The organism is Streptomyces sp. NPDC032198, assembly GCF_040636975.1.
Lineage (GTDB): Bacteria > Actinomycetota > Actinomycetes > Streptomycetales > Streptomycetaceae > Streptomyces.
The window spans coordinates 171,395-229,065 of record NZ_JBEZVL010000013.1 but is presented as its reverse complement, the minus strand read 5'-3'; the positions used below and the strand labels follow the sequence as shown (position 1 = coordinate 229,065).

Annotated in this window: 47 protein-coding genes (2 of these 47 running past the window's edge); 30 read left to right on the top strand and 17 right to left on the bottom strand. The window is 71.0% G+C overall.

Features of this window, described 5'->3' with window-relative positions; genetic code table 11:
- Both AB0E78_RS31545 and AB0E78_RS31540 read right to left on the bottom strand, forming a co-directional pair.
- A protein-coding gene (locus tag AB0E78_RS31545; protein WP_361839667.1) for an ABC transporter ATP-binding protein crosses the window boundary here: on the bottom strand, nt 1–1,303 show its 5' portion. Its footprint begins 584 nt before the window's first position; only the first 1,303 of its 1,887 coding nucleotides appear in the window; the start codon lies at nt 1,301–1,303; its stop codon lies beyond the left edge, outside the window.
- The gene (locus tag AB0E78_RS31540) at nt 1,300–1,743 is read right to left on the bottom strand and encodes an NUDIX domain-containing protein (RefSeq protein WP_361839664.1); all 444 of its coding nucleotides are present in this window, start codon (nt 1,741–1,743) and stop codon (nt 1,300–1,302) included. The genes AB0E78_RS31545 and AB0E78_RS31540 overlap by 4 nt, the downstream gene beginning before the upstream one ends.
- A 338-nt stretch (nt 1,744–2,081) precedes the next feature.
- Here AB0E78_RS31540 and AB0E78_RS31535 point away from each other — a divergent pair, with 338 nt between their 5' ends.
- From AB0E78_RS31535 to AB0E78_RS31525, 3 genes are read left to right on the top strand one after another with little or no spacing between them, the layout of a single operon-like run.
- Nucleotides 2,082–2,762: an ABC transporter permease gene (locus AB0E78_RS31535; protein WP_361839859.1), complete on the top strand. Its 681-nt coding sequence runs from the start codon at nt 2,082–2,084 to the stop codon at nt 2,760–2,762.
- The gene (locus tag AB0E78_RS31530) at nt 2,759–3,439 is read left to right on the top strand and encodes an ABC transporter permease (RefSeq protein ID WP_361839661.1); all 681 of its coding nucleotides are present in this window, start codon (nt 2,759–2,761) and stop codon (nt 3,437–3,439) included. The genes AB0E78_RS31535 and AB0E78_RS31530 overlap by 4 nt, the downstream gene beginning before the upstream one ends.
- The gene (locus tag AB0E78_RS31525; protein ID WP_361839658.1) at nt 3,436–4,398 is read left to right on the top strand and encodes an ABC transporter substrate-binding protein; all 963 of its coding nucleotides are present in this window, start codon (nt 3,436–3,438) and stop codon (nt 4,396–4,398) included. The genes AB0E78_RS31530 and AB0E78_RS31525 overlap by 4 nt, the downstream gene beginning before the upstream one ends.
- A 16-nt stretch (nt 4,399–4,414) precedes the next feature.
- Here AB0E78_RS31525 and AB0E78_RS31520 read toward each other — a convergent pair whose 3' ends face one another.
- The 8 genes from AB0E78_RS31520 to AB0E78_RS31485 form a co-directional block, all read right to left on the bottom strand.
- Nucleotides 4,415–5,578 (bottom strand): betaine/proline/choline family ABC transporter ATP-binding protein, encoded by a 1,164-nt coding sequence (locus AB0E78_RS31520; RefSeq protein ID WP_361839655.1) that lies wholly within the window; start codon nt 5,576–5,578, stop codon nt 4,415–4,417.
- A gap of 22 nt (nt 5,579–5,600) precedes the next feature.
- Entirely contained in the window at nt 5,601–6,254 is a 654-nt protein-coding gene (locus AB0E78_RS31515; RefSeq protein ID WP_361839653.1) for an LUD domain-containing protein, read from the bottom strand.
- The gene (locus AB0E78_RS31510; protein WP_361839650.1) at nt 6,254–7,738 is read right to left on the bottom strand and encodes a lactate utilization protein B; all 1,485 of its coding nucleotides are present in this window, start codon (nt 7,736–7,738) and stop codon (nt 6,254–6,256) included. Before AB0E78_RS31510 ends, AB0E78_RS31515 begins: the two co-directional genes overlap by 1 nt.
- Complete coding sequence (locus AB0E78_RS31505) at nt 7,735–8,496, bottom strand: (Fe-S)-binding protein (RefSeq protein WP_361839647.1); 762 nt, start codon at nt 8,494–8,496, stop codon at nt 7,735–7,737. Before AB0E78_RS31505 ends, AB0E78_RS31510 begins: the two co-directional genes overlap by 4 nt.
- A gap of 65 nt (nt 8,497–8,561) precedes the next feature.
- Nucleotides 8,562–10,136: a rhamnulokinase family protein gene (locus AB0E78_RS31500; RefSeq protein WP_361839644.1), complete on the bottom strand. Its 1,575-nt coding sequence runs from the start codon at nt 10,134–10,136 to the stop codon at nt 8,562–8,564.
- 602 nt (nt 10,137–10,738) lie between these two features.
- A complete protein-coding gene (locus AB0E78_RS31495; protein WP_361839857.1) occupies nt 10,739–12,796 on the bottom strand; it encodes a bifunctional aldolase/short-chain dehydrogenase in 2,058 nt (685 codons plus the stop codon).
- A 5-nt stretch (nt 12,797–12,801) separates the two neighbouring features.
- Nucleotides 12,802–13,971, bottom strand: coding sequence for an L-rhamnose isomerase (gene rhaI, locus AB0E78_RS31490; protein WP_361839642.1), 1,170 nt, complete (start codon nt 13,969–13,971; stop codon nt 12,802–12,804).
- Between the two features lie 33 nt (nt 13,972–14,004).
- Nucleotides 14,005–17,202, bottom strand: a complete 3,198-nt coding sequence (locus AB0E78_RS31485) for an alpha-L-rhamnosidase (RefSeq protein ID WP_361839639.1) — start codon at nt 17,200–17,202, stop codon at nt 14,005–14,007.
- Nucleotides 17,203–17,489: 287 nt separating this feature from the next.
- Between AB0E78_RS31485 and AB0E78_RS31480 the strand changes: the two genes are divergently transcribed.
- The 8 genes from AB0E78_RS31480 (at nt 17,490) to AB0E78_RS31445 (ending at nt 26,322) form a co-directional block, all read left to right on the top strand.
- Nucleotides 17,490–18,986, top strand: coding sequence for a sugar ABC transporter ATP-binding protein (locus AB0E78_RS31480; RefSeq protein WP_361839636.1), 1,497 nt, complete (start codon nt 17,490–17,492; stop codon nt 18,984–18,986).
- Nucleotides 18,983–20,023, top strand: a complete 1,041-nt coding sequence (locus tag AB0E78_RS31475; protein ID WP_361839633.1) for an ABC transporter permease — start codon at nt 18,983–18,985, stop codon at nt 20,021–20,023. Before AB0E78_RS31480 ends, AB0E78_RS31475 begins: the two co-directional genes overlap by 4 nt.
- Nucleotides 20,016–21,017 carry an ABC transporter permease gene (locus tag AB0E78_RS31470; RefSeq protein ID WP_361839630.1) on the top strand — a complete coding sequence of 334 codons (1,002 nt, stop codon included), beginning with the start codon at nt 20,016–20,018 and terminating at the stop codon, nt 21,015–21,017. Before AB0E78_RS31475 ends, AB0E78_RS31470 begins: the two co-directional genes overlap by 8 nt.
- A gap of 43 nt (nt 21,018–21,060) precedes the next feature.
- Entirely contained in the window at nt 21,061–22,164 is a 1,104-nt protein-coding gene (gene rhaS, locus AB0E78_RS31465; protein WP_361839627.1) for a rhamnose ABC transporter substrate-binding protein, read from the top strand.
- A gap of 57 nt (nt 22,165–22,221) precedes the next feature.
- Nucleotides 22,222–23,238, top strand: coding sequence for a LacI family DNA-binding transcriptional regulator (locus AB0E78_RS31460; protein ID WP_361839624.1), 1,017 nt, complete (start codon nt 22,222–22,224; stop codon nt 23,236–23,238).
- 68 nt (nt 23,239–23,306) lie between these two features.
- Nucleotides 23,307–24,620, top strand: coding sequence for an alpha/beta fold hydrolase (locus tag AB0E78_RS31455; protein WP_361839621.1), 1,314 nt, complete (start codon nt 23,307–23,309; stop codon nt 24,618–24,620).
- A 38-nt stretch (nt 24,621–24,658) separates the two neighbouring features.
- Nucleotides 24,659–25,411 carry a PIG-L deacetylase family protein gene (locus tag AB0E78_RS31450; protein WP_361839618.1) on the top strand — a complete coding sequence of 251 codons (753 nt, stop codon included), beginning with the start codon at nt 24,659–24,661 and terminating at the stop codon, nt 25,409–25,411.
- 74 nt (nt 25,412–25,485) lie between these two features.
- Nucleotides 25,486–26,322, top strand: a complete 837-nt coding sequence (locus tag AB0E78_RS31445; protein WP_361839615.1) for an enoyl-CoA hydratase/isomerase family protein — start codon at nt 25,486–25,488, stop codon at nt 26,320–26,322.
- Between the two features lie 46 nt (nt 26,323–26,368).
- Here the strand turns inward: AB0E78_RS31445 and AB0E78_RS31440 are convergent, their stop codons facing one another.
- Nucleotides 26,369–27,340, bottom strand: coding sequence for an SDR family oxidoreductase (locus AB0E78_RS31440; protein ID WP_361839613.1), 972 nt, complete (start codon nt 27,338–27,340; stop codon nt 26,369–26,371).
- Nucleotides 27,341–27,472: 132 nt separating this feature from the next.
- Here AB0E78_RS31440 and AB0E78_RS31435 point away from each other — a divergent pair, with 132 nt between their 5' ends.
- The 12 genes from AB0E78_RS31435 to AB0E78_RS31380 all read left to right on the top strand — a co-directional run bounded on the left by AB0E78_RS31435 (nt 27,473) and on the right by AB0E78_RS31380 (nt 39,760).
- Nucleotides 27,473–28,126, top strand: a complete 654-nt coding sequence (locus tag AB0E78_RS31435) for an XRE family transcriptional regulator (RefSeq protein WP_361839610.1) — start codon at nt 27,473–27,475, stop codon at nt 28,124–28,126.
- An 80-nt stretch (nt 28,127–28,206) separates the two neighbouring features.
- Nucleotides 28,207–29,175, top strand: coding sequence for an NADPH:quinone oxidoreductase family protein (locus AB0E78_RS31430; RefSeq protein ID WP_361839607.1), 969 nt, complete (start codon nt 28,207–28,209; stop codon nt 29,173–29,175).
- Entirely contained in the window at nt 29,172–30,356 is a 1,185-nt protein-coding gene (locus tag AB0E78_RS31425) for an acyl-CoA dehydrogenase family protein (protein WP_361839604.1), read from the top strand. Before AB0E78_RS31430 ends, AB0E78_RS31425 begins: the two co-directional genes overlap by 4 nt.
- The gene (locus tag AB0E78_RS31420) at nt 30,353–31,480 is read left to right on the top strand and encodes an acyl-CoA dehydrogenase family protein (RefSeq protein ID WP_361839601.1); all 1,128 of its coding nucleotides are present in this window, start codon (nt 30,353–30,355) and stop codon (nt 31,478–31,480) included. The genes AB0E78_RS31425 and AB0E78_RS31420 overlap by 4 nt, the downstream gene beginning before the upstream one ends.
- A gap of 125 nt (nt 31,481–31,605) precedes the next feature.
- Complete coding sequence (locus tag AB0E78_RS31415) at nt 31,606–33,201, top strand: ABC transporter substrate-binding protein (protein WP_361839598.1); 1,596 nt, start codon at nt 31,606–31,608, stop codon at nt 33,199–33,201.
- 32 nt (nt 33,202–33,233) lie between these two features.
- The gene (locus AB0E78_RS31410; protein WP_361839596.1) at nt 33,234–34,199 is read left to right on the top strand and encodes an ABC transporter permease; all 966 of its coding nucleotides are present in this window, start codon (nt 33,234–33,236) and stop codon (nt 34,197–34,199) included.
- Nucleotides 34,192–35,067 (top strand): ABC transporter permease, encoded by an 876-nt coding sequence (locus tag AB0E78_RS31405; protein WP_361839594.1) that lies wholly within the window; start codon nt 34,192–34,194, stop codon nt 35,065–35,067. The genes AB0E78_RS31410 and AB0E78_RS31405 overlap by 8 nt, the downstream gene beginning before the upstream one ends.
- An 83-nt stretch (nt 35,068–35,150) precedes the next feature.
- Nucleotides 35,151–36,065, top strand: coding sequence for an ABC transporter ATP-binding protein (locus AB0E78_RS31400; protein WP_361839854.1), 915 nt, complete (start codon nt 35,151–35,153; stop codon nt 36,063–36,065).
- Nucleotides 36,058–36,756, top strand: a complete 699-nt coding sequence (locus tag AB0E78_RS31395) for an ATP-binding cassette domain-containing protein (RefSeq protein WP_361839592.1) — start codon at nt 36,058–36,060, stop codon at nt 36,754–36,756. Before AB0E78_RS31400 ends, AB0E78_RS31395 begins: the two co-directional genes overlap by 8 nt.
- A 155-nt stretch (nt 36,757–36,911) precedes the next feature.
- Nucleotides 36,912–37,769, top strand: coding sequence for a phosphatidylinositol-specific phospholipase C/glycerophosphodiester phosphodiesterase family protein (locus AB0E78_RS31390; protein ID WP_361839590.1), 858 nt, complete (start codon nt 36,912–36,914; stop codon nt 37,767–37,769).
- A 145-nt stretch (nt 37,770–37,914) separates the two neighbouring features.
- On the top strand, nt 37,915–38,109 hold the full coding sequence (locus AB0E78_RS31385; RefSeq protein ID WP_160503040.1) for a hypothetical protein: 195 nt from the start codon (nt 37,915–37,917) through the stop codon (nt 38,107–38,109).
- Between the two features lie 70 nt (nt 38,110–38,179).
- Nucleotides 38,180–39,760, top strand: a complete 1,581-nt coding sequence (locus AB0E78_RS31380; protein ID WP_361839588.1) for a hypothetical protein — start codon at nt 38,180–38,182, stop codon at nt 39,758–39,760.
- Between the two features lie 29 nt (nt 39,761–39,789).
- Here AB0E78_RS31380 and AB0E78_RS31375 read toward each other — a convergent pair whose 3' ends face one another.
- The 6 genes from AB0E78_RS31375 to AB0E78_RS31350 all read right to left on the bottom strand — a co-directional run bounded on the left by AB0E78_RS31375 (nt 39,790) and on the right by AB0E78_RS31350 (nt 44,653).
- The gene (locus AB0E78_RS31375; protein ID WP_361839586.1) at nt 39,790–40,713 is read right to left on the bottom strand and encodes a hypothetical protein; all 924 of its coding nucleotides are present in this window, start codon (nt 40,711–40,713) and stop codon (nt 39,790–39,792) included.
- A complete protein-coding gene (locus AB0E78_RS31370; protein ID WP_361839583.1) occupies nt 40,710–41,264 on the bottom strand; it encodes an RNA polymerase sigma factor in 555 nt (184 codons plus the stop codon). The genes AB0E78_RS31375 and AB0E78_RS31370 overlap by 4 nt, the downstream gene beginning before the upstream one ends.
- A 78-nt stretch (nt 41,265–41,342) precedes the next feature.
- Nucleotides 41,343–42,527 carry a phosphodiester glycosidase family protein gene (locus tag AB0E78_RS31365; RefSeq protein WP_361839852.1) on the bottom strand — a complete coding sequence of 395 codons (1,185 nt, stop codon included), beginning with the start codon at nt 42,525–42,527 and terminating at the stop codon, nt 41,343–41,345.
- A 200-nt stretch (nt 42,528–42,727) separates the two neighbouring features.
- Nucleotides 42,728–43,084, bottom strand: a complete 357-nt coding sequence (locus AB0E78_RS31360; protein ID WP_361839580.1) for a DUF779 domain-containing protein — start codon at nt 43,082–43,084, stop codon at nt 42,728–42,730.
- Nucleotides 43,085–43,228: 144 nt separating this feature from the next.
- Entirely contained in the window at nt 43,229–43,666 is a 438-nt protein-coding gene (locus tag AB0E78_RS31355; protein WP_361839578.1) for an ATP-binding protein, read from the bottom strand.
- Nucleotides 43,667–43,867: 201 nt separating this feature from the next.
- A complete protein-coding gene (locus AB0E78_RS31350) occupies nt 43,868–44,653 on the bottom strand; it encodes an SAM-dependent methyltransferase (RefSeq protein ID WP_361839575.1) in 786 nt (261 codons plus the stop codon).
- A 490-nt stretch (nt 44,654–45,143) separates the two neighbouring features.
- On the opposite strand from AB0E78_RS31350, the gene AB0E78_RS31345 reads away from it, so the two are divergent.
- The 7 genes from AB0E78_RS31345 to AB0E78_RS31315 form a co-directional block, all read left to right on the top strand.
- A complete protein-coding gene (locus AB0E78_RS31345) occupies nt 45,144–48,047 on the top strand; it encodes an AAA family ATPase (RefSeq protein ID WP_361839572.1) in 2,904 nt (967 codons plus the stop codon).
- Between the two features lie 341 nt (nt 48,048–48,388).
- Entirely contained in the window at nt 48,389–49,042 is a 654-nt protein-coding gene (locus AB0E78_RS31340; RefSeq protein ID WP_361839569.1) for a response regulator transcription factor, read from the top strand.
- A 7-nt stretch (nt 49,043–49,049) separates the two neighbouring features.
- Entirely contained in the window at nt 49,050–50,333 is a 1,284-nt protein-coding gene (locus AB0E78_RS31335; protein WP_361839566.1) for a HAMP domain-containing sensor histidine kinase, read from the top strand.
- 107 nt (nt 50,334–50,440) lie between these two features.
- Nucleotides 50,441–51,496 (top strand): 3-deoxy-7-phosphoheptulonate synthase, encoded by a 1,056-nt coding sequence (gene aroF / locus AB0E78_RS31330; RefSeq protein WP_361839564.1) that lies wholly within the window; start codon nt 50,441–50,443, stop codon nt 51,494–51,496.
- Between the two features lie 421 nt (nt 51,497–51,917).
- Nucleotides 51,918–52,865 (top strand): ParB/RepB/Spo0J family partition protein, encoded by a 948-nt coding sequence (locus AB0E78_RS31325; RefSeq protein WP_361839561.1) that lies wholly within the window; start codon nt 51,918–51,920, stop codon nt 52,863–52,865.
- A gap of 369 nt (nt 52,866–53,234) precedes the next feature.
- Entirely contained in the window at nt 53,235–55,181 is a 1,947-nt protein-coding gene (locus tag AB0E78_RS31320) for an ABC transporter ATP-binding protein (protein WP_361839558.1), read from the top strand.
- A 23-nt stretch (nt 55,182–55,204) separates the two neighbouring features.
- On the top strand, nt 55,205–57,671 hold the beginning of the coding sequence (locus AB0E78_RS31315; RefSeq protein ID WP_361839555.1) for an amino acid adenylation domain-containing protein. It continues 4,127 nt past the right edge of the window; the window shows 2,467 of its 6,594 coding nt (coding positions 1–2,467); its start codon is at nt 55,205–55,207; its stop codon lies off the right edge, out of view.

The window sequence follows — 57,671 nt, the reverse complement described above, 5'->3', positions numbered from 1 at the left end:
TGCCGGTGATCAGGCGCGTGAGGGTGGACTTGCCCGAGCCGTTCTCGCCGACGACGGCCACGATCTCGCCACGGCGCAGGGTGAGGGAGACGTGGTCGACGGCGGGTGTGTCCTTGCCGGGATAGCGATAAACCGCTTCGTCGACGCGGACCTCCGCCACCTGGGCCGGGGCCGTCAACTCCCCTCGCCGGGGCGCCAGTCCGTGGGCCAGGTCGAGGAACGACCGCATGTCGGCGAGGTAGAGGCTGGTGTGGAACATCGCAGCGCCGTGGATCACCACCTGGGAGAGCGCGGCCAGCGACGTCTGCACGGCGACGACCGCCGTGGCCGCGGCGGCGAGATCCACGCGCCCCGTCACGGCGAGCCAGGCGAGGGTGGCCCAGGTGCCGACGAGGAAGACCCCGCCCAGGGCCGAACTGGCCAGGACGATGCGCAGCATCCGTGGCGCGGCGGTCAGCGTGCGCCGGTCGATACGGGCGGACAGGGTCCGGTACCAGTGCAGCAGGTACCCGGACATCCCGTTCGCGCGCACCTCGTCGCTGTACTTCGGGGTGGTCGACCACCACCGCATTACCTGCCGCACGGTGCGGTCGCCGACGTTCGCGTAATGCGTCTCGTAGGTGACGCGTGCCGAAAGGACCGCCCCGGCCCCGGCAGGCACGACCGCGAGGACGAGCAGCGGGAACATCAGCGGATGCAGCACGGAGAGCACGCCGCCCGCCGTGACCATGCGGAGCAGGGATGCCGTGAACCGCGTCGCGTCCTGCACCATCAGGTGGCTGCGGGTCACCCCCGTCTCGGCCGCCTCCTGCCGATCGGTGAACCCCGGTTGCGCGTACGCGGAGGCCTCGGCCCGGCATACCGCCTCGACCAGGGCGCTGTCGGCATCCGTCGTCAGGCGCGGGGTGATGCGCCCGTCGGCGTACGAGGAGAACGCGGTGGCGGTGCGGGTGACGGCGGCGGCGACGGCGATGACCGCGAGGGCGGGCAGCGCCGAGCGCAGGCGCTCGGCGGCCGGACCACTGCCGACGAGGGGCTGCATGGCCGCGGCGGTGAAGGCGAGCTGCACGGCCGCACCCGCGCCGCCGAGGAGCTGGCAGACCAGGAGCAGGAGCACGGCCCGCCGGTCGGTGTCCCAGGCCATCCGGGTCGTCCGGGCCAGGACGGACGGCAGCCGCGAGCACATGTGCCGGAAGGAGGCCTCGCCGAGCGGATTCTTGCCGGGGTTCCCCTCGAACTTGAGCTCTGCCGGCGGGGGCGGGGCCGGCATGGACGGGGGCGTCGTCATGCGGGGCGCGGTCATGCCGACCACCCCATCTCCGTGTACGTGCGGCCGGCGGCGATGCCGGTCAGGGCGACCGCGGTGTAGTCCACGAGCGGGGAGGGCAGGGCGGAGTAGGGCCACCACTCCAGGGCGGTGCAGCGGTCGGGCTCGCGGATCGCGGGGGTGCCGGTGTGGGCGAGGACGTGGAAGAGGAGCTGCATCCGCGCGCGGCCGTCGTCGCCGTCGCGATGGTGGACGATGTGCACGAGCCGGAGATCCTGCTCATGGATGGTGACGCCGAGCTCCTCGTGCGCCTCGCGCACGGCGCACCCGGTGGCGGACTCCTGTTCGAGATGACCGGCCGGCAGGTGCCAGGTCGCGGGGGCGTAGGCGGAGCCGGGCGAGCGCAGGCCGAGCAGCACCCTGCCCGCCCGCTCGAACACAAGGTGAACACCGACAATGTTGGCGTGCAGTTCCAATGGGGCTCCCTGGCGGCTTCGGTACGGACAGACGCTCGGGAAACCGCGCCGCGTGGTGGTACGTAACGGTGACGCGGGAGCGATGTGTCGCCCTAAAGTTCGATGCCGCACGATGAGGGCCGCAGAGAGCCGCAGAGGGCCGCATCGGTGGGCCGATAGGCCGTGATCTTGCGTTCGATTCACTCTGGCGGATCGAACCACCCGATCCGGGGATTGCCGCTGCGGTGCCCCGGCGCTCGTACGGGCGAATCCGCGGTGAACCGGTGGCGAACCGGCCCTACGCCCGTACGGGCCACCAGAACGCGCCGACCCCCGCCGCCGCCCGCTGGAATGGACACGTGACCGCGCCCCCGGACGACTGCCTCGCGCGCAACGAGTGGATCTGCGGTGAGTACCTGAGCACCCGCCGCCAGATCATCGTCGACGCGGTCCTCCAGCATCTGGAGCTGACCGCAGTCTCCGTCCTCATCGCGCTCGTCATCGCCGTGCCGCTCGCCGTCGCCGCCCGCCGCTGGGCCCTGGCGTCCGGTCCCGTCCTGGCGCTGACCACGGTCCTCTACACGATCCCCTCGCTCGCGATGTTCTCGCTGCTGCTCCCCGTGTACGGCCTCTCCGCGTCCCTCGTCGTGGCGGGACTCGTCCTGTACTCACTGACGCTTCTCGTCCGCAACATCCTGGCCGGGCTGCGCGCCGTCCCCGAGGACACCCGGCAGGCCGCCCGCGGCATGGGCTACGGGCCGATCCGGCTGCTGCTCACCGTCGAACTGCCGCTCGCCCTGCCCGCCGCCATGGCGGGCCTGCGCATCGCCACCGTCTCCGCGGTCTCCCTCGTCACGGTCGGCGCGATCGTCGGCTTCGGCGGCCTGGGCAACCTCATCTACGCGGGCATGAACACCTACTTCAAGGCGCAGGTCCTGACCGCCTCCGTGCTGTGTGTCGTCATCGCCGTACTGGCCGATCTGCTGCTCCTCGGCGTGCAGCGGATGCTCACTCCGTGGACGAGGGCGGTCCGCTCATGAACACCCTCAGCGATGCCTGGCAGTGGCTCACCGACTCGGCGCACTGGGCGGGTGACGACGGCATCTGGCACCGGCTCACCCAGCACCTCGTCCTCACCGTGGTGTGCTTGATCCTGAGCTGCCTGATCGCGCTGCCGGTCGCGCTCGTGCTCGGCCACCTCGGCAAGGGCGGCGCCCTCGCGGTCAACATCTCCAACGTCGGCCGCGCTGTCCCCACCTTCGCGGTCCTCGTCCTGCTGCTCCTGACCCCCATCGGACGGTGGGGCGAGGGGCCCACCGTCGTCGCGCTCGTCCTGTTCGCCGTGCCGCCGCTGCTCACCAACGCGTACGTCGGCATGCGCGGGGTCGACCGCAGCGTCGTCCAGGCCGCGCGCGGCATGGGCATGACGGGACGGCAGATGCTGTGGCGGGTCGAACTGCCGCTCGCCATGCCGCTGGTCCTCAGCGGGGTGCGGATCGCGGCCGTGCAGCTCGTGGCCACCGCCACCATCGCGGCGCTCGCCGGAGGCGGCGGGCTCGGCCGGATCATCACGGCGGGCTTCAACCTCGCGAGCACCCCGCAGGTGGTGGCGGGCGCCGTACTGGTCGCCGTGTTCGCGCTGATCGTCGAGGGGCTCTTCGAGATCGGCGAACGGCTCGCCCCCGGATGGGCGCGGGGGAGAGGAAAGACCGGATGAGGCGGAGTGTGGACCGGGGGGTGGGACGGGGTACGGCGGTCGCGGCAGGTCTCGCGCTGCTGCTGGCCGGCTGCTCATCGGGGCCCTCCCTGGAGACCCAGGGCGAGGTGACGGCGCCACCCGGGGACAGCCATCACCTGGTCGTCGGTTCCGCGGGCTTCACCGAGAGCGATCTGCTTGCCCAGATGTACTCCCTGCTCCTGCAGAAGGCCGGATACAGCGCGGAGATCCTCTCCGTGGCCAACCGCGAGCTGTACGAACCCGCCCTGGAATCCGGTCAGATCGACGTCGTCCCCGAGTACGCGGCGACGTTCGCGGACTGGCTGAACGCCAAGAAGAACGGCGCGGACGCGAAGCCGGTCGGCTCGCCCGACCTGGAGGCCACGATGAAGGCCCTGCGCGGCCTCGCCACCCCACGCGGCCTTACCGTCCTCGATCCGGGCAAGGCCGTCGACCAGAACGCGTTCGCCGTCACCGCGCCCTACGCCCGGCAGCACCGCCTGAAGACACTGAGTGACCTCGGCACATCCGGCCTGAAGGTACGCCTCGCCGCGGGCGACGAATGCGTGCAACGCCCGTACTGCGAGCCCGGCCTGAAGAAGGTCTACGGCATCGACATCGCCTCCGTCGACCCCAAGGGCGTGGGCACGACCCAGGCGAAGAAGGCCGTGCAGAGCGGGCAGGACCAGATGGTTCTGACCACGTCGACGGACGCCACGCTCGACAACTTCGGCCTGGTCCTGCTGAAGGACGACAAGAAGCTCCAGAACGCCGACTACATCGTCCCGGTCGTCAACCGCTTCCGCGCGGGCAGCGAGGGCGTGTCCAAGGCACTCGGCCGCCTCAACTCCGTACTGACCACGGCGGACCTGGCGTCCATGAACGAACAGGTCGACAGCTGGCGCAGACTGCCCCAGGACGTGGCACGCACCTACCTGGAGGAGAAGGGCCTGCTGTGACGCCCGCCGCCCCGGTTCAGGCGTCGGCCACCGAGTCGAACTCCACCTGATCCCGGGGCACGCCCTGTGCGTCCGCGTCCACCGAGCGGCGCAGCGCCTCATGCAGCTTCGCCGGGGTCAGGACGCCGAGGAAGCGGGCCCCGTCGAGCACCGCGACCCAGCCCGCGTCGTGCTGGAGCATCACGCCGAACGCCTGCTTCAGAGGGGCGCCCACCGGGACCCACGCCTTCATGCGGTGGGCCAGGTCGCCGACTCTGCGGCCCTCTGCGGCGAGGGCCACCTCGTCGATGCCGACCCAGCCGTGCAGATCTCCGCCCGTGTCCAGGACGACGCCCCAGCGGGCATCCTCCTCGCGCAGCCGGGCCGCGGCGTGCGCGGCGGGTTCGTCGAGACGGACCACCGTCGGCTGCTCCAGATCGTCCGGCAGGATCTCGGTGACCGAGAGACGCTTCAGGCCCCGGTCGGCGCCCACGAACCCCGCCACGTACGGCGTCGCCGGGGTGCCGAGCACCGCCCCGGGGGTGTCGTACTGCTCGATGCGCCCCTGCCCGTACACCGCGATCCGGTCACCGAGCCTGACCGCCTCCTCGATGTCGTGCGTGACCAGGAGAACCGTCTTGCGGACCGTCGCCTGCATCCGCAGGAACTCGTCCTGCAACTGTTCGCGCACCACCGGGTCGACCGCCCCGAACGGCTCGTCCATGAGGAGTACGGGCGGATCGGCGGCCAGGGCACGCGCCACGCCGACGCGCTGGCGCTGCCCGCCGGACAACTGCTCGGGGTAGCGGGAGCCGTACGTCTTCGGGTCGAGGCCCACCAGATCGAGCAGCTCGGCGGCCCGTGCCCGTGCCTTCGCCTTCTTCCAGCCGATCAGCGCGGGGACGGTCGCCGTGTTGTCGAGGATCGTCCGGTGCGGGAAGAGCCCCACCTGCTGGATGACATAGCCGATACGGCGCCGAAGGCGGACCGGGTCGACGTCCGCGATGTTCTCGCCGTTCACGAAGATGCGGCCCGCGGTCGGCTCGATGAGGCGGTTCACCATCATCATCGTGGTCGTCTTGCCGCACCCGGACGGTCCGACGAGCGTGACCAGTTCCCCCTCGGCGACCTCGAAGGACAGCTCGTCCACGGCCCTCGTGCCGTCCGGGTAGCGCTTGCTCACCTGCTCGAACCGGATCATGCACTCACGCTAACCGCGGCCTTCAGACTCCGCTCACCAGCACCACCTCCAGGGTGCGCGGGCCGTGCACGCCCTCCACCCGGTCCAGTTCGATGTCGCTGGTGGCGGACGGTCCCGAGATCCAGGTCAGCGGGCGGGCGGGATCGAGCCGTTCGAGTGCCTGCGGGACCGAGGAGACCACCTGGTCACGGACCCGTACGACACAGACGTGGTGATCGGGGACGAGCGTGATGCGCCGACGGCCCTGGTCGGGGCTGCCGTCCAGGACGATCGTGCCGGTCTCGGCGACGGCGACCGCGCAGCCGGTGACGACGCTGTCGACGTCGTCGAGCTCGTGCGGGGTGCTTGTGGCGCGGTCGGGAACGAGGGCCGCGTCGGCGGCCGCGAGCCAGTGCTGCGGCAGGCCGGGCGGCACGAGCACGGTCCGCGCGTCGCGTGCCGCGAGCAGCCGCGTGAGCAGCTCGGGCAGCTCCTCGTCCGTGCAGCGGTGCACGAGCGCGCGGTAGTCGGCGAGGTTCTCCGCGAGCAGCTCGACGGTCTGCTCCGCGGTGCGGTCGCCGTGCTCGCGCAGATAGTCGCGGGGGACAGCCCGCTCGTAGACGTACGCCTCCTTGTCGTCCGGGATGTCCGCCAGCGCCCGTCGGACGCGGCCCAGGATCTGGTCCCTGCTGCTCACTACTCGCCGCCCCTCTCGGCTTGGCCGCCATTCGTACGCCGCCACCAGTCACGGAACGGTTCGGCGGGCACCTTCGGCAGATCCCGCGTCGCACTCCAGGCCTGCCCCGGTCCGGGAAGCGTGCGCGGATGGAGCCGCCGGGTTCCGGACGCCAGCCGCTGTCCGGCCCGCAGCGCCCCCGGGCGGCCGAACGCCCAGCCCGCCGCGCGCATCGCCGCCCGCTCCGCGGCATGCCCCTTCGCGGGCCGCAGCGTCGCCCTCGTGCCGTTCCGTGTCACCTCGCCGCCCTGGACCACCCGCTCACGCAGATGGACGAGGACTTCAGGGATGTCGATGGCCACCGGGCACACCTCGTAACAGGCGCCGCAGAGCGACGACGCGTACGGGAGCGAGGCGTCGATCTCGCTCTGGGTGCCGCGGAGTTGAGGGCTGAGGATCGCCCCGATGGGGCCGGGGTACACCGAGCCGTACGCGTGGCCTCCGGCCCGTTCGTACACGGGGCAGACGTTCAGGCAGGCCGAGCAGCGGATGCAGCGCAGGGCCTGGCGGCCCACCTCGTCGGCGAGCGTGTCGCTGCGGCCGTTGTCGAGGAGCACGAGGTGGAAGGTGCTCGGCCCGTCCTCCTCGGACGTGCCGGTCCACATCGACGTGTACGGGTTCATCCGCTCGGCCGTCGAGGAACGGGGGAGCGTCTGGAGGAAGACCTCCAGGTCTCGCCAGGTCGGCACGGTCTTCTCGATGCCGACGACCGAGATCAGCGTCTCGGGGAGCGTCAGGCACATACGGCCGTTGCCCTCCGACTCGACGACGACCAGGGTGCCCGTCTCCGCGACCATGAAGTTCGCCCCGGAGACGCCGACCTTGGCGCGCAGGAACTTCTCGCGGAGGTGGAGACGGGCGGCCTCGGCGAGCTCGGCGGGTGTGTCGGTGAGGCCGTCGGGGGCGGGCCGGCCCCACTCGCTCATCTCGCGCGCGAAGATCTCGCGGATCTCCCCGCGGTTGCGGTGGATGGCGGGCACCAGGATGTGCGAGGGACGGTCCTTGCCCAACTGCACGATGAGTTCGGCGAGGTCCGTCTCGTACGCGTGGATGCCCTCGGCCTCCAGCGCTTCGTTGAGGCCGATCTCTTGCGTGGCCATCGACTTGACCTTCACGACCTCGCTCTCGCCGGTGGCCTTGACCAGCGCGGTCACGATGCGGTTCGCCTCGTCGGCGTCCGCGGCCCAGTGCACGGTGCCGCCCGCCGCCGTGACCAACTCCTCCAACTGGACCAGATGACGGTCGAGATGGCGCAGCGTCTCATCCTTGATCCGCTTGCCCGCCTCGCGGAGCTGCGCCCAGTCGTCCAGCTCGGCGACGGCGCGGGCCCGCTTGTCGCGGATGGTGTGCGTGGCGTGCCGCAGATTGGCGCGCAGCGTCTTGTTGCCCACCGCCTCGCGGGCCGCCGTGGGAAAGGCGGGCATGCCGACGAACGTGCCGCTCATACGAGGGGCTCCTCTTCCGTGCTCGCAAGGATCTCCGCGATGTGGACCGGGCGCAGGCCGCTCTTGAGGCGCGACATCGTGCCCCCGATGTGCATCAGACAGGAGTTGTCCGCCGCGCACAGGGCGTCGGCGCCCGTCGACTCGGCGTTGCGCACCTTGTCCGTGCCCATGGCCGCCGAGACATCGGAGTTCTTCATCGCGAAAGTACCGCCGAAGCCGCAGCACTCGTCCGCGCCCGGGAGCTCGATCAGCTCCAGGCCCTTGACCGCCCGGAGCAGCCGGGTGGGGCGGTCGCCGAGGCCGAGACTGCGCAGACCGTGGCAGGTCGGGTGGTACGTCACCGCGTGCGGGTAGTACGCGCCGACGTCCGTCACACCGAGGACGTCCACCAGGAACTCGGTCAGTTCGTACGTCTTGGGCACCACGGGTGCCAATGTCGTCGCCAGGCCCTCACCGCGCCCCTCGGCACGGGCCCGTTCTCCCATACGGGGGTACAGCTCGCGGACCATCGCACCGCACGAACCGGACGGCGTCACGATCGCGTCGTACTCCTCCGAGCCGAAAACATCGGAGAAATGACGGGCGAGCGGCTCTGCCTGGTGGCGGTAACCCGTGTTGTAGTGCGCCTGCCCGCAGCAGGTCTGCGCCATCGGGAAGTCGACCTCAACTCCCAGCCTGGTCAGCAGTTTCACCACAGCGCGGCCCGTGTCGGGATAGAGCGTGTCGTTGACACAGGTCAGGAACAGAGCGACACGCATCGCGGGTTCCTCCTCGTCGATCATCGGATGGTTGCAGCGTATGCGCTACGCGCGATTTGCGGGAGTCATGCTGCCGGGACGCGTCGCGACGCCTCATCCCACGCCGCGCGGCTCGCCGTGTCGCGGGTCGGCTCGTACCGCGTCAACTGCTGGGTGCGGGCCAGCAGGGTGCGCATCTCGTGGCGGTCCCGCAGGAGTCCCTGAGCTCTCGCCTGCACGAGTACGTTGCCCAGCGCGGCCGCTTCCGCGGGTCCCGCGACCACGGGCAGCCCGCAGGCGTCCGCGGTCAGTTGGCACAGCAACGTGTTGCGGGCGCCGCCACCGACTATGTGGATCACGTCCACGGTCCGGTCCGCGAGGCGCTGGGCGCCCTCGATGGCCCGGCGGTGCGCCAGGGCCAGGGAGTCGAGGATGCAGCGTGTCGTCTCCGCGGGGGTACGGGGGGCGGGCTGACCGGTGGCCTCGCAGGCCTGGGCGATGCGGCGCGGCATGTTGCCGGGGGGCAGGAAGGCTGGGTCTGCCGCGTCGACGAGGGAGCGGAGGGCGGGGGAGCGGGCCGCTTCGCGGAGGAGCGCTTCGAGGGTGCCTGTGCCTTTGGCTGGGCCGGTGGTTGTGTTGGTTGTGGTCGATCCTGTGGTTTCCCAGGTGCGTTGGCATTCCTGGAGGAGCCACAGGCCCATGATGTTGCGCAGGTAGCGGACCGTGCCGTCTATGCCCAGCTCATTGCTGAAGTTGGCTTCGCGGCTCTCCTCCGTGCGGATGGGGGCTGGCAGCTCCAGGCCCGCCAGTGACCAGGTGCCGGTGCAGATGTAGGCGAAGTTGTCGGTCGTGGCGGGGACGGCGGCGACGGCCGACGCGGTGTCGTGCGAGGCGACCGTCGTCACGGGGGTGGGTGCGGTGAGGCCGGTGTCGTCGAGGACCTGGGGGAGCAGGTGACCTGCCGGGGAGCCAGGGTGCCGCAGGGGAGGGAACAGTCCCAGGTCGACGCCGAGGAGCGTCGCCACTTCGTGGGACCAGTCGCCGGTTCCGGGGTCCACCAGCTGGGTGGTGGAGGCGTTGGTCAGTTCCGTGCCGAGCTCGCCCGTCAGCCAGTACGTCAGCAGGTCCGGAATGAGCAACAGGTGCTGTGCGGATGCCAGTTGAGCGGACTCCTGGGCGGCGATCAGCTGGTACAGGGTGTTGAAGGGGGCGTACTGGATGCCTGTCGTGGCGTAGAGGTCGGTGGGAGGGAGGGTCGTCCACGCTTTGGCGGCGATGCCTTCGGTGCGGGAGTCCCGGTAGTGCACCGGGTTGCCGAGGAGGGCGCCGTCCGCGTCCAGCAGGCCGTAGTCGACGGCCCAGCCGTCGATGCCGATGGAGGTGAGGGGGGTGGCGGAGCCGGAGCTGGAGCCTGCGGCGCGGAGGCCGTCGAGGATCCCGGCGTACAGGGACAGGACGTCCCAGTGCAGGGTGCCGGCGGTGCGGACGGGGCGGTTGGGGAAACGGTGTGCTTCTTGGAGGGTGAGGGTGTCGGGTCCTGCCTCCGCCACCATGACGCGTCCGCTGGAGGCGCCCAGGTCGATGGCGGCGAAGCGGTGTGGTGGGCGGGGGGTGCGGTGCTGGCTGGGTCGGGGGTTCAGGTTGAGGTTGAGGTTGGGCATGGGGGCTCGCAGGGGTTGAAGGTCGGTGCGGGTGCGGGTGCGGGTGCGGGTGCGGATGCGGGTGGGCTCAGGGCCGGGGCCGGGGCTGGGGATGCAGGGAGGCGGGGACGGGTGCGGGTGCGGGTGCGGGTGCGGTTGCGTGTGCGGGAGCGGTTGCGTGTGCGGGAGCGGTTGCGTGTGCCGGTAGTCGGTGGGCGCGTCGTGGCTCGTGGGGCGGGGCCGCGCCGGTATGTCCGTCCTCGCTATCTCGGTTTGAGCGCATCGGTACTTCGGCCCCGGAGTCCCTCTTGCCGTGCTCCGGGCAGACATACCGCCACGTCCCCTCCGGCCGGATCCGCGGCTGCGGGTCGGAGGGACTTCCGGGATTCCCTGGAAGCCGCGCCGGCCCCGCAACCACCCATCCGGCCGGGGTTGGAGAGGGTCTCCGAGGTTCCCTCGGCCGGAGGGGCGGCTGAGGGAACCCGGGCGGTCCTCCTCGGCTGGCCCCACGTCGGCGCCGTGCCCTTCCGGCGGGTGGGTGGGTAGACGGGCGGCGGCCCGCTTGGCTGGGTCGGCCCCCTCCGGTGCGGGTGCGCTGCTGATGGCCGGAGGGGAACGCGGTGTTACCTGAGGAACGCCGCCGCGACGCCCGCGTCGACGGGTATGTGTAGGCCCGTCGTGTGGGTCAGGTCGCCTGCTGTGAGGGCGAAGACCGCGTTGGCCACGTGCTCGGGGAGTACCTCTCGCTTGAGCAGGGTTCGTTGGGCGTAGAACTCGCCGAGGTTCTCCTCCTCGATCCCGTACGTCGCCGCGCGCTGCGCGCCCCAGCCGCCCGCGAAGATTCCCGAGCCGCGGACCACGCCGTCCGGGTTGATGCCGTTCACCCGGATTCCGTGCTCGCCCAACTCGGCTGCGAGGAGGCGGACTTGGTGGGACTGGTCTGCCTTTGTGGCGGAGTACGCGATGTTGTTCGGGCCCGCGAACACCGCGTTCTTGGACGTGATGTAGATGATGTCGCCGCCCAGCGCCTGCTCGCGCATGAGGCGGGCCGCCTCGCGGGAGACGAGGAAGGAGCCGCGGGCCATGATGTCGTGCTGCAGGTCCCAGTCTCGGGCCGTCGTGTCGAGCAGGGGCTTGGAGATGGAGATGCCCGCGTTGTTCACCACCAGGTCGACTCCGCCGAAGGCGAGGGCCGTGGCGGCGAAGGCGCTGGTGATCTGCTCCTCGGACGTGACGTCCATGGGGATGGCTATGGCTTTGTCGGGGCCGCCCAGCTCCTGCGCCACGGCTGCCGCGTTCTCGGCGTTCAGGTCCGCCACCGCCACGCACGCGCCCTCCGCGACCAGGCGGTGCGCGATCGCCTTTCCGATGCCGCTGCCCGCGCCGGTCACCAGGGCGATGCGGGTGGCCAGGGGCTTGGGGCGCGGCAGGCGTTGGAGCTTTGCCTCCTCCAGTGGCCAGTATTCGATGCGGAATTTCTCCGACTCGTCGATCGGCGCGTAGCTGGAGACGGCTTCGGCGCCGTGCATGACGTTGATGGCGTTCACATAGAACTCGCCCGCCACGCGGGCCGTCTGCTTGTCCTTGCCGAAGGAGAACATTCCTACGCCCGGGATGAGGACGATCGCCGGGTCGGCGCCGCGCATCGCGGGTGAGGTCGGGTCGGCGTGGCGGGTGTAGTACGCGGCGTACTCCTCTCGGTATGCGGTGTGCAGCTCCTTGAGCCGGGTGATGGCCTCCTGGAGGGGTGCGGTGGGGGGCAGGTCGAGGACCAGGGGCCTGATCTTCGTGCGGAGGAAGTGGTCGGGGCAGGAGGTGCCCAGGGCCGCCAGGCGCGGGTGTTCCGTGGCGGCCAGGAAGTCGAGGACCGTGTTCGTGTCGGTGAAGTGGCCGACCTGGGGGCGGTCCTGCGAGGCCAGTGAGCGGATGTGCGGGGCCAGTTCGGCCGCGCGGTGGTGGCGTGCGGCGGCGGGGAGGGGGGCGTACCCGTCCAGCGCCGGGCCGAACGGGGCGGGCTTTCCCCGCTCGGTGAGGAACGCCTCCGCCGTGCGGATGATGTGCAGCGAGTTGCGCTCGCACTCGTCGGCCGTGGCGCCCCAGGCCGTGATGCCGTGACCGCCCAGAACGCAGCCGACGGCGTCGGGGTGGGCCGCCTGCACGGCTGCGATGTCCAGGCCCAACTGGAAACCGGGTCGCCTCCACGGCACCCAGGCCACCGTGGGGCCGAAGCACTCGGCCGTCAGTTTCTCGCCGTCCACGGCGCAGGCCAGAGCGATGCCCGAGTCCGGGTGCAGATGGTCCACGTGCGGCGCGTCCACCAAGGCGTGCATGGCGGTGTCGATGGAGGGTGCCGCGCCGCCCTTGCCGTGCAGGCAGTAGTCGAAGGCGCCGACCATCTCGTCCTCGCGGTCCGGGCCGCCATACACCTCCTTGAGCGCGTGGAGGCGGTCCAGGCGCAGGACCGCCAGGCCTTCCTCGGTGAGGGTGCCCAGGTCGCCGCCCGAGCCCTTGACCCACATCAGCTCGGTGTCCGCGCCCGTGACCGGATCGGGGGCCGTGCCCTTCGCCGACGCGTTGCCGCCCGCGTAATTGGTGTTGCGTGGGTCGGCGCCCAGGCGATGGGCGCGGTCGAGGAGTTCCCTGACCCGTGCGTGCTGCGCATGCTGCGCGTGCCGTGTCATGTCGCTCATGCCCCCCATCCGGCCTGCTCGCCGCCCACGCGGTCCTTGACGATCTGCTCCTGCCAGCCTGACTGCTGATAGGCCCTCATGGGATCAGGGTCGAGCCCCGACTCCTCCCTGACTTCTGCCAGTAGGGGCCGGACGTCGGTGTTGAACGCGTCCATCATGGCCGCGTTGGCGGCCAGCACGTCGCCGGTCCGCTGGGCCGCGGCCAGGGTGTCCGCGTCGACGAGGAGGGCCTTCGCCGTGGCCTCCTGCACGTTCATCACCGAGCGGATGATCGCGGGGATCTTCGCCTCGATGTTGTGGCACTGGTCGAGCATGAACGCGATGTCCGAGGTCAGGCCGCCGCCCCGGACGACCTCGTACATGATCCGGAAGAGCTGGAAGGGGTCCGCTGCGCCCGCCATCAGGTCGTCGTCCGCGTAGAAGCGCGAGTTGAAGTCGAATCCGCCCAGGCGGCCCTCGCGCAGGAGGGTCGCGACGATGAACTCGATGTTGGTGCCGGGCGCGTGGTGGCCGGTGTCGACGACGACCTGCGCCTTCGGCCCGAGCTTCAGGCAGTGCGCGTAGGCGGTGCCCCAGTCCGGGATGTCCGTCGCGTAGAAGGCGGGCTCGAAGAGCTTGTACTCGATGAGCATGCGCTGGTCGTCGCCGAGACGGTCGTAGGTGGTCCGCAGGGCCTCCGAAAGGCGGTCCTGGCGGGCGCGGAGATCGTCCTGACCGGGGTAGTTGGTGCCGTCGGAGAACCACAGCTTCAGGTCGCGCGAACCTATCGCGTCCATGATGTCCACGCACTCCAGCAGGTGGTCGAGCGCCTTGCGCCGGACCGCCGGGTCCGGGTTGGTGACCGAGCCGAGTTTGTAGTCGTCGTCCTGGAAGACGTTGGCGTTGATCGCGCCGAGCGTCACGCCGCGCTCGGCGGCGTACTCCGCGAGGGCCGCGTAGTCGTCGACCTTGTCCCAGGGGATGTGCAGGGCCACCCTGGGCGCCACGCCCGTGTGGGCGTGCACCCGGGCGGCGTCGTCCAGCTTCTCCCGGGTCGTGCGGGGGACGCCTGGCTGCGCGAAGACCTTGAAGCGCGTACCGGAGTTGCCGTACGCCCAGGAAGGGGTCTCCAGGGCCTGGGTGGTGAGTGCCGCTTTCACGGCTTCCTTGCTGGTTCCGGCGGTCATCGCGCAGCCTTCCGAAAGAGCGGTCGGGGTGGGTCAGTTGGAGAATCGGTGCGTGCCGGAGGCGGCGGCGAAGACGGCGCAGCCGTCCTCCATCCGCAGGAACTCCGCCGCGTCGTGCGTCACTTGCGCGCGCTTGTCGGCGGGGATCCACACCTCCGCCGTGGTGTTGGCGGGCAGGGTCAGGGTGAGGCGGAACCCTTCGTCGTCCGTCTTCCAGTGGGTGGTGACCGGGCCGTAGAGGGCGTCGAAGCTGCCCTGGGCCTCGGTCACGCCGCCGCCGGGGCGCGGGCGGACGAGGATCTTGCGGAAACCCGGATCGGCCGGTGCGATGCCCGCGATGTTGGCGTACATCCACTCGCCCACCGAGCCGTAGGCGTAGTGGTTGAAGGAGTTCATGCCGGCGTCCTGGAAGCTGCCGTCGGGCTTGATGGAGTCCCAGCGCTCCCACATCGTCGTGGCGCCCTTGTCGATCTGGTAGCCCCAGCTGGGGAAGGACTTCTGGACGAGGAGGCGGTAGGCGACATCCGTGTGACCGGTGGCAGTCAGGACGGGGAGCAGCCGCGGTGTGCCCAGGAAGCCCGTCGAGAGGTGCCAGTCCTTGGACTTGATGAGCTCCACCAGGCGGGCGGCCGCCGGTGCGCGGTCGCCGTCGGCGAGCAGATCCATCGACAGGGCCAGGACGTACGCGGTCTGCGTGTCGCCCTTCACCCGCCCGCCGTCGCTCACGTACGCCGCGCGGAAGGCGTCACGGACGCTGCCGAACAGCTTCTTGTACGGGGCCGGGTCCTTGCCCAGTGCCTCGGCGGCCTGCGCGACCAGGTCGGCGCTGTGCGCGAAGTAGGCGGTGCCGATGACATCCTTGGGAGTCTCGTCCTGGATGTTGAGCCAGTCTCCGTAGCCCTCGGCGGGGCGCAGATACCCCGAGCTGTGCTTCTCCAGGTAGTCGAGCCACTTCAGCATCGAGGACCAGGACTGCTCCAGGACGCGTTGGTCGCCGTACGCCTGGTACAGCGCCCAGGGCACGGTCACTCCGGCGTCGCCCCAGCCGGCCACGCCCTTGCCGACCGTGCCGACGAACGGTGCCACGTCCGTGAAGGCGCCGTCGTCGGACTGGCCGTCGCGCAGGTCGTCGAGCCACTTGGTGAGGAAGCGCGCCGACTCCATGGTGTACGCGGCGGTCGGCGCGAAGACGTTGATGTCGCCGGTCCAGCCGAGGCGCTCGTCACGGGCGGGGGTGTCGGTCGGGACGGAAAGGAAGTTGCCGCGCTGGCCCCAGGTGATGTTGCTGTGCAGTTGGTTGAGCATGGGGACGTTCGTCTTGAAGTCCATCGTGAAGGGCGCAGACGTGTGGATCACGCGCCCCGTCACCGCGTCGAGCGGCGGCTTGCCCGGGTAGCCCGTCACCTCCACATAGCGGAAGCCGTGGAAGGTGAACCGCGGCTCGTACGTCTCCTTGCCGCCGCCCTTGAGCGTGTACGTGTCCGTGGCGCGGGCGGACCGGAGATTGGTGGTGTAGACCGTGCCGTCGGGGTTCAGGACCTCGGCGTGGCGCAACTGGACCTTCGTGCCCGCCTTCCCGGAGACAGCGAGGCGGACCGCGCCGACCATGTTCTGGCCGAGGTCGAAGACGAAGACGCCGGGCTTCGGCTCAGTCACCTTCCGGGCTGATATCTCGCTCTCCACGCGCGTGTGCCCGTCGATCTGGGCCACGACGGCAGCCTTGACCTTGTCGACGGCGTCCGCCGTGACCCACTTCGAGTCGTCGAAGCCGGCGCGTGTCCAGCCCGCGGTCTCCAGGCGGGCGTCGTAGTCCTCGCCCGACAGGAGGTCGGCGGCGGTGACCGGGCCGGTGGCGGCGCGCCAGTCGGTGCCGGACAGCACGCGGTCGGTGGAGCCGTCGGTGTACGTGACCTCCAACTGGGCCAGGAACGCCGGTCGTTCGCCGTACTGATGCGGGCCGAACATACCGACGTTGCCCGCGTACCAGCCGACCGCCACCGTCACGCCCAGCGCGTTGGCACCGGCCTTGAGCTGCTTGGTCACGTCGTACGTCTGGTACTGGACCCGCTTGTTGTAGTCGGTCCAGCCGGGTGCCAGGCGGTCGTCGCCGACGCGCTCGCCGTTCAGCCAGGCGTCGTAGAGGCCGAGGGCCGTGGAGTACAGGCGGGCCCGTGCGACGGTCCTGCCCGGCCGGAGGCGGAACTCGTGGCGCAGTTGGGCGGCGGGGCAGTGGTTGGCGGCGACCTTCCCCCAGGGGCCCGAGCCCCAGGCGGCGAGGACCTTGGCGGCAGCCCAGGAGCCGTCGTCGTACCCCGCCGACTCCCAGTCGCCCGAGGGCTCCTTGTCGGTGGTCTTCCACGTGCCGTCGGTGGTGACGGTGCGCTTGCCGTCGGCGGTCGTCAGCTCCAGCAGCCCGAGCAGACCCGCGGGCCCGGTCGTGGCGTTGGTGGCCGAGACGGCGATGACCGCGGCGCCTGCGCGGAGCTGCCCGGTCAGGTCGAGGACCGCGGGGCGGCGCCAGTTGTCGGCGGCGCTGTCCGCTTCGGTGTGCGCCACCTGCGTGCCGTTCACATACGCGGTGTAGCCGTCGTCCGCCGTCATGACCAGCCGCGCCCTGGTGACCCCTTCGGGGACATCGACGCGGCCACGGAACCAGCGGGTGGCGGCCGGCGCGCTGGTCGCGGGGTCCCCCTCGGGGAACCAGATCCACGAGGCGCCGTCCAGGGTGGGCGCGCCGACGAGGGAGGCGGGCGCGCCGATCCAGCGCGCCGTCCAGTCCTTCGCCGCGGAGAGCCCGGTCTCCCACCAGGAGGCCTCGCTCCACTCGGACGCGTTGCCCGCGGCGTCCCAGACGCGGACCGACCAGTAGTAGCGCGTACGGGACTTGAGGTCGGGGCCCGCGTACGGGACCAGGACGGAGTCGCCGGACGTGACCTTGCCGCTGTCCCAGACGTCGGGCTTCGTGAGGCGGTTCGCGGCGGTGGCCACCCGCACCTGGTAGGCGGTCTGCGCCTGGCCCTCCTTGCTGGACGCCAGGGGCCAACTCAGCCTCGGGCGCGGCACGTCGAGCCCGAGCGGGTGTCTCACGTACTCCACGGTCGGTCTGGTCACGCGGAGGCCCCGGCCCCCGACGGAGGGGGCGGCGACGGCCGCCGGAACGGCCCCGGCGGCCATCGCCGTTCCCAGGGCGGCCGTGGCGGTGGTGCTGAGCAGTCGTCTTCTGCTGATCACAATTCGGCTCCGTAACGACTCGACGATGAATCGTTTCACGAGAGGCGAAGCTAGGGAGCGCGCTGCCCGCTGTCAAGAGCCCTTGGCTGCTTCGGCCTTGGCACACCAAGTCGCGCCAGGATTTTCAAGTCACGCCCATTGACGCGGCAGTTGGCGCGGGTTTAGCTTCCCTGAAAATTGATTGAAACCTTTCACCCCAGGTGTCCGGTGGGTGACCCCCGATGACGCCCGCCGGTGATTCCCGCAGTCAGAAGCCGCATGCCCTTCGTGACCGATCGGTGCTACCTATGAGAGAGCCCCCCGTCCTTGCCGTGCAGGGCCTGAGCAAGTCCTTCGGGGCCGTACGCGCCCTGCACGACGTCTCCCTGGAGCTGTACGCCGGTGAGGCGCACGCCCTCGCGGGCGAGAACGGCGCAGGGAAATCCACCCTCATCAAGACCCTCGCCGGGGTCCACCGGCCGGACACGGGAGAGCTGTCGCTCGACGGGTCCCCGGTCGTCTTCCACGGCCCCGGCGACGCCCGGGACGCGGGCGTCGCCGTCATCTACCAGGAGCCGACGCTCTTCCCCGACCTCTCCGTCGCGGAGAACATCTTCATGGGGCGCCAGCCGCGCCGCTCCTTCGGCCGCGTCGACCACAAGGCCGTGCACGCCGCGGCCGACGCGCTCTTCAAGCGCCTTGCCGTGGACCTCGACCCCGAACAGCCCGCGCGCGGCCTGTCGATCGCCGACCAGCAGATCGTCGAGATCGCCAAGGCGCTCTCCTTCGACGCCCGGGTCCTGATCATGGACGAGCCGACCGCCGCCCTCACCGGCAGCGAAGTGGCCCGGCTCTTCGGTGTCGTGCGCACCCTGCGCGAACAGGGCGCCGCCGTCCTCTTCATCTCGCACCGCCTGGAGGAGATCTTCGAGCTGTGCCAGCGCGTCACCACGCTGCGGGACGGCGGTCTGATCGCGAACGAGCCGCTCGAAGGCCTGACCGAGGACGATCTCGTACGCCGTATGGTGGGCCGCGACCTCGACGAGCTCTACCCGAAGCAGGACACACGGGTGGGCGACGTCGCGCTCAGCGTCCGCAGGCTGACCCGTGAGGGCGTCTTCACCGATGTCTCCTTCGACGTGCGGCGCGGCGAGATCGTCGGGCTCGCGGGACTCGTCGGCGCCGGGCGCAGCGAGGTCGCGCGGGCCGTGTTCGGCGTCGACCGCTGGGACGCCGGAACGGTCGAGGTGCAAGGCAAGGCGCTGACCAACGGAGCCCCCAGCACCGCCATGGCCGCCGGGCTCGCGCTCGTCCCCGAGGACCGGCGCGCCCAGGGTCTCGTGATGGACATGTCGATCGAGCGCAACATCGGGCTCACCGGACTGCGTACGACGGTGCGCGCGGGCCTCATGGACCGCGGCGCCGAACGCAGCCGCTCGCTCGACTGGGCGGTGCGACTTCAGGTGAAGTACGCGCGCATCGCCGACGCCGTCGGCACCCTGTCCGGCGGCAACCAGCAGAAGGTCGTCCTCGCCAAGTGGCTGGCCACCCGGCCCCAGGTGCTGATCGTGGACGAACCGACCCGCGGCATCGACGTCGGCACCAAGGCCGAAGTGCACCGACTGCTCTCCGGACTCGCCGCCGACGGGGTCGCGGTCCTGATGATCTCCTCCGACCTGCCCGAGATCCTCGGCATGGCCGACCGGGTCCTCGTCATGCACGAAGGGCGGCTCACCGCTGAGATCCCGCGCGCGCGGGCGACCGAGGAGTCCGTGATGGCGGCCGCCACCGGGAGGACGGTATGAGCGTGACCACCCAGAGCCCGGTACCCGCCGTGGACCCCGAGAAGGCCGCGGGCACCCGTCTGGTGGACCGCGTCTTCAAGATGCGCGAACTCGCCATCCTCCTTGTCTTCCTGGTGATGATCGGCATCACCCAGGCGGGCAACAGCGAGTTCCTGTCCGAGCAGGGCATCAAGGACCTGCTCCTGAACGCGACCATCCTCGTCCTGGTCGCGACCGGCCAGGCCCTCGTCGTCATCACCCGCAACGTCGACCTGTCGGTCGGCTCCACCCTCGGGATCAGCGCCTTCGCCGCCGGCAACTACCTCCAGGGCGGCGGCAACTCCACGGTCGCGATACTCCTGGCCGTCGTGCTCGGCGTCGGCTGCGGGCTGCTCAACGGGGCGCTCGTCAGCCTCGGCCAGGTCCCCGCGCTCGTCGTGACGCTCGGCACGCTCTACATCATCCGGGGCGTGGACTCCATCTGGGTCGGCTCCCGGCAGATCACCGCATCCGACCTGCCGGACGGCTTCGTCGACTTCGGGTCCGGCGGGATCTCCGCGGTGCCGTACCTGGCGCTGATCGCGCTGGCCGTCCTGGTGGTGGTCGCGTACTACCTGCGGCACTTCGGCGGCGGACGCGAGCTCTACGCCCTCGGCTCCAACCCCGAGGCCGCCCGGCTCGCCGGCATCCCCGTACGCAAGCGCATCCTCGCCGCCTACACCGCGTGTGGGGCGCTCACCGGACTCGCCGGCGCGCTCTACCTGGCCCGCTTCGGCAACGTCGACTCCGCCACCGGCAACGGCTACGAACTCACCGTCGTCAGCGCCGTCGTGGTCGGCGGCGTCGTCTTCACCGGCGGCTCCGGGAGCGTCTACGGCGCGGCACTCGGCGCGCTGCTCCTGACCTCCATCAACAGCGTGCTTCCCGCGCTCGGCGTCAGCTCCGTGTGGGTGCTCGCCATCAACGGCGTGCTGCTCGTCCTGGCCATCGCCGTCGACCGGATCGTCGCCCTGCGCGTCGCCAAGGCCCTGAAGAAGAGGAACGCACGCCATGGCTGACTCCAACCGGCTCAACGTCACGCGCGCCGTCCGCTGGGACACCGTCGTCGGTGCTCTCCTTGTCGTCCTCCTGCTGATGTCGTTCGCCTTTGTCGACGGTTTCGGGAACGCCCTCAACCTGTCGTTCCTCATCGGCAACACGCTGCCCATCGCTCTGATCGCCCTCCCGATGACGCTTCTCGTCGTCTCCGGAGAGATCGATCTGTCGGTGGCCTCGACGGCGGGCCTCTCCGGAGCCGTGATGGGCGCGCTCTGGAACGCGGGCATGGCCATCGAGACGATCATCCCGGTCGTCCTCCTCATCGGAGTCGTCTGCGGCCTCGTCAACGGCCTCCTGGTGACCCGTCTCGGGTTGCCCTCGCTCGCCGTGACCATCGGCACCATGGCCGCCTACCGGGGCATCGCGCAGATCGTCCTCGGGTCGGACGCCGTGACCGACTTCCCCTCGCAGTACCTGGACTTCGCGGCCGGACGCGTCGGCGACACCTTCCTGCCGTACGCCTTCCTGCCCTTCCTCGCGCTGCTCGCCATCGCCGTCGTCGTCCTGCACGCCACACCCTTCGGGCGCTCGCTCTTCGCGATCGGCGCCAATGAGGAGGCAGCGCGGTTCGCCGGTGTCCGCGTCAGGCGGCACAAGCTGTGGCTGTTCGTCGCCACGGGTCTCATGGCCGCGCTCACCGGCGTCTTCTGGGCCCTGCACTACGCGAGCGCTCGCTACGACAACGCCACCGGCCTCGAACTGTCCGTCGTCGCCGCCGTCCTGCTCGGCGGCATCGACTTCGACGGCGGCAGGGGAACCCTCGGCGGGGCCATCGCCGGAGTCTTCCTGCTCGGCGCGCTGCAGAACGCGATGAGCCTGCTCAACGTCTCCGCGCAGTCGCAGATCGTCGTCACCGGCGTGCTGCTCGTGGTGTCCGTGCTCGGGCCGCGCGTGGCCCGCCAGATCGCCGTCGCCCGAGCGGGCCGCCGCGCCGCCGCGGCTCCCGCCCGCTGACCCCTCGTACCTCCCGAAGTCCGCAGTCCGAAAGGGACCAACGATGCTCTCTCCCCGCCGATCCGTCCGCCGCTCCGCCCTCACCCGCGCCTGCGTGACCCTGGCAGCCGTCACCTCGCTCGCCCTCACCGCCACCGCCTGCGGAGGCACCACCAAGGACTCCTCGAAGGACGACGACGCGGCCAAGGCGTCGAACGCCAAGGCCGACCCGGGCGCGGCGATCAAGAAGGGCCTCACGGTCGCCTTCCTGCCCAAGCAGGTCAACAACCCGTACTTCACCGTCGCCGACAAGGGCGGCGAGAAGGCGCTCAAGGAACTCGGGTCGTCGTACAAGGAGACCGGACCCAACAGCGCCACCGACACCAGCGGGCAGGTCTCCTACGTCAACACGCTCACCCAGCAGCAGGTCGACGCCATGGCCGTCTCCGCGCAGGACCCCGGCGCCCTGTGCACCGCCCTCAAGCAAGCCATGAAGAACGACATCAAGGTCGTCACCTACGACTCGGACACCAACCCCGGGTGCCGTGACGTCTTCGTCTCGCAGTCCAGCGCCGAGGCGCTCGGCCGCACCCAGGTGGAGCTGCTCGGCAAGCAGCTCGGCTACAAGGGCGACATCGCGATCCTCTCCGCCGCCCAGACCGCGACGAACCAGAACACCTGGATCGGCTACATGAAGGACGAGCTGAAGAAGCCCAAGTACAAGAACATGAAGCTGGTCAAGACCGCCTACGGCAACGACGACGCCCAGCAGTCCTTCCAGCAGACCCAGGGACTCCTCCAGGAGCACCCGAAGCTGGCCGGGATCATCTCGCCGACGACCGTCGGTATCAAGGCGGCCGCCCAGTACCTCTCGGGATCGAAGTACAAGGGCAAGGTGAAGCTCACCGGCCTCGGCACGCCCAACGACATGCGCCAGTACGTCAAGAACGGCACCGTCGAGGGCTTCGAGCTGTGGGACCCGGCCAAGCTCGGCGCGCTCGCCGCGCACACCGCCGTGGCCCTGAAGTCAGGCCGGATCACCGGCAAGAAGGGCGAGAAGTTCGAGGCGGGCGACCTGGGCACCTTCACCATCGGCGACAAGGGCGTCGTCGATCTCGGTGAGCCGACCGTCTTCGACAAGAAGAACATCGACCAGTACAAATTCTGAGGGGATCGCACGCGGCGGTGCACGAGGCACCGCCCGAGCAACGGAACAAGGGGACGCATGGTCGGCATCAAAGACGTGGCGAAGCACGCCGGCGTGTCGGTGGGCACCGTGTCGAACGTGATCAACCGCCCGGACGTCGTCTCCGAAGAGACACGCCACCGGGTGCAGTCCGTGATCGACCGGCTCGGCTACGTCCGCAGCGAGTCCGCACGGCAACTGCGCGCGGGGCAGAGCCGCATCATGGCGCTGCTCGTGCTCGACATGGGCAACCCCTTCTTCGTGGACGTCGCGCGCGGCGCCGAGCGGGCCGCGCGCGACGCCGGGCTCCGCGTCATGATGTGCAACAGCGGACAGAGCCCCTCCGAAGAGGCCGAATACCTGGCACTCTTCGCCGAACAGCGGGTACGCGGCGTCCTGCTGACCCCGGCCGACGCGACGGGCCGCAACATCGAGGCGTTCCGCAGGCACGCCATCCCGTTCGTCCTGGTCGACCGGGTCGCCGAGGGTGCCACCGAGTGCTCCGTCTCCGTGGACGACGTCATGGGCGGGGCGCTCGCGGTGCGCCATCTCGTCGACACGGGGCACCGCAGCATCGCGTACGTGAGCGGCCCACCCGGCCTCAACCAGGTCAAGGACCGCAGGCAGGGAGCGCTGCAGGCACTCGCCGAGGCCGGTCTGCCGGCGTCGGCGCTGCGGGAACTGCCCACCGAACGCCTCGACGTGGCCGCCGGACGCGACGCGGGCGCCCGCGTCCTTGGGCTCGCCGAGCGGCCGACCGCGGTCTTCTGCGCCAACGACCTGCTCGCCCTCGGGGTGCTCCAGGCGATGTACGCGGCCGGAGTGAGCGTGCCCGAGGACATCGCCATCGTCGGCTACGACGACATCGAGTTCGCCGCGGCTGCCGTCGTCCCGCTCACCTCGGTGCGCCAGCCCGCCATCAAGATGGGCGCCATGGCCGCGGAACTCCTCCTGGAGGAGACCGAGTCGGACACCGGCCCCGGGGAGCACGATCACCGGCGCGTGGTGCTCCAGCCGGAGCTCGTGGTGCGGCGCTCCAGCCTGACGCCCCGCTGACCGCGTCCGCGACGGGTGTGCTGAACTGGGGCGAAGTGTCCCGTTCCGCATGCCGCCCAGGAGCTCTCTTGACCGCCACCGCCTCCTACCGCCAGCCCGGCGTCGTCCTCACCGACCACCGCTTCTCCGTGCCCCTCGACCACGACGGCCCGGCGGGGGAGCGGATCGAGGTCTTCGCCCGCGAGGCCGTGGCGAGCGCGCACGGGGACCACGGGGGCGACCTGCCGTGGCTGGTGTATCTGCAGGGCGGCCCGGGATTCGGGGCCAACCGGTTCGTGGGCAAGGAGGCATGGCTGGGCAGGGCCCTCCAGGACTACCGGGTGCTGCTCCTCGACCAGCGCGGAACCGGCAGCTCCACTCCGGCGACGCGCCAGACGCTCCCGCTGCGCGGCGGACCCCGTGAGCAGGCCGACTACCTCACGCACTTCCGCGCCGACTCCATCGTCCGCGACTGCGAGCTGATCCGGCGCGAGCTGACCGGCGGCGCCCCCTGGACCGTCCTCGGCCAGAGCTTCGGCGGCTTCTGCGCGACCCGCTACCTCTCGGCGGCCCCCGAGGGACTGGCCACCGCCCTCATCACCGGCGGCCTGCCCACGCTCGACGGCCACGCGGACGACGTCTACCGCGCCGCCTACCCGCGCATGGAGCGCAAGACCGCAGCCCACTACGCCCGCTACCCCCAGGACGTCGAGCGCGCCCGCCGTATCGCCGCCCACCTCGCCGAGCACGAGCCCGTCCTGAACGGCGGCTACCGCCTCACCGTCGAGGCGTTCCAGTCCCTCGGCATGCTGCTCGGCACGGGCGACGGCAGCCACCGCCTCCACTTCCTCCTTGAGGACGCCTTCGTGCGTACCCCCGCCGGACACACGCTCTCCGACGCGTTCCAAGAAGGCGTACAGGCCGCCCTCTCGCACTGGGGCCACCCGCTCTTCGCCCTCCTGCACGAGACGATCTACGGCCAGGACGATCGGCCCACCGACTGGTCGGCCCAGCGGCTGCGCGGCGAGTTCCCGCAGTTCGACCCGGGCAAGGCGCTCGACGGGGACGCGCCGCTCCTCTTCACCGGCGAAGCCGTCCAGCGCTGGCAGTTCGACTGCGACCCCGCCCTGCGCCCGCTGCGCGAGACCGCCGACCTGCTCGCCGCACGCACCGGCTGGACGCCCCTCTACGACACGGCTCGGCTCGCCGCGAACGAGGTGCCGGCCGCCGCCGCGATCTACCACGACGACCTGTACGTCGACACCGCCCACTCGCTGCGCACCGCCCGCTCCATCCGCGGCCTGCGGACCTGGGTCACCGACGAGTACGAGCACGACGGGCTGCGGGTCGGATCGCCGCGCGTACTCGACCGGCTCCTGGCCCTCGCCAGGGGCGAGGCCTGACCCCTCCGCGCCGGGTCCCGCGAAGCTAGGCTGCGGGCATGACAGAGCCGTTGAACGAGAACGACCAGCTCACACCCATGCCCGAGGACTGGCAGCGGGCCCTCGCCGTCGTCGCCCACCCCGACGACCTGGAGTACGGCTGCTCCGCCGCGATCGCCGGCTGGACGGACGGCGGGCGCGAGGTCGCCTACCTCCTGGCCAGCCGGGGCGAGGCGGGCATCGACACCCTCGACCCCGCCACGTGCGGCCCGCTGCGCGAGCGCGAGCAGCGGGCGAGCGCGGCCGTCGTCGGTGTGTCGACGGTGGAGTTCCTCGACCACAGGGACGGGGTGATCGAGTACGGGACGGCGCTGCGCCGCGACATCGCCGCCGCGGTCCGCAGGCACCGGCCGGAGCTCGTGATCACCCTCAACCACCGCGACACCTGGGGCGGCGTCGCCTGGAACTCCCCGGATCACGTAGCCGTCGGCCGCGCCACCCTTGACGCCGTCGCGGACGCGGGCAACCGGTGGATCTTCCCCGAGCTGATCGAGGAGGACGCCCTGGAGCCCTGGAACGGTGTGCGCTGGGTGGCCGTCGCCGGTTCCTCGGCGCCCACGCACGCGGCGGACGCGACGGCCGGTCTCGAGCGCTCCGTGCGCTCGCTCCTCGAACACCGCACGTACATCGAGGTGTTGACCCAGGAGGACCCCGAGAAGTACTGCCGAGAGTTCCTCACCGGCAACGCGCAGCGGGTGGCACCGCGCTTCGGCGGGAAGCCCGCGGTGTCGTTCGAGGTCTTCAGCCGCTGAGCCACCGCCACTACGCTGACGGCACGTCAATTGCCTGACGGGCCGTCAGAAACGTAGGCAGGAGCTGGTGCTGGATGATCGACACCATCGGCACGGACATCCCGGAGGGCGAGGAGCGGCTGCGTCTCGACATCGAGGACGGCCTCGGCATCCTCACCCTCTGCTACCCGCACAAGCTCAACGCATGGAGCTGGGAGTCCACGCGCCAGCTCGGCATTTTCGCCGACCGGATACGCTTCGACGACTCGATCAGGGCGGTGCTGCTGCGCGCGGAGGGGCGGGCATTCTGTGCCGGGATCGACGTCACCGCCCGGAACGGCGGTGCGATCGGCGGTCGTTCGGGCGCCGAGCGCACACGCAATTACTACGAGGGTCTGCGCTGGGTCCATGAGCGCTTCCGCACCTTCGCCGGCCTTCCGCAGCCCATCGTCGCCGCCGTGCAGGGGTACTGCCTCGGGTTCGGCTTCGAACTCGCGCTGATGGCGGATGTGCGGATCGCGTCCGACGACGCGGTGTTCGCGCTGCCCGAGGCGCAGATCGGCGTCGCGGTGGACGCGGGCGGCGATCTGCGCATCGCGCGTGACGCGGGCGCGGGCTGGGCCAAGCTGCTCTCGCTCACCGGCCGCCGCATCGACGCGGCCACGGCGGAGCGGCTGCGGCTCGTCCAACTCAGCACTCCGATCGCCGAGTTGACCAAGACGGCGCGCGAGATCGCCGGGGAGATCGCAGCGAACGCGCCGCTCGCCGTGCAGGGCATCAAGCGGGGCATCGACGCCTACGCGGACGCGGGGATGGACGCCGCCCTCGACCGGGTCGCGATGAACGCGGCGATCACGCTGACGTCGGAGGACTCGCGGGCCGGGTACACGGCGAAGGGGGAGCGCAGGGCGGCTGCGTTCAAGGGGAAGTAGCGGGCGGGAGACGGGCGTTGCTGCCGCGGGGGTCCCGGGAGTGGCGCTACCGGCCGAAGGTTCCTCGCCCCATCTGCTCGCGCACCGTCACCACCTCCGGGCTCACCAGGCCCCGTCGCTGCCAGTTCGCGCCGTCCACCACCAGCGTGTGCCCGGTGATGAAACGGGCGTAGGGCGAGGCGAGGAAGGTCGCGGCCCACCCCAGTTCGCGCGGGGCGCCGACGCGCAGGGCGGGCTGGCGGGAGCTCAACTCCCTTCGGCGGAAGTCCGATTCGCCTCCCTCCACAGCCGTAGCCGTAGCTGTGCCCGTGGTCGTAGCCGCGGTCGCGGCCCGGTCGAGATTGCCGCGGATGTCCGCAGTCATGTCCTCGTGCGGCATCAGACCCGGCACTAGGCCGTTGACCTGGATCCCGTACGGCCCCCACTCCACCGCCAGGCTCTCGACGAGGCTCTGTACGCCCGCCTTGGCCGCCGCGCTGTGCGCGAAACCGGGGCCGCCCGTCCACGCGTACGACGCCCCGATGTTGATGACGGAGCCGGGTGTGCCCGCCGTGAGATGGCGGCGGGCGAACTCCCGCGTCATGAAGAACGTCCCGGTCAGCGTGATGTCCACGACCGAGCGCCACGCGTTCGGGGACATGTCCTCGGCGGGCACGGGGAAGTTCGCCGCCGCGTTGTTGACCAGGACGTCCGGCAGGCCGTACGCGTCCCGCGCCGCGTCGAAGACCTCGGCGACGCGGTCCGGGTCCCGGATGTCGCACGGCACGGCCGCCACCCGCCCGCCGAGGCCCGCGAGCTCGTCCCGCGCCGCCTTCAGCCGCTCCTCCTTACGGCTGGCGATCACCAGATCCGCCCCGAGCCGCGCGAACTCCGCGGCGATCGCCTTGCCGAGACCGGTGCCGCCGCCGGTCACGAGGACAACCGCCCCGTCGTACGTCCCCTCGGGCAGCGCGCTCATGCCGTGCGGGGCGGGTGCCGGGAGTCCCGGCGGCGTGCCTTCGCTCACGTGGTCCGTCATGGCGGCATCGATACCGCTTAACGCTTCAAAGCTCCATGCCCGTACGCACGTCATGCGGGCGCCCAGCCGAGGTGACCGTCGCAGCCGCGGTGCATGATTGACAAGCGACTTTGCCGATACTGCAATGGATCCATGGCAAAGAACAGGACAGCAAGCAAAGAGGCGCCGGACGCGGCGGAGAGCGGCGGCGACGACGGCGCGAATCTGGACGGCGTGCTCGCCGAGGTCGGCCCCCGCCTGCGGCGCATCCGCAAGGAGCGCGGTGCGACCCTCGCCGGTCTCGCCGCCGCCACCGGCATCTCGGTGAGCACCCTCTCCCGGCTTGAGTCCGGCCACCGCAAGCCCAGCCTCGAACTCCTGCTCCCCATCGCGCGCGCCCACCAGGTCCCCCTGGACGAGCTGGTCGGCGCCCCGCCCGTCGGCGACCCCCGGGTGCGGGCCAAGCCGATCGTCCGGAACGGCCGCACGATGGTCCCGCTGACCCGCCAGCCCGGCGGCCTCCAGGCGTACAAGGTGCTCGAGCCCGTCCGCTCCGTCCAGCCCGACCCGCAGACCCACGAGGGGTACGAGTGGCTGTACGTCCTGTCGGGGCGGCTGCGGCTCGTGCTCGCCGATCATGACGTGATCCTCACGGCGGGCGAGGCCGCGGAGTTCGACACGCGGCTCCCGCACTGGTTCGGGTCGACGGGGGAGGGGCCCGCGGAATTCCTCAGCCTGTTCGGGCCGCAGGGCGAGCGCATGCACGTAAGGGCGCGGCCCGTGCGGGAGAAGCGCAAAGCGGACTGACGAGACGGTTCCCCTGCCTGCAAGCGACCGCTTAGTATGCGACGGAGCTCGGTCTACGAAAGCCCCAGTGGAGGCCCCGCATGCAGGCATGGCAAGTGCACCAGAACGGCGAGCCGAGCGCGGTGATGCGCCTCGAAGACGTGGACCGGCCGGTGCCCGGCGACGGACAACTGCTCCTCAAGGTCCGTGCCGCCAACATCAACTTCCCCGACGCGCTGCTCTGCCGCGGGCAGTACCAGGTCACGCCCCCGCTGCCGTTCACGCCCGGCGTGGAGATCTGCGGCGAGACCGAGGACGGCCGGCGGCTGATCGCCAACCCGGCCCTCCCGTACGGCGGCTTCGCCGAGTACGCGCTCGCGGACGCGGCGACCGTGCTGCCCGCGCCCGATGCCCTGGACGACGCCGAGGCCGCCGCGCTGCACATCGGCTACCAGACGGGATGGTTCGGCCTGCACCGCCGCGCGCACCTGCAGGAGGGCGAGACCCTTCTGGTGCACGCTGCCGCGGGCGGTGTCGGCAGCGCGGCCGTCCAGCTCGGCAAGGCGGCGGGCGCCAAGGTCATCGGGGTCGTCGGCGGCGCCGCGAAGGCCGAGGTCGCGCGCGAGCTCGGCTGCGACCTGGTCATCGACCGGCGTACGGAGAACGTCATCGGCGCCGTCAAGGAAGCCACCGGCGGCCGTGGCGCCGATGTCATCTACGACCCCGTGGGCGGCGACGCGTACACGCAGTCCACGAAGTGTGTCGCTTTCGAGGGGCGGATCATCGTCGTCGGCTTCGCCAGCGGAGTCATCCCGACGCCCGCGCTCAACCACGCCCTGGTGAAGAACTACGCGGTCCTCGGCCTGCACTGGGGCCTCTACAACACCAAGGACCCGCAGGCCATCCTCCGCTGCCACGAGGAGCTCACCCAGCTCGCGGCCAAGGGCGCCATCAAGCCGCTCATCAGCGAGCGTGTGCCGCTGAGCGATGCCGCCGCAGCCGTCCAGCGGGTCGCCGACGGTGTTACCACGGGGCGGGTGGCCGTGCTCCCCGAGGGGGCCGACGCATGACGGATGCCGCCGAACTGCGCAGCCGTACGCAGGAGTTCCTCGCCGCGCACCCGCCGGCGGCGACGGAACGCGCCGCCTTTCTGAAGGCCCGGTTCGACGCCGGGCTCGCCTGGGTGCACTACCCGGAAGGGCTCGGCGGGCTCGGCGCTCCCCGGTCCCTGCAGGCTGTCGTGGACGCCGAGCTGGAGGCCGCGGGCGCTCCCGACAACGATCCGCGCCGCATCGGGATCGGCCTCGGCATGGCGGCCCCGACCATCCTGCGCTTCGGCACCGAGGAGCAGAAGCGGAGCTTCCTGCGGCCGCTGTGGGTCGGCGACGAGGTGTGGTGCCAGCTCTTCAGTGAGCCGGGCGCCGGATCCGACCTGGCGGCGCTCGGCACGCGCGCCGTCCGTGACGATGGGGGCACCTGGGTGGTCAACGGCCAGAAGGTGTGGACGTCCGGCGCGCACGCCGCCCGCTGGGCCATCCTCATCGCCCGCACCGACCCGGAGGTGCCCAAGCACCGCGGCATCACGTACTTCGTCTGCGACATGACCGACCCGGGCGTCGAGGTGCGGCCGCTGCGGCAGATCACCGGCGAGGCCGAGTTCAACGAGGTCTTCCTCACCGACGTACGCATCCCGGACGCGCACCGGCTCGGAGAGATCGGCGACGGCTGGAAGGTCGCGCAGACCACCCTCATGAACGAGCGCGTGTCCATCGGCGGTGCCCGCATTCCACGCGAGGGCGGCATGATCGGCCCGGCCGTCGAGGCCTGGCGCGAGCGCCCCGAACTGCGCACGCACGACCTGCACCAGCGGCTCCTCAAGCTGTGGGTCGAGGCCGAGGTCGCCAGGCTGACCGGCGAGCGGCTCCGCCAGCAGCTCGTCGCGGGACAGCCGGGCCCGGAGGGCTCGGGCATGAAACTCGGATTCGCCCGCCTGAACCAGGAGATCAGCGGCCTGGAGGTGGAACTCCTTGGTGAGGAAGGGCTGTTGTACGAGGACTGGACGATGCGGCGGCCCGCGAAGGTCGACTTCGTCGGCCGTGACGCGGGCTACCGCTATCTGCGGGCCAAGGGCAACAGCATCGAGGGCGGCACCAGCGAAGTGCTGCTCAACATCGTCGCCGAGCGCGTCCTCGGACTCCCCTCCGAGCCGCGCACCGACAAGGACGTCGCCTGGAAGGACCTCGCCCGATGAGTGCGCAGCCCCCGCAGATCTCGCAGCCCGCGCCGCGCGACCTGCTGTACTCCGAAGAAGAAGAGGCGCTGCGCTCGGTCGTGCGCGGCCTCCTCGCCGACCACTGCGACGCCAGCGCCGTGCTCACCCGCACGGAGTCCGCCGAGCCGCACGACCACGACCTGTGGAAGGCGCTCACGGACGGCATGGGTCTCGCGGGCCTGCTCGTGCCCGAGGACCTCGGCGGCCAGGGCGCCACGCACCGCGAAGCCGCCGTCGTCCTTGAGGAGTTGGGCCGCGCGGTCGCCCCCGTGCCCTATCTGACCAGTGCGGTGATCGCGACCGAGACGCTGCTCGGCTGTGACACCGACGCGGCGAGGGAACTCCTCGGCGCGCTCGCCTCGGGACGCACGGTCGGCGTGCTCGCCGTGCCGCTCGTCACCGCTCCGGGCGGCGGCCTGCCCGGCGTACGCGCGGAGGGCGGTGCCCTGCACGGCAGCGTCTCCGGTGTCGCCGACGCGGTCGCCGCCGACGTCCTTCTCGTGCCGACGGATGCGGGGATGTTCGCCGTGGACGCGGACGACGTCGGAGTGACCGTCACGCCGCAGACCTCGCTCGACCTCACGCGGCCACTCGCCACGGTCACCTTCGAGGGCGCACGCGCGCGTGCCGTCGGCCCGGCATCCGGACCCGCCGTACGACGCGGTCTGCGGGCGGGGGCCGGGCTCCTGGCGTCGGAGCAACTGGGCCTCGCCGACTGGTGCTTGACCGAGACCGTCCGGCACACCAAGGAACGGCACCAGTTCAACCGGCCCGTCGGCTCCTTCCAGGCGCTCAAGCACCGCCTCGCCCAGCTCTGGCTCGAAGTGGTCAGCCTGCGCGCCGCCGCCCGCAACGCGGCCGACACCCTCGCCGCCGGAAGCGAGGACGCCGACGTCGCGGCGGCCCTCGCGCAGGCCTACGCGTCACCGGCCACGGTGCACATCGCGGAGGAGGCGCTCCAGCTGCACGGCGGCATCGGCATGACGTGGGAGCACCCCGTCCACCTCTACCTCAAGCGGGCCAAGGCCGACTCGATCGCGCTCGGGACGGTGGGGCGCCACCGGGAGGAGCTGGCCTCGCGCGTGAGCCTGCCGGCTCCCTGACCTCGACCGTCGACCAGGCCCCCGTGATCCACTCGGTATGGACCACACGTTTTACCCACCCATTACATGAGGCATAATTGCGACCCGTTCGCAATAACGTTTGATCTTCAGTAGGGGTGTGGAGCATGAGGGCCCGATCGATACGGGGTACGGGCGCGGTGGCGGCGGCCGCCTCACTGGCGGTCGCCGCCTCGGCCTGTTCGGCGCCGGGCGACGGCAAGAACGCGGGCGGCGCCAAGGATTCCGCGGTCGTCGGCATCGCGTACGAACCGGACACCCTGAGCCCGCTCCTCGGCTACGGCAAGGACGGCAACTCCAAGATCTTCGACGGCCTGCTCACGCACGACGCCGACATGAAGTTGAAGCCCGCGCTCGCCGCCGGGCTCCCCAAGGTCGGCGACGACGGCCGCACCTACACGTTCAAGCTGCGCAAGGGCGTCAAGTTCAGCGACGGCAAGCCCTTCACGTCCAAGGACGTCGTCTTCACGTACGAGACGATCCTCGACAAGAAGACCAACAACGCCGCCAAGACCGAGCTCGACGCCGTCAAGGACGTCGAGGCGAAGGGCGCCGACACCGTCGTCTTCCACCTCAAGTACCCCTACGCGCCGTTCGCCGAGCGCACCGTCCTGCCGATCGCGCCCGAGCACATAGCCGGCAAGCAGGACGTGAACACCGGCGAGTTCACCACCAAGCCGGTCGGCACGGGCCCCTACAAGCTGGTGAAGTGGTCCAAGGGCGAGAAGCTCACCTTCAAGGCCAACCCCGGCTACTGGGGCGGCGCGCCGAAGGTCAAGAACTTCACCATGGCGATCATCAAGGACGACGACATCCGAGCCACCCGGCTCGACGCCGGTGAGCTCGACGGCGCGATCCTGCCACCCAACCTGGCGAAGAAGTACGGACACGACGGCAACAAGAAGTCGTACGCCGCCAAGACCTTCGACTACCGCGTGGTGACCCTGCCCACCGGCAACAAGGTCGCGGGCGACACCGGCATCCGGCGCGCGCTCGACATCGGCGTGGACCGCAAGGCGATGGTCGACTCGATCCTGGACGGCGCGGGCAAGGAGGCCTACGGGCCCGTGCCGACCGACAGCCCCTGGTTCACCAAGGGCACCGAGCGGGGGCACGACCTGGCCAAGGCCAAGAAGATCCTCGACGACGCGGGCTGGAAGCCGGGCATGGACGGCATCCGCGAGAAGGACGGCGTCCAGGCGAAGTTCCCGCTCTGGTACCTCTCCGGGGACAAGCTCCGCCAGGACCACGCCCTCGCCTACGCCTCCGACGCCAAGAAGCTCGGCATCAAGGTGGAGGTGCAGGCCGGTACGTGGGAGGTCATCGAGCCGCGGATGCCCAAGGACGCGGTCCTCGCGGGCGGCGGCTCCCCGGCCGACCCGGACTTCGACCAGTACACGCTCCTGAAGTCCTCGCTCGCCGGTGACGGCTTCAACAACATGGCCCACTACGACAACCCCAAGGTCGACAAGGCGCTCGACGAGGCCCGCGAGAGCGGCGACCACGCCAAGCGGCAGGCCGCGTACGACACCATCCAGCGCGAGCTGGTGAAGGACCCGGGCTACACCTTCCTCACCCACATCGACCACCTCTACGTCGTCGACAAGCGCTTCGGCGACCTGACCACCCAGACCGAGCCGCACGACCACGGCCTCGCGTCGGGCCCGTGGTGGAACGTCGAGGACTGGCAGCCGAAGCAGTGAGGTCCGCGCTCCGGAAGCTCCCCTGGGGGCCGATGGCGCGCATGACGGGACGGCGGGCCCTGTTCGCCGTCCCGGTCCTGCTCGCCGTGACCTTCGGCGTCTTCGCGATCGCCGCCGCGTCCCCTTTCGACCCCGTCAAGGCGTACGCGGGCACGGCCGGGCTCACCGCGTCGCAGCAGAACCTCGACCAGCTGCGCGCCAACCTCGGCGTCGACCAGCCGCTCGTACAGCGCTGGTGGGACTGGCTGACCTCGGCCGTGCACGGTGACCTCGGGGATTCGAGCACCCTGCGTCAGCCCGTCGCCGACGTCATCGGCGAACGCATCGGCTGGTCCGTGCTGCTCGCCGCCACCGCGTTCCTGCTCGCGATCGTGGTCGGCACCACGCTCGGTGTCCTCGCCGCGCGCCGCCCCGGCGGCTGGCTCGACCGCGCCGTGACCTCGCTCGCGTACACGCTCGAAGCCGCCCCGCCGTTCTGGATCGGGCTGCTCGCCGTGTGGCTGTTCGCCCTGAAGCTCGGGGTGCTGCCGTCGGGCGGGCTCACCGACACGGCGAGTTCGGCCGTGACCGCCGGACAGGTCGCCAGCCATCTGGTGCTGCCCGCCGTCGTCCTGGCGATCTCGCAGCTCCCGTGGTTCGTGCTCTACGTACGCCAAGGGGTCGGCGACGCACTCGGCGACGACCCCGTCCGAGGTGCACGCGCGCGTGGCCTCGCCGAACGGACCGTCCTCCTGGGGCACGCACTGCGCTCGGGCATGCTGCCGGTGCTCACGCTGATCGGCTCTCGCGTGCCCGAACTGATCACCGGGGCGCTCCTGGTGGAGACCGTCTTCAGCTGGCCGGGCATCGCGGCGGCCACCGTGTCGGCGGCGACCGCCGTGGACTTCCCGCTGCTCGCCGCGCTCACCGTCCTCGCCACGGCGGCGGTGCTCCTCGGCAACCTCCTGGCCGACCTGCTGTACGGCCTCGCCGACCCGAGGGTGGGATTCGATGGCTGACGTGACGTGGCGTTCCCCTCTCGCGGGCGTCACCAAGAGCCGCTCCACGCGCGCGTGGCGGGTGCGTTCCTCGGCGGTGCTCGTCGCGGCCGTCGTCCTCGCCGTCCTGCTCGTGCCGCCGCTCGTGAACCTCGACGAACAGGCCGTGAACCTCGCGGCCAAGCTCCAGCCGCCGTCCTTGGCGCACCCCTTCGGCACCGACGACGTGGGACGCGACCTGCTCCTGCGCTGCGTGTACGGGCTGCGGGTCTCGCTCCTCGTGGGCGTGGTGGCTGCCGTCGTCGCGACCGTCATCGGCACGGCGGTGGGCGCGCTCGCCGCCGCGTCGGGCGGCTGGGTCGACCGGGTCGTGATGCGGCTCGTGGACGTCTTCTCGTCCGTCCCGCATCTGCTGCTCGGCATCTTCATCGTGGCGATGTTCCGGCCGGGCGTATGGCCGGTGGTCGTCTCGGTGGCGCTCACGCACTGGCTGTCCACGGCCCGCATCGTGCGCGCCGAGGTCCTCTCGCTGCGGTCGCGCCCGTACATCGACGCCGCCATCTCCGGTGGTGCGTCGCGGATGCGCGTGACCGTGCGCCATCTGCTGCCCGGAGTGCTCCCGCAGGCCGGACTCGCCGCCGTCCTGATGGTGCCGCACGCCATCTGGCACGAGTCCGCGCTGTCCTTCCTCGGCCTCGGACTCCCCACCCACCAGGCGAGCCTGGGCACCCTCGTGCAGAGCGCGCGCGGCTCGCTCCTCGCCGGGGACTGGTGGCCGACCCTCTTCCCCGGCCTGTTCATCATCGTGCCCACCCTGGCGATCGCGGGCCTCGCGGGCGCCTGGCGGGAACGGATCAATCCCCGGCGCCGATCGGAGCTGATGCTGTGACCGCCGTGAACCCGGTGACCGCCGTGACCGAACCCGTCCCACCTCCGGTGCTGTCCGTACGAGGACTCTCCGTACGGTTCCGCATGCGCGGGGGCACCTTCGTCTCCGCCGTCACCGACGCCACCTTCGACCTCGCCGCGGGGGAGTGCCTCGCCCTCGTCGGCGAGAGCGGCTGCGGCAAGTCCGTGCTCGCGTCGGCGCTGCTCGGGCTGCTTCCGCGGAACGCGGAGACGGCCGGGTCCGCGCACATCGGTGACGCGGACCTGCTCGCCGCCGACGAGCGCACCCTGGCCCGCACGGTCCGTGGGCGGCGCGTCGGTCTCGTACCGCAGAGCCCGGCCGCGCACCTGACGCCGGTGCGCACGGTCCGCTCGCAGCTGGAGGAGACCCTGCGGGAGCTCGCGGGCGTGCGCCGCCCGCAGCTGCGCAAGGCCGCCGAAGCGGCAGCCGAGCGTGCCGCGTTCCCCGCCGGACACCTGGACCGCTACCCGCACGAGCTCTCCGGCGGCCTCGCCCAGCGCGCCGCCACCGCGCTCGCGCTCATCGGCGACGCACCGCTGCTGCTCGCCGACGAACCGACGACGGGCCTCGACCGCGACCTCGTCGACCGCACGGTGGACGAACTGCGCAAGCACGTCGGCGAGGACCGCGCGCTGCTCCTGATCACCCACGACCTGGCCGCCGCCGAACGCATCGCGGACCGCGTCGCCGTCATGTACGCGAGCCGCATCGTCGAACTCGCCGACGCCGAGGACTTCTTCGGTGACCCCGGGCCCCGGCATCCCTACGCGCGCGGCCTCCTGAACGCCCTGCCGGAACGGGAGTTCACGCCGATCCCCGGCATGCCGCCCGAACTCTCCGCGCTGCCGGACGGATGCGCGTTCGCCGCGCGCTGCGCCGGCGCGGACGAGGCCTGCGGGACCGTGCCGAAGCCCGTGGCCGGGGTCGCCTGCCACCATCCCCGTACGGCGGCCGTCCTGGAGGCACCCCGTGCTTGAACTCCACTCCATCACCGCCGGATACGACCGCCGCGCCCCCGTCATGAGCGGCGTGGACCTGACGATCGCGCCCGGCGCCTCCGTCGGACTGCTCGGTCCCAGCGGCTGCGGCAAGTCGACCCTGGCCCGGGTGGCCGCCCTGCTGCACAAGCCCGACGCGGGCCGCGTCGTCATCGACGGCGAGCCCGCCCGAGGCTGGCGGCACCGGGCCCCTCGCGCCCAGCGCACCGCCTTCGGCGTCGTCTTCCAGCAACCCCGCCTCTCCGCCGACCCCCGGCTGACCCTCACGAACCTGATCGTGGAGCCGCTCCGAGCGGCCGGACGCGGCGGCGAAGCCCCCGCGCGGGTCAGCGAGTTGGCGGCCACCGTCGGTCTCGGCGAGGACCTCCTGGGCCGCAGGCCGCACGAGGTCAGCGACGGCCAGCTCCAGCGCGCCTGCCTTGCCCGCGCCCTGGTGCTCCGGCCGCGCTGGCTGATCTGCGACGAGATGACGGCGATGCTCGACGCCTCGACGACGGCGGCACTCGTGCACGCCGTGGAGGAGTACCGGCGCGAGAGCGGCGCCGGACTGCTCGCGGTCGGGCACGATCGGGTGCTCCTCGAGCGGTGGTGCGAGCGGACCGTCCACTGGAGCGAGCTGGCGGGAGCCGGTCCGGCAGCCGATCGCAAGGCGGCCCCCGAGGTGGCCTGAGGCGGCCCGAGGTGCCCTGCGGGGGCGCGGGTCTGCCGGAGTTGACGCAGGGAGTCGATAGCGCCAACTCCCGTCCCGAAGGGGTTTCTTGACGCGAGCATGGCCTCATACTCACTGAGGCCCGCTCGTCGTCCCTCGCCCTCCCGGGAGTCTCCGTGGCACTCATCACCCGTCGTAGAGCCCTCACCCTCGGTGCCGCGCTGGCCGGCACCGCCGCCGTCCCCGCGTACGCCCAGGCGAGCGAACGCGGACACGGACCCCGCCCCCTCATCCGGGCCCACGCTCACAACGACTACGACCACCCCCGGCCCCTCTTCGACGCGCTCGACCACCGCTTCGGCAGCGTCGAGGCCGACATCTACCTCGTCGACGGGCAGCTCCTGGTCGCGCACGACCCGGTCGACCTCGACCCCACCCGCACCCTCGAATCGCTCTACCTGGACCCCCTGGCCGCGCGGGTCCGCGCCCATCACGGCTCCGTGTACCGCGGTTACCACCGCACCCCCTTCCAGCTCCTGATCGACATCAAGACCGAGGGCGCGGCGACGTACCTGGAACTCGACCGGCATCTGCGCCGCTACCGGCACCTGTTCACCACGTACGCGTACGGCAAGGTGCGCCGCGGTCCCGTGACGGCGGTGATCTCCGGCGACCGGGCGGCCCGCGCCCCGATGGAGGCCCAGCGCACGCGCCGCGCCTTCTACGACGGCCGCCTCGCCGACCTGGGCAGCGCGGCGCCCGCCTCGCTCATCCCGCTGATCAGCGACAACTGGACGCTCAACTTCAGCTGGCAGGGCGTCGGCGCGATGCCCGCCGCCGAGCGCGACAAGCTGCGCGGCATCGTCGCCACCGTCCACAAGCGCGGGCAGCGCGTCCGCTTCTGGGCGACACCCGACCTGCCGGGCCCGGCACGCGACGCGGTGTGGGGCGAGCTCCTGGCCGCCGGCGTCGACCACTTGAACACGGACGACCTGGCGGGCCTCGAGGCGTTCCTCGTCGCCCACGGGCAGTAGCCCCCGGCCCGGATACGGCCCGGGGAAGCAACGTCCTGGCACATAACACCCGTTCGGAGGACATGCCGGTCGCCCGGACGGTCCCTCCGCTGCGCCACACTCGGCCCAGAGCCGCGGTGTGGACGCGGCGAAGGAGGTTGTCCCCATGGCCATTTCGGTCTCTGTGGTGCTGCTGCTGGTGATCCTGGCAGTGGTCTTTCTGCGCAACGGCGCACTGAAGTTCTCGCACGCCCTGGTCTGTGCGCTGCTCGGCTTCTATCTGGCGAGTTCGAGCATGGCGCCGACCATTCACAACGGGGTCACGGCCGCCGCGGACATCGTCAGCGGCCTGCAGCCATGATCGTTGCGTGTTCATGAACAACTGTCACCTTTCCATGGACACTTCAAGGGGCTGGCCCTAGCTTCGGCCCATGCCGCGTCGCAGAACCCTCAGCACCGCCCTCGCCCTGACCGCGCTCACGGTCTCGGCGGCGTCCTTCGCGTATCCCGCCCAGGCGGACGACATACCGAAGGCGCCGGGGCACCGGCTCGTCGACCAGTACACCGGCACACCCGCCGACGCCCGCCCGCTGCCCGGCGAACAGCCGCCCCAGCACCCGTATCTCGCCGCCAACGGCCGCAGCGGGATGCACGCGGACGCCGCGGGCAGCGGAACCTACCCCTGGAACGGACCCCTGGGTAAGAAACCGCGGGTCGGCAGCGAGAAGATGGCGGCGCTCGGGGGTGAGTGCGCCACCGTCACCTTCGACAAGGCCGGCCGCATCGTCACCGTCTGCGGCACGTTCACCGGTTTCCTGGTCAAGCTGCTCGACCCGGACACGATGAAGACGCTCGCCGAGTACAAGCTGCCGCAGCGCCCCTCCACCGTCGAGGCCCTCACACGCCTGGACTTCTCGAAGATCTTCAAGGACACCTCGGGCGGCGCCTACTCCTACCTCGACAACGAGGACCGGCTCGTCCTCGCCGACTCCCGGCAGCACATCGTCCGGCTCGCGCACGAGCAGACGGCGGACGGCAGTTGGCGGTTCGTCGTCGACAAGGACTGGGACCTGACGACGCACGTCCCGCACGACTGCGTGACCTGGTCGAATCTCTACCCGAGTGGCGAATGTGACCCGGTCACGTCGGTGATGCCCGACTGGGAGGGCCGCATCTGGTGGGTGACCCGGCGGGGACGCGTCGGCACCGTCGACCCCACGTCCGGCGACATCCGCTCCATCCGGCTCGACGGCGAAGAGATCCAGAACTCGTTCTCCGTCGCCGAGGACGGCGTGTCGATCGTCTCCGACCACGCGCTCTACAGCTTCCGGGCCGGTGCGGACGGCACCCCGAAGGCCGTCTGGCGTCAGACGTACGACCGGGGTACGGGTACCAAACCCGGCTCGGTGAACCAGGGTTCGGGCACCACCCCCGACCTCTTCGGCAAGGGCGACGACGACTACGTGGCCATCACCGACAACGCCGACGACCGCATGAACGTGCTCGTCTACCGCCGGGGCGAGGACATCGCCGACGACAAGCGGCTCGTCTGCAAGGTCCCCGTCTTCCGCTCCGGCGCCTCCACCACCGACAACTCGCTGATCACCTGGGGCAACAGCCTCGTTGTCGAGAACAACTACGGCTACGAGAACATCACCTCGCTCACCTTCGGGCGCAGCGTCGTCGGCGGCGTCAGCAGGATCGACGTACGCGACGACGGCAGCGGCTGCGACACGGTGTGGGAGAGCGACGTCCGCGCCCCGTCGAACGTGCCCAAACTGTCCACCGCCAACGGCCTGTTGTACTTCTACACGAAGGAGCCCAACAGCCTCGGCATCGATGCCTGGTACCTGACGGCCGTCGACTTCCGCACCGGCTCGACCCAGTGGAAGCGGTTCGCCGGTACGGGCATCGCGTACGACAACAACTGGGCGCCGGTGACCCTGGGCCCGGACGGGACGGCGTACGTGGGCGTGTTCAACGGCCTGGTGGCGGTGCGGGACACCGAGTGAACACGCCCCACGCGGCAGGGGGCCGGGGCTCAGCCGACGCGATCGGCCGGGCCCAGCTCCAGCCAGGTGTAGCGGTCCGCGGGGATGTCCTGGCCACGGATCTTGTGGGTCGTCTCCAGGAGGAGGCCGGTGTCCGGGTCGACGGTGTAGCGGTCCGTCGTCCAGTACGTCACGCCCTTCTCCGGTCCGGTGCTGAATCCGGCCTTCCGCGTGATCTCGACCGCCACGCCCGGGCGCCCCTTGCTGTCCTGCACGTCACCGACCAGCTTCACGCCGGGGGTGTCCGCGAGGATCCGGAAGAGCGCGGCACGCAGCTCGGGGCTCGCGGGGGAGTCCTCGAGCAGGATCGCCACCTGCTCGAAGCGGCTCTCGTCCGCCTTTGGGAAGAGCGCCGTCAGCGCCTTCTGTTCCGTGGGCAGCTTGTCGAGCGCGGGCCACGTCAGCCACTTCTTTCCCACGGGCCACTTCTTGAGCTTGCCGGCCTTGCCCGCGGGCGGCTCGTGGACCGTGCCGTCCGCGTCGACGGACCAGATGCGGCCCGCACGGTCGAAGAAGGTGGTGGTCGCCACCCGCCCGTCGTCCTGGTTCACCGTCTCCATCCTGACCTTCCAGTACGGGGCGTCGGCTGTCCGGGAGTCCGCCGCGACGTCCGCCATGTCGTTCAGGAAATGGGCGGCCGACGCACTGGCCGCGGGCCTGCCGCCCAGGTCGAGCACCGGATACGCCACGGCACCGGCGGCGATCGCGGCCACGGCCGCAACCGCGACCAGCAGCCTGCGACGGCGCGGGACGGCACGCCCGCGCAGCGGGACCACGACCGTCTCGCGCCGTGCGGCGCCCGCCACCGCGGCTCGGGCCGCCGCCACCACGGCGGGTGCGGGCGGCGCGACGTGACCCGCCGCGATCAGTTCGTCGGCACCGGGAAAGTCGAGAAGGTCACCACGTTCGCTCATGACAGGTCTCCGGTCAGCTTGAGGGGCGCGCTCGCACGCAGCCGGGTACGGGCGCGGTGCAGCCGTGAGCGGGCCGTCCCCGCGGGGATGCCGACCGCCGCGGCGGCCTCGCCGGGCGTGAGCTGCTCCCAGGCCACGAGGAGCAGCAACTCGCGTTCGTCCGGCGGGAGTCCGGTGAGGAGCGCGCGCAGCCGCGGTGCCACCGCGGCCGCGTCGAGGCGTGCGTCCACCGCCTCCCACGGGTCGTCGTCGCGGCCGGCGCCGGGCGGTCCGGTGTGCTGCTGCGCGAGCCGGCGCCAGTGCGCCGACAGCACGTTGCGGGCGACACCGAACAGCCAGGCCCGCGCGGGGCCGCGGGCCGCGTCGAAGCCCTGCCGGGCCGCGTACGCCCGCAGCCAGAGCTCGGCGAGCAGATCGTCCGCGGCAGCCGGGGCCCGGCGTGCGAAGTAGCCGTGGAGAGCCGCCGAGTGGCGCACCACCAGCGGTTCGAAGGCTGCCGGGTCCCGCGCGGTGCGGGCCAGCAGCTCCTCGTCGTCCAGGTCCGTGGTCACGGGACCTCCGTATCCGTACCGCCGGCCGGCGGTCTCACCCCCTACTTGTCGGGAACCCGCATCTGCGTTCGCGCCCGGTCAGCCGCCGGAGAACACGCCGATGCCGTTCGGCACCGGACGTTCCACGCCGCCGCTGGGGTTGTTGCGTACGGTGACGGCCTCGGCGCCCGGGGCCCTCGCGACCAGAGTGGTGGACGAGGCCAGCGTGGAGGAGCCCCCGCCGTCCAGGCTGAAGCCGTCCCGCGCGCCCAAGCCCCGCAGCGTGGTGGCGACTTCGGCGATGGTCAGGCCCGTACGGAACTCAGGGGAGCCGTCCAGGGAGAGGAGCAGGAGGCGCCGTCCGTCGTCGGAGATTCCGACAGCCGTCCGCACGGCGGAGGTGACGGAGTCGAGACCGGGCAGCGGCGCGCCGCCGCGCAGGACGGGGAAGCCACCGAGCGCGAAGCGGAAGGGGGAGTGCGACGTGGCCGCCACCAGGCGGTGTTTGACCTGCACCCGGTCGCCGATCGAGAGCTTGCGCAGCTCCTGTGCGCCGGCCTCGCGCCCGACGAGGACCGTGGTGCCGCGGGCCACCGGACCGCTGCCGGGTGTGCCGACGGACGTCACCACACGGCCGCCGCGCACCGCCACCTCATGGGTGTCCGTGCTGCAGGGAGCACCGCGGTTGGTGTCCGTGCCGCAGGTGGAGCGGACCCGCGAGGTGCTGCCCCAGTCGCTGGTGAACGCGCCGACGGAACCCACCGGGAGGGCGTACTGGTTGAGCCCGCCGAGCGGCAACCGGGTCTGCTTGGTCAGTACTTCACCGTCCAGGCGGAGGTTGTCCATGCGGGCCCGGCGGTCGAAGCCCACGCCGAGCACGGCTTCCGTGGTCACGCCCGGAGGCATCGCGGGCCCGAAGCGCTGACCGTTCGGCACCGCTGCCTTGAGGGCCCGGCCCCGTGCGACCGCCGGGCCGACGGGCGCGCCGGTCGGCTCGACGCCCGGATGCTGGGTCTCGGTGATGTTGAAGAAGTCGCCGTTGATCCCGCCGACCGCCCCCGCCCCGTCCGCGAGCGCGGAGACGACGGAGCGCGCGCCCACCGCACCCGGATAGAGCAGGTCGACGCCCGTGCGCGGATCGCTCAGGTCGACGTCGAGCACGTGCGCGCGGGCCGTGCCGTGGGAGGCCGGGATGTCGAACTGCCAGTACTCCACTCCCGGCGCGATCCGCGACGCGGCGGCCTTTCCGTCCGCCTCCACGCCGCCGGCCGGTGCCGCTCCCATCAGAGCCGCACCGGCCAGCGTGCCGAATGCCGTCAGTACCGAGAGCGCCGCTCTCGCCGTTCTGAACCGTCCCACGATGTACGTGTGCCGTGATGCCACCCATGCCCCCTGAAGTCTTTCCGGCCGTCCGACCGCACCAGTCTGAGGGCCGGTCAGAAAGTGCACCAGAGGGCAGCGCCGGACGGGTGCAGGGTGGGTGGCTAGGTACCGACCAGACGGGAACGGATGAGGAAACGTACGCCTTCCGGGGCTTCGAGGGAGAAGCCGCTGCCCCGGCCGGGGACCACGTCCACGATCAGCCGGGTGTGGCTCCATACGTCGTACTGACTCCTGGACATCCAGAAGGTGACCGGTTCCGCCACTCCCTCCACGGTCAGTGACTCCAGGAGCACGTCGGAGTTCCCGGTGCGGAATTCACCCGCGGGGTAGCACATGGGCGCACTGCCGTCGCAGCATCCGCCGGACTGATGGAACATCAGCGGGCCGTGGGCCTCCCGCAGCCGCCGCACCAGACCGGCGGCGTCAGAGGTCAGCTCCACGCGTGGAGTATCGGTCATGGGCTGCCGCTCCTTGGTCACCGGACCGCCGTCGAGGGGAGGACCCCAGTCAACTCCGGACAAGGTTGCGAGGACGTTGCAGCCGGGGCCGTGACGCACCACGCCGACTCACCACGCCGTGGGACGGGTATCGCCCGAACGGCCCTACGCGAGAACCGCCCGGACGGCCTTGCCGCGTCGGCCGTTGCCGACGACCTCAAGGCGCGCGGCGAGGTGACGCACCATCGCCAGGCCCCGTCCGCTCTCCCGTTCGGTGCTCGGCTTGAGCGTGCGCGGGCCGACAGGACTCGCGTCGTGGACCTCGACGGTCACCTCGCCGCCGGACACCTGAAGGCGCAGACGGCAGGGACTGCGGCCGTGCTGGGTGGCGTTGGCGACCAGTTCGGAGACGATCAGCGTGGCGTCGTCCACCCGCTCGGCGTCCACTTCCGTCAGGTGCCGGCGGGGCCGGGTCAGGAACGCGGAGGTCAGCTTCCGCGCCCGGCCGGCCGATGCGGCTTCCTGCGGCAGTACGTACTCGACACGGGCGACGTGCCGGTGGACACGCTTGGGCGTACGTACAGCGTGCTGGTGCGCACGCATGGCGACTCACTTCCCTCCCCTGGGACGTCCGGCATGCTCGCTACAGCATCCGCTCGCCGGTGCCGCGCCCTGTCTTGCGCGGCTGGTCCTGCCCCACGGTGATGCCCACCCCCGCTGATCCCCAATCAAGCTCCTGGGAGTGGGACTGCTCACCTTTCGGGGGGCGTGGACGGGTACCCGGCTGATACGTCAGTCGAGCAACTAGGGGATGCGGGCCACCGCCGCGTAGATCCCGCTGCCCTCCGCCTCCGGCGGCGTGGTGTCCCTGAACCAGTCCGGGGCCGTCACCAGGCCCGGCTCGACGAGGTCGAGCCCGTCGAAGAAGCGGCTGACCTCGGCGCGGTTCCGGAAGCCGAGCTTGATGCCGCCCTTCGCGTACTCGGCGGTGACCTGCTCGGCCAGCTCCGGATAGATGTCGGACGACGCGTGCGAGAGCACCAGGTGACTGCCTGACGGCAGAGCGCCCACCAGCGTGTTCACGATCCCGTACGGGTCCTGGTCGTCGGACAGGAAGTGCATCAGCGCGATGAGCGAGAGGGCGATCGGACGCTCGAAGTCGAGGAGGCCGCGGGCGTGCCCGAGGATCTCCAGCGGCTCGCGGACATCCGACTGGACGTAGTCGGTCATCCCCTCGGGACGGCTGACCAGCAGGGCCTCCGCATGGCGCAGCACGATCGGGTCGTTGTCGGTGTAGACGACCCGCGCGGACGGCACGATCTCCTGGACGATCTGGTGCAGGTTCGGCGCGGTGGGGATCCCGGTGCCTATGTCGAGGAACTGGTCCACGCCCTGGGTGGCCAGCCAGGCGGTCGCGCGGTTCATGAACGCGCGGTTCTGCCGTGCGGCGTCCTTCGCCTCGGGTGGCAGGTTCTCGCCCACCGCCTCGTCGACCGGGTAGTTGTCCTTGCCGCCGAGCAGCCAGTCGTAGACACGTGCGGGATGCGGCTTGCTGGTGTCGATCGTCGGCCTGGGCGCACCTGCGGTCATGACGTACTCCGTTGCTGCGGCGGGACGCTTGGATCGCCGCAGTCTGCCACAGCAACATCAGCTCGGGCATGGGGTGTTGAGAGCGGGGCACTCGGGTGCGCGAAGGGCGGTGAATGAGTCACACCCCGTGTGGACGGGCCGTGCCGAATGCGCCAATAGTCCTGTCGGTTCAGCCGTCACGGGCGTTGCCCGCTGCCTCTGCCGTCCCTTTGTTCGGGCCTCGGACGGCCTTCCGAAATTCCATCGGTTTCCGCACCATCGGCAATTCCGCAAGAGTTTCCCAGTGATATGGAACAGGGAAGTCCGGTCTTCGGCCAAGTGGCGCGTTCGCGACGGTTATTCGACATCATTGAGTCAAATGACGCTGGTGGTTGATTTTCAGATATGGCAGAGTCTTCAAGTAAGTGACCGGGCAAGTCGAAAGGTGAGAACCGGCTGACCGTCCGGCCGCTCCGGGATCAGCCGTCAGGCACGGGGGAGAAGTCGGCTCATGAACTTGGTGGACCGTGAGGAAGAATTCTCGATCATGGATGGCATGCTCAACGCCTGCATGGCGGGGCATGGCGGAGTGCTATTGGTAAGCGGCGCGGTGGCCAGCGGGAAAACCGCGCTGTTGCAGGCTTTCGGTGAACAGGCAACCGCTGCGGGGGCATTGTTTCTGCAGGCCACGGCGTCGGAGGCGGAGAGCGACCTGCCTCTTGGCGTGATGGGGCAGTTGCTGCTCGGCGCGGATCTGCCGGGCGCCGACGCCAAGCGGGCTGCTCGCCTTGTGGACCTGATGGCGGTGGCCGCGCAGATTCGGCGGGCCGAGGGGGTGTTGCCCGCCGTCGTGATGAATGAGGTCCCCAAGCTCTGCGGGATTGTCCTTGAACAGGCGAGGGAAAGGCCGGTGGTGCTCAGCATCGACGACGTGCACCATGCCGACGGTCACTCCCTGGAATGCGTCCTGTACCTGGCCCGTCGGCTCGACGCCAGCCGCATTCTGGTGGTCCTGGGGGAGAACAGCGGATTTCTGGCCGGAAATACGCGATTACATGTTGACTTGCTGCGTCTGCCGGGCTGCCGCAATATCAGGCTCGGGCCACTCGAGCGGCATGGAGTGGCCGAAATGATCTCCGGATTCGGCAGCGAGGGGTGGGGGACGCGCCAGCTTGTCGCGGACCTTCACAGGACGGGCGGCGGAAGCCCGCTCCTCACCCGTGCGTTGATCGAGGACCGTCGCATGTCGGACGGCGGCGGTTGCGGCTCCGGGGCCCTGGTGCCGGGCGAAGCCTTCGCGCATGCCGTCGCCACGGGCCTGTACCGCAGCGACGCGTCGACGCGGCGCACGGCATGGGCCCTTGCGGTGGTCGGCCCGGACGTGCCGCTCGCCGAACTGGTGGAAGTCCTGGGAACCAGCCGGGAGTCGGTCCACCGCAGCCTGCGCGCCCTGAACGACGCGGGACTGCTCGACTCCGGCTGGTTCCGCCACGAGGCGGGCAGGGCCGCGGTCCTGCGGAGCATGGAGCCCGCACACCGCGCCCGCCTCGAGGCCCGCGTCGCCCAAGTGCTGCACGAGCACGGCGAGGCGGCGACCGTGGTGGTGCGGCATCTGATCGCGGCCGAGCCGATCGACGCCCCGTGGGCGCTCAGCACGCTCCTGGAGGCCGCCGAGCACGCCCTCGCCGACGACGAGGTCGAACTGGCCCTCACCTGCCTGCGTGCCGCGCGCGACACCTGCACCGACGGGCGGCAGTCCGTGGCGATCAGGGAGGCGCTGACCCGGGCCGGCTGGCGGCTCAACCCGGCGACTGCCGCCCGGCACCTGCCCGAGCTCACCGCCGATGCGCTCGACGGCAAACTCGGTGACCGCCACACCATCGAACTCGTCGGCCACCTGCTCTGGTTCGGCCAGGTCGACCCGGCCCTGGAGATACTCGGCGCCGCCGAGCGCGACGGCGGCGTCGAGGCCTGCGGACATCCGGACGCCGAAGCCTCGCGGCGGTTCGACTGCGTACGGTCCTGGATGGCGTACGAATTTCCCGGGCTTCCCGGCTCCGCGCGCGCCCGGGCCCGCCACGGCGACGACGAGCGGCGTGCGCGAACGCCCGCGCGCAGTCCCCACCAGCGCGCGGCCACCCTGATGAAGGCGGTCCTCGACGGGGCGGGCGACGACGTGGTGATCCGGGCGGAGCAGATCCTGCAGAGCACCCGCCTCGACGACGGCACGCTGACGGCGCTCGTCGTCGCGCTGAACTCCCTCGTCCTCGCCGACCGGCTGGACACGGCGGCTCTCTGGTGCGAGACCCTGTGCAAGGAAGCCGCCGAGCGGCACGCACCCATGTGGCAGGCCCTGCTCGCCGCGACCAAGGCGCGCATCGAGCTCCGGCTCGGCGGGCTCGCCGCCGCCGAGGCGTCGGCGCAGCTCGCGCTCACGCTCGTTCCGCCGGAGGGCTGGGGGGTGGCCGTGGCATCGCCGATCGCCACCTCGGTGGCCACCAGGACCGCCATGGGCCGCCTCGACGAGGCGGCGGCCCAACTGAGCGTCCCCGTACCGGAGACGGCGTTCCACACCCCCGACGGACTGATCTACCTCCGGGCGCGCGGTCACTACTACCTCGCCGCCGGGCGCCCCTATGCCGCGCTCGACGACTTCCACACCTGCGGCGACCTCATGACCCGCTGGGGCTTCGACCTGCCCGCGCTGGTTCCGTGGCGGACGGACGCGGCCGAGGCCCGTCTGCTGCTCGGCGACGACGACGGGGCAGCGACGCTCGCCCAGGAGCAGCTGGCCCTCGTCGGCGGGGGAACGGCCGGACACACCTGGACGCGTGGCGTCTCGCTGCGGGTGCTGGCCAGCGCGCTGCCCGCCGGACGCCGGCTCGTGCTCCTGGGCGAGGCCATCGAGACCCTGCGGGAGCGCGGTCACCGCGTGGAGCTGGCCCGCGCCACGGACGAGCTGGCCCGCGCCCACCGCGAGCTCGGCAACGGCGGCCAGGCGCGGTCGCTGGCCCGCAAGGCGCAGCAGCTGGGACGGGAGTGCGGGGTTCCCGTCCCCCGGGCGTTGCCGACCGCCGACACCGGCAACTCCCTTCCCGCCGAGCAGCCGTGGCCGTCCGGCGTCCGCCGCAAGACCGACGAGCTCAGCGACGCGGAGCTGCGCGTGGCGACGCTCGCGGCCCGCGGCCACACCAACCGGCAGATCGCCGACAAGCTGTTCATCACGATCAGCACCGTCGAGCAGCACCTCACGCGCGCCTACCGCAAGCTCGCCGTCCAGCGCCGGGCGGACCTGGCGGCGAAACTCCGTCCCGTACCCGTCGCGGGCTCCGGCAGGCGGGAGGGGGGTCGCCGGGAAGAGCGCTGCGAGGGGCGGAAGGACGGCGGGGCCTGGGACCGACTGCGCGTGGTGTAGCCGGAGCAGGAGGTGCAGGTCGCCGTGCGGGCTGATGACCACGGCCTGCATCTCCTCTCCCGGACCGAGTGCGGTCGCTTCCGAATGCGCTTCCGTTTCTACGCGGCGTGCGGTCACACTGCGGTCCGCGAATCTGTGACCGGAGGATCCGCCACCGCGGCGGTAGGCTTTCGACAGCAGCAGGTCGAACACGAGAGTGCGTCGACGGGGGGCCGTCGCCGGAGCTGTGACCGGTGTGTGACGTGGGATCGGGCAACGTGGTGCCGCATGATCAGCCTCTGCCGCGGCCTTCCCCGCGATCCCTCCCCGCCGATCGTGACGTGCCGAGCGAGGGGTGGGCGATGAGGGTACTGGTGGTCGAGGACCACGCGGAGCTCGCGCATTCGGTGGCGCGCGTGCTGCGCCGCGAGGGGATGGCGGTCGACGTCGTCTACGACGGCTCGGACGCACTGGAACGCACGACGGTCGTCGACTACGACGTGGTCGTGCTCGACCGTGACCTCCCCGGAGTCCACGGGGACCAGGTCTGCATCGCGCTGGCGGCCCAGCCGATGCACGCCCGGGTGCTGATGCTCACCGCGTCCGGCACGATCGCCCACCGGGTGGAGGGGTTCAGCCTCGGCGCGGACGACTACCTCCCCAAGCCCTTCGCGTACGCCGAACTCGTCGCCCGCATCCGCGCGCTCGCCCGGCGCTCCCAGCCGGCGCTGCCGCCGATCCTCGTCCAGGGCGGCCTGCGGCTGGATCCGGCGCAGCGGATCGCCTCCCGGGACGGGGTGCGCCTGGCGCTGACGCCCAAGGAATTCGCGGTACTCGAGTACCTGCTCGCCGCTCAGGGCCGGGTCGTGTCGGCGGAGGAACTCCTTGAGCGTGTGTGGGACGAGGCCGCCGACCCTTTCACCACGACGGTCAAGGCGACCATCAACCGGCTGCGCCCGAAGCTCGGCGACCCTCCCGTGATCGAGACCGTTCCTCGGGGCGGCTACCGGATTTGAGGTGCCCATGCGCCCGTTCACGCTCTTCGCCCGGTTGTCGGCGCTCGCCCGCCGACTGCTGCCACGGCGCGTACGCGTCCGTCTGACACTTCTGTACGGAGTGCTGTTCGTCGCCTCGGGCGTGGTGCTGCTCGCCATCACCAATCTGCTCGTCGCCCGCTCCCCGGCCAACCTCGTCCTCGTCAAGAACCGCGGCGGCGAACCCGTCCTCGACCCGGGCGCCGCCGGGCGCCTCTACCTCGGCTACCCCGAGTCCAACTCCTCCGTGCAGCTCAACGACATCACGCAGCAACTGCGCGACCAGGCGCTCCGGCAGCACGAGATCGAGATGGACCACCTCCTCGTCCAGTCGGGCATCGCGCTGGCGATCATGGCCGTGATCGCGATCGGACTCGGCTGGGTGGTCGCCGGGCGCGTGCTGCGTCCGCTGCGCACGATGACGGGCAGCATTCATCGCATCTCGGCCCGCAACATGCACGAGCGGCTCGCCGTCGTCGGCCCCGCCGACGAGCTGAAGGACCTCGCCGACACCGTCGACGGACTCCTCGGCCGGCTGGAGACCGCCCTCGACTCCCACAAGCGTTTCGTCGCCAACGCCGCGCACGAGCTGCGGACGCCGCTGACGCTGGAGCACGCGCTCCTTGAGGAGTCCCTCATCGACCGCGACGCCACTCGCGAGTCGTTCCGGTCGAACTTCGAACGGCTCCTGGAGATCAGCAAGCAGCAGGCCCGCCTCCTGGAGTCGCTGCTCACCCTCTCCAGCAGCGAGCGCGGCCTCGACCACCGCGAGCCTCTCGACCTCGCGGTGATCGCCGAGGAGGTCGTGGAGGCCTCGCGCGGGGAGACCGGACGGCGGGGGCTGCGCGTGGAGACCACGATCGGGCCCGCCGAGACGTCGGGTGACTCGGCGCTCGTCGAGCGCCTGGTGGCCAATCTCGTCGACAACGCGACCGGCTACAACACCCCCGGCGGGCAGGTGGAGGTCACCACTCGCACCGACGCGGGACGGGCCGTCGTCGCCGTGGCCAACACCGGGCCCGAGGTGCCGCCGGAGCAGGTGGAGCGGCTCTTCGAACCCTTCCAGCGGCTGGGCCGCACCGCGGGCGACGGCCATCACGGGCTCGGCCTCTCCATCGTCCGTGCCATCGCCACCGCCCACGATGCCGTGATCGGGGCGCACGCCCTCCCCGGAGGGGGCCTGGTGGTGGAGGTCTCCTTCCCGCCCCGCACGGGGCCGCCTCAAAGCGCCCTGGAAATTGCGCAGTTGGACGATGACCCGGCTATCCGTTGAGCGGCGGGCCGTGAACTCCTAACGTTGTGGCGGCGCCTGAAGGATCCCCCCGTCCACCTGGGCCGCCGGACATGGCAGAGCTGTCCCCAGCAACGGGAGGAACCCCCATGGTCGTCGTGATGGCCCCCGAGGCCACCCAGCAGGACGTGGACGCGGTCGTCGAACTGGTGCGGGCGGCGGGGGGTGACGCGTTCGTCAGCCGCGGCGTGACCCGCACCATCGTCGGCCTGGTGGGGGACGTCGAGGCGTTCGACGCCCTCAACCTGTCCAACCGCCGCGGTGTCCTCGACGTCGTACGGATCTCGGTTCCCTACAAACTGGTCAGCCGGGAGCACCACCCCGACCGGTCCGTGATCAGGGTCGGCGGCGTGCCCATCGGACCGGACACCCTGACCGTGATCGCGGGGCCGTGTGCGGTGGAGAGCCCCGAACAGACCCTGGCCGCCGCGCAGATGGCCAAGGCGGCGGGTGCCGCGCTGCTGCGTGGCGGGGCGTTCAAACCGCGCACCTCCCCGTACGCCTACCAGGGGCTCGGTGAAAGGGGGCTGCGGATACTCGCCGACGTCAGGGACGAGACAGGGCTCCCGGTGGTCACCGAGGTCATCGACCCGGCCAGCGTCGAACTGGTCGCCCCCTACGCGGACATGCTGCAGGTCGGCACCCGCAACATGCACAACTTCGCGCTCCTGCAGGCGGTCGGCGCGGCCGGGCGCCCCGTTCTGCTCAAGCGCGGCTTCGGCGCCACGATCGAGGAGTGGCTGATGGCCGCGGAGTACATCGCGCAGCGGGGCAACCTCGACATCGTGCTCTGCGAGCGCGGCATCCGTACCTTCGAGACCGCCACCCGCAACACCCTGGACATCAGCGCTGTGCCGGTCGTCCAGCGGCTCTCGCATCTGCCGGTGATCGTGGACCCCTCGCACTCGGGCGGCCGCCGGGATCTCGTCGTCCCCCTCACCCGGGCCGCCCTCGCCGTCGGCGCCGACGGCGTCATGATCGACGTACATCCCGACCCCAAGTCGGCGCTCTGTGACGGAAATCAGGCCGTCACTCGGGCGGAGATCGGCGAGCTCGCGAACATCGCCCAGGTCATGTCGCCGCTGATGGGCCGCACGCTCACCCAGCCGGCGGCGCCCGCCGGGGTCGGTCCCGGCGCCCGATAGGGGTGAATAGGGGTTTCCGGACCTAGATCCATTCGGCTAGTGAGGGGTACCAGGCCGATAAGCGCGTTGTTAGGGTGAGCGTGGTTCGGCCAGCGGGATTTCGTTCCACCTCAGGAACGGAGCGGAATCCCGACGGAGGGGAAGTGGCGCCGAGTGCGGGTGTAATTCTGCGATGCGACGAGAGATGTGCGGCTCGGGCTCATCACCGCGTAGCGGTGATGTATTTCCGCGCACCTCGTCCTTCGCCCGACCATCGGGCGACCCAGCCTTCTGAGCGCGCATCACCTTTCACTTCATGGTCGATCTCTCCCGAACTATGCGCCGATCCTGACCGGCGGGTGGTCAAGTGCGCACGGGAGACATCAGATCACTAGGGGGATTTCAGTTGGCAATACCTGGGCATGCGCAGATCGACCAACTCATGGTCGTCGAAGTGGAGATCGGTTCACTGTCGACGGCCGACTCACCGCGAATCTCCGGAATAGACCAGGAACACGTGGAGGCGCTCGCAGTGGTGCAGAGCCCGCTGCCGCCCATCACCGTGCACCGCTCGACCATGCGCGTCATCGATGGACTGCACCGCGTGCGGGCCGCCGAACTGCGAGGACAGCGCAAGATCGCGGTGAAGTTCTTCGAAGGGGACACGGCCGACGCGTTCGTGCTGGCCGTCGAGTCCAACATCACGCACGGTCTGCCGCTGACCACGGCGGACAGGAAGAGCGCGGCCGGGCGCATCATCGCCTCACATCCGCAGTGGTCGGACCGGATGATCGCGTCCGTCAGCGGCATCGCCCCGGGGACCGTCGCGGAGATCCGCAGACGGGCCCCGGCCGAGCAGGCCGGCGAAGCGAGCAGGATCGGCCACGACGGCCGGGTGCGCCCGGTCAACGGGACCGAGGGGCGCAGGGTGGCGAGCGAACTCATCGCCGAGAAGCCACATCTGTCCCTACGTCAGGTCGCGCGCGTCGCGTCCATCTCCCCGGAGACGGTCCGCGACGTACGCAACCGGATGATGCGGGGCGAGGACCCGCTGCCGCAGCGCGGGAAACGCGGCGGCGGTGACGTCCTCGCGAGTGCACCGAGGAACGGCGGCGGACCGACCGCCGTGCCCGACCGTGACGCGGGACAGGACCGTGCCACGGTCCTCAAGCGCCTCAACGCGGACCCGGCGCTGCGCTTCAGTGAGACCGGACGCACCCTGCTGCGGCTGCTCAACATCCACACGATCAGTGCGGAGGAGTGGGACGAGATCATCGACAAGACCCCGCCGCACTGCGGCCGGATCGTGGCCTACCTGGCCAACGAGTGCGCGGAGATGTGGGCGGAGGTCGCGGTGCGCGTCCAGCGCAAGGTCGCCGAGACGGCGTAGGAGACCATCGGCGTCCAACTGAGCGGACTGCCCGGTTGGACGCCGGTCCCTTGCCCGAAGGGAAAAGGCTTTTACCTGTCCAATTCATGAGTGATGCGCTTGCTGTTTCCATGATTTCCGTGCTGCCCGTTCCTGGACATTGCCGTGCCCAATTCGGGGCCTGGAAGGCGGGAATGCAGAAAGGTATCGTCCTGCGGGTGAGTGCATCTCATGACCTATCAGCGGACCCCATTCCGTAATGCCGAGGCAGGAGGATTCCGTCGCGTGTTGATCACCCAAGGACCTGGTGGACCTACCGTCGGAGGGCCCCAATCAGGGGCCCAGAAGCAATCGCTCCGGCCGGGATCAGTGCGCCGGGCGATGTCCTACATGAAGCCGCACAAGCTGGCGTTCGCCTTTCTACTGCTGACCACCGTGGTGGATTCCCTCATCATCGTTTCGACGCCTTTGCTGCTCAAAAAGATCATCGACGACGGAATACTCAAGGACGACTCGGGGCTCATCGTCACGGTTGCCCTCGTCGTGGCGGGACTCGCCGTCGTCGACGCGGTCGCACAGCTCGTGCAGAGCTATTTCTCCGGGCGCATCGGGCAGGGCGTGAGCCACGATCTGCGGGTCGAGGCCTTCAAGCACGTGCAGCGACAGCCGATGGCGTTCTTCACCCGGACCCAGACGGGGCTGCTCGCCAGCCGCCTCAACGGCGACGTCATGCTCGCCCAGCAGGCCCTCACCACGATGCTGGTCGCCGCGACCAGCGTGCTGACCGTGCTCCTGGTCCTCACCGAGATGTTCTATCTGTCCTGGCTCATCAGCCTGATCGCCATCGCCATGCTCCCCGTCTTCATCGTGCCCGGCATCTATGTGGGGCGGCGCCTGCAGTACTACTCCAGGGCGCAGATGCAGGCCAACGGCGAGCTGGGCGGCATCATCAACGAGCGCTTCAACGTGGGCGGGGCGATGCTCGCCAAGCTCTTCGGGCGCCCGCGCGAAGAGGCGGCCGCATTCGAGGCCCGGGCGGGCGAGGTGCGCCAGGTCGGCATCGTCTGGACGGTGTACAGCAGGCTGTCCTTCGTCTTCATGGCGCTGCTCGCGTCCCTGGCGACCGCCCTCGTCTACGGCGTCGGCGGACGTCTGGTGCTCGACGACGTGTTCCGTATCGGCACGCTGGTGGCCCTGGCCGCGCTGCTCGGCCGGCTCTACGGGCCCATCACCCAGCTGTCCAGCCTGCAGTCCAACGCGCTGACCGCGATGGTCAGCTTCGACCGGATCTTCGAGGTCCTCGACCTCAAGCCCCTCATCGAGGAGAAGCCGGACCCGGTCGCCCTCACCGCTCCGGGCGACGGCCCCGCACCGGAGATCGAGTTCGACCAGGTGTCCTTCCGCTATCCACGCGCCAGTGACGTGTCCCTGGCCTCGCTGGAGTCCAACGCCATCTCGGCGGTCGAGCGGGCCAAGGAGACGGCGGAGGTGCTCCACGGGATGACCTTCCGGGTGCCCGCGGGGAAACTCACGGCCCTTGTCGGCCCGTCGGGCGGCGGCAAGACCACCACCACCCACCTGGTGTCCCGGCTCTACGACCCCACGTCGGGAAGCGTCCGCATCGACGGCCACGACCTCCGCGACGTCAGCCTCGACTCGCTGCGCGACGTCGTCGGCGTGGTCAGCCAGGACGCGCACTTCTACCACGACACGATCCGCGTGAACCTGTCCTACGCACGCCCCGAGGCCACGCAGCGCGATCTGCTGCGCGCCTGTGACGCGGCCCAGATCGGCGACCTGATCCGGTCGCTGCCCAGCGGCCTCGACACAGTGGTCGGCGACCGCGGCTACCGGCTCTCCGGCGGCGAGAAGCAACGCCTCGCCCTCGCCAGGCTGCTCCTGAAGGCTCCCTCCGTCGTGGTGCTCGACGAGGCCACCGCACATCTGGACTCCGAGTCCGAGGCGGCCATCCAGCGGGCGCTGACCACCGCGTTACGGGACAGGACGTCCCTGGTGATCGCCCACCGGCTGTCCACCATCCGTGAGGCGGACCAGATCCTCGTCATCGACGAGGGCGAGGTACGCGAGAGCGGCACACACGACGAACTCCTGGCGGCGGGAGGGCTCTACGCCGAGCTCTACCACACGCAGTTCAACCGCCCCAGCACCAACGGAGCGGGCCCCGACGCCCACAAGGAGCGGGTGCTGCACGGCCCGGTCCTCGGCGGCGGCCCCGTCCTGGGCGGAAGCGGACCCGTGCTCGGCGGCAGCGGGCCGCCGCCGGCCGTCGGCGCCGAGCACATCCTGCGCCTCGGTGCCGATCCGGACGAGCGCTGAGCGCCTGCCTGAAGGGGGAACCGGTGGAGTCGTCGATGGTGACGGAGCTGATCGCCGCACGGGTGGAATCAACACCCGGCGCGGTGGCGGTCGAAGGCGAACGGACGCTGTCGTACGGGGAGTTGTGGGCGGAATCGGGGCAGTGGGCGGCCTATCTGACCGCGCTGGGTGTCGGCCGCGGTGACCGTGTCGCCGTGGTGATGGAGCGGTCACCCGACCTGGTGGCGCTGCTCCTGGGCGTCTGGCGGGTGGGCGCCGCCTACCTCCCCGTCGACGCGGGCTCCCCGGCGGCACGTATCGCCTTCGTCATCGAGGACGCGGCGCCCGCGGTGGTGCTGTGCACGCGGGAGAGCCGGGGCGTGCTCCCGCAGAATGCCGCCGTGCGGGTGGTGGACGACCCGCGGGTGCGGGCGGCGATCGCCGCGGGCGACGGCCGTGACGTGCGCATGCTGGTGGGCGAGCAGGACATGGCGTACGTGATGTACACGTCGGGTTCGACCGGGGTGCCCAAGGGCGTCGCGGTGCCGCACGGGAGCGTGGCGGCGCTCGTGGGCGAGAACGGCTGGGCGGTCGGCCCGGACGACGCGGTCCTCATGCATGCCCCGCACTCCTTCGACGTGACGCTGTTCGAGGTGTGGGTGCCGCTCGCCGCCGGTGGGCGCGTGGTGATCGCCGGGCCGGGCGTGGTGGACGGCCGCCAGGTGCGCGAGCACGTGCGGAACGGCGTGACCGCCCTGCACGTGACCGCGGGTTCGTTCCGCGTCATGGCCGAGGAGTCCCCGGACTGCTTCACCGGACTGCGGGAGGTGCTGACCGGCGGGGACGTCGTGCCGCCCGGATCGGTGGCCCGTGTGCGCGAGGCCTGCCCGGACGTGACCGTCCGCCACCTCTACGGGCCGACCGAGACGACCCTGTGCGCGACCTGGCATGTGCTGCGACCGGGCGACAAGGCGGACTCCGTGCTCCCGATCGGGCGCCCGCTGCCCCGGCGGCAGGCCTTCGTTCTCGACGCGGAGCTGCGGCCGGTGCCGGTCGGCACCGTCGGGGAGCTGTACGTGGCGGGGCCGAGCCTCGCGCAGGGTTACTGGAACCGGTACGGACCGACCGCGGAGCGCTTCGTGGCCTGCCCCTACGCGCCGGGCGAGCGGATGTACCGCACCGGCGACCTGGTGCGCGAGAGCGACACCGGGGAGCTCCTGTTCGCGGGGCGCGCGGACAGCCAGGTCAAAGTGCGTGGATTCCGCGTCGAGTTGGGCGAGGTGGAGGCGGCCCTGGCCGCTCACCCCGCCGTGGCCCAGGCGGTCGTCGTCGCCCGCGAGGACCGGCAGGGCGAGCGCCGTCTGGTCGGCTACGTCGTCCCCGAGGACCCGCGGACCCCGCAGGACCTGGACCCCCGAGCCGTACGCGACACCATCGCCGAGACGCTGCCCGAGTACATGGTCCCCGCCGCCGTCCTCACCCTGGACAGCCTCCCGGTGACCCGCAACGGCAAGGTCGACCGCGAAGCCCTGCCCGCACCGGACTTCGCGGCGAAGGTCACCGGGCGCGCGCCCCGCACCGAGACCGAGGCGCTCCTGTGCGACCTGATGGCGGAGCTGCTCGGCCTGGAGCGCGTCGGCACCGAGGACAGTTTCTTCGAGCTGGGCGGCGACTCGATCATGTCGATGCAACTGGCCGCACGGGCCCGCCGCGCCCACCTGTTCTTCCGGGCGGAGGACGTCTTCGAGCACGCGACACCCGAGGCCCTCGCCGCGGTCGCCCGGTCCGGGCAGCAGGAGACGCCCCGGCCCGGTGAGCAGCGGGCGACCACCGGCCGTGACCACGCTGCCGGGCTGCTCGTGGACGACCTCACGGAGGACGAGAGGGCCCGGCTGCGGGCCGCGGTGCCCGGCATGACGGACGTATGGCCGCTGTCGCCGTTGCAGGAGGGGCTGCTCTTCCACGCGACCTTCGCCGAGGACGGACCCGACGTGTACGCGAGCCAGCGGACGCTGGCCCTCGACGGCCCCCTCGACGTGGACCGGTTGCGTACCTCGTGGCGGACGCTGCTCGCCCGGCACGCGGTGCTGCGTGCGGGCTTCCACCAGCGCGACTCGGGACAGACGGTCCAAGTCATCACGGACGGCGTCGAGTTGCGGTGGCGTGAGGCCGACCTGTCGGAACTGCCCCAGGGCGAGGTGCCCGCCGAGACAACACGCCTTGCCCAGGCCGAGCGGGCCGAGAAGTTCGATCTCCGTGCGGCGCCGCTGCTGCGGCTGCTCCTGATACGCCTGGGCGCCGGCCGGCATCACCAGATCGTCACCGTCCACCACTCACTCGTGGACGGCTGGTCCACCGACGTCGTCTTCGCCGAGCTGTCCGAGGTGTACGCGGCGGACGGCGAGGGCAGGGCGCTGCCCGCCACGACGTCGTACCGGGAGTACCTGACCTGGCTCGCCCGGCAGGACAAGGAAGCGGCCCGCGAGGCCTGGCGCGCGGCCTTCGCCGGGG

What these genes read in the sequence shown, in the direction of transcription:
- AB0E78_RS31530 (WP_361839661.1), top strand. Translation starts at nt 2,759, where the DNA reads ATGAACACCCTCAGCGATGCCTGGCAGTGGCTCACCGACTCGGCGCAC.
- AB0E78_RS31525 (WP_361839658.1), top strand. Translation starts at nt 3,436, where the DNA reads ATGAGGCGGAGTGTGGACCGGGGGGTGGGACGGGGTACGGCGGTCGCG.
- AB0E78_RS31520 (WP_361839655.1), bottom strand. Translation starts at nt 5,578, where the DNA reads ATGATCCGGTTCGAGCAGGTGAGCAAGCGCTACCCGGACGGCACGAGG.
- AB0E78_RS31510 (WP_361839650.1), bottom strand. Translation starts at nt 7,738, where the DNA reads ATGAGCGGCACGTTCGTCGGCATGCCCGCCTTTCCCACGGCGGCCCGC.
- AB0E78_RS31505 (WP_361839647.1), bottom strand. Translation starts at nt 8,496, where the DNA reads ATGCGTGTCGCTCTGTTCCTGACCTGTGTCAACGACACGCTCTATCCC.
- AB0E78_RS31500 (WP_361839644.1), bottom strand. Translation starts at nt 10,136, where the DNA reads ATGCCCAACCTCAACCTCAACCTGAACCCCCGACCCAGCCAGCACCGC.
- AB0E78_RS31495 (WP_361839857.1), bottom strand. Translation starts at nt 12,796, where the DNA reads ATGACACGGCACGCGCAGCATGCGCAGCACGCACGGGTCAGGGAACTC.
- rhaI (WP_361839642.1), bottom strand. Translation starts at nt 13,971, where the DNA reads ATGACCGCCGGAACCAGCAAGGAAGCCGTGAAAGCGGCACTCACCACC.
- AB0E78_RS31480 (WP_361839636.1), top strand. Translation starts at nt 17,490, where the DNA reads ATGAGAGAGCCCCCCGTCCTTGCCGTGCAGGGCCTGAGCAAGTCCTTC.
- AB0E78_RS31475 (WP_361839633.1), top strand. Translation starts at nt 18,983, where the DNA reads ATGAGCGTGACCACCCAGAGCCCGGTACCCGCCGTGGACCCCGAGAAG.
- AB0E78_RS31470 (WP_361839630.1), top strand. Translation starts at nt 20,016, where the DNA reads ATGGCTGACTCCAACCGGCTCAACGTCACGCGCGCCGTCCGCTGGGAC.
- rhaS (WP_361839627.1), top strand. Translation starts at nt 21,061, where the DNA reads ATGCTCTCTCCCCGCCGATCCGTCCGCCGCTCCGCCCTCACCCGCGCC.
- AB0E78_RS31460 (WP_361839624.1), top strand. Translation starts at nt 22,222, where the DNA reads ATGGTCGGCATCAAAGACGTGGCGAAGCACGCCGGCGTGTCGGTGGGC.
- AB0E78_RS31450 (WP_361839618.1), top strand. Translation starts at nt 24,659, where the DNA reads ATGACAGAGCCGTTGAACGAGAACGACCAGCTCACACCCATGCCCGAG.
- AB0E78_RS31445 (WP_361839615.1), top strand. Translation starts at nt 25,486, where the DNA reads ATGATCGACACCATCGGCACGGACATCCCGGAGGGCGAGGAGCGGCTG.
- AB0E78_RS31440 (WP_361839613.1), bottom strand. Translation starts at nt 27,340, where the DNA reads ATGACGGACCACGTGAGCGAAGGCACGCCGCCGGGACTCCCGGCACCC.
- AB0E78_RS31435 (WP_361839610.1), top strand. Translation starts at nt 27,473, where the DNA reads ATGGCAAAGAACAGGACAGCAAGCAAAGAGGCGCCGGACGCGGCGGAG.
- AB0E78_RS31430 (WP_361839607.1), top strand. Translation starts at nt 28,207, where the DNA reads ATGCAGGCATGGCAAGTGCACCAGAACGGCGAGCCGAGCGCGGTGATG.
- AB0E78_RS31425 (WP_361839604.1), top strand. Translation starts at nt 29,172, where the DNA reads ATGACGGATGCCGCCGAACTGCGCAGCCGTACGCAGGAGTTCCTCGCC.
- AB0E78_RS31420 (WP_361839601.1), top strand. Translation starts at nt 30,353, where the DNA reads ATGAGTGCGCAGCCCCCGCAGATCTCGCAGCCCGCGCCGCGCGACCTG.
- AB0E78_RS31415 (WP_361839598.1), top strand. Translation starts at nt 31,606, where the DNA reads ATGAGGGCCCGATCGATACGGGGTACGGGCGCGGTGGCGGCGGCCGCC.
- AB0E78_RS31410 (WP_361839596.1), top strand. Translation starts at nt 33,234, where the DNA reads ATGGCGCGCATGACGGGACGGCGGGCCCTGTTCGCCGTCCCGGTCCTG.
- AB0E78_RS31405 (WP_361839594.1), top strand. Translation starts at nt 34,192, where the DNA reads ATGGCTGACGTGACGTGGCGTTCCCCTCTCGCGGGCGTCACCAAGAGC.
- AB0E78_RS31400 (WP_361839854.1), top strand. Translation starts at nt 35,151, where the DNA reads ATGCGCGGGGGCACCTTCGTCTCCGCCGTCACCGACGCCACCTTCGAC.
- AB0E78_RS31385 (WP_160503040.1), top strand. Translation starts at nt 37,915, where the DNA reads ATGGCCATTTCGGTCTCTGTGGTGCTGCTGCTGGTGATCCTGGCAGTG.
- AB0E78_RS31380 (WP_361839588.1), top strand. Translation starts at nt 38,180, where the DNA reads ATGCCGCGTCGCAGAACCCTCAGCACCGCCCTCGCCCTGACCGCGCTC.
- AB0E78_RS31375 (WP_361839586.1), bottom strand. Translation starts at nt 40,713, where the DNA reads ATGAGCGAACGTGGTGACCTTCTCGACTTTCCCGGTGCCGACGAACTG.
- AB0E78_RS31365 (WP_361839852.1), bottom strand. Translation starts at nt 42,527, where the DNA reads ATGGGAGCGGCACCGGCCGGCGGCGTGGAGGCGGACGGAAAGGCCGCC.
- AB0E78_RS31360 (WP_361839580.1), bottom strand. Translation starts at nt 43,084, where the DNA reads ATGACCGATACTCCACGCGTGGAGCTGACCTCTGACGCCGCCGGTCTG.
- AB0E78_RS31355 (WP_361839578.1), bottom strand. Translation starts at nt 43,666, where the DNA reads ATGCGTGCGCACCAGCACGCTGTACGTACGCCCAAGCGTGTCCACCGG.
- AB0E78_RS31350 (WP_361839575.1), bottom strand. Translation starts at nt 44,653, where the DNA reads ATGACCGCAGGTGCGCCCAGGCCGACGATCGACACCAGCAAGCCGCAT.
- AB0E78_RS31345 (WP_361839572.1), top strand. Translation starts at nt 45,144, where the DNA reads ATGAACTTGGTGGACCGTGAGGAAGAATTCTCGATCATGGATGGCATG.
- AB0E78_RS31340 (WP_361839569.1), top strand. Translation starts at nt 48,389, where the DNA reads ATGAGGGTACTGGTGGTCGAGGACCACGCGGAGCTCGCGCATTCGGTG.
- AB0E78_RS31335 (WP_361839566.1), top strand. Translation starts at nt 49,050, where the DNA reads ATGCGCCCGTTCACGCTCTTCGCCCGGTTGTCGGCGCTCGCCCGCCGA.
- aroF (WP_361839564.1), top strand. Translation starts at nt 50,441, where the DNA reads ATGGTCGTCGTGATGGCCCCCGAGGCCACCCAGCAGGACGTGGACGCG.
- AB0E78_RS31325 (WP_361839561.1), top strand. Translation starts at nt 51,918, where the DNA reads ATGGTCGTCGAAGTGGAGATCGGTTCACTGTCGACGGCCGACTCACCG.
- AB0E78_RS31320 (WP_361839558.1), top strand. Translation starts at nt 53,235, where the DNA reads ATGAAGCCGCACAAGCTGGCGTTCGCCTTTCTACTGCTGACCACCGTG.